This is a genomic window from Candidatus Wallbacteria bacterium (genome assembly GCA_028687545.1).
GTDB lineage: Bacteria > Muiribacteriota > JAQTZZ01 > JAQTZZ01 > JAQTZZ01 > JAQTZZ01.
The window spans coordinates 57066-114736 of the sequence record JAQTZZ010000005.1 but is presented as its reverse complement, the minus strand read 5'-3'; the positions used below and the strand labels follow the sequence as shown (position 1 = coordinate 114736).

At 47.1% G+C, this 57671-nt stretch carries 56 protein-coding genes (2 of these 56 cut by a window edge); 32 read left to right on the top strand and 24 right to left on the bottom strand.

The genetic code is table 11. The features are described 5' to 3' along the window. A protein-coding gene (locus PHW04_03820) for a hypothetical protein (protein MDD2715008.1) crosses the window boundary here: on the bottom strand, positions 1-548 show its 5' portion. The gene continues 238 nt to the left of window position 1, outside the view; only the first 548 of its 786 coding nucleotides appear in the window; the start codon lies at positions 546-548; its stop codon lies beyond the left edge, outside the window. A 209-nt stretch (positions 549-757) separates the two neighbouring features. Between PHW04_03820 and PHW04_03815 the strand changes: the two genes are divergently transcribed. The 5 genes from PHW04_03815 (at position 758) to PHW04_03795 (ending at position 8640) form a co-directional block, all read left to right on the top strand. Next, a complete protein-coding gene (locus PHW04_03815; GenBank protein ID MDD2715007.1) occupies positions 758-2269 on the top strand; it encodes a S41 family peptidase in 1512 nt (503 codons plus the stop codon). Beyond that, entirely contained in the window at positions 2247-2420 is a 174-nt protein-coding gene (locus tag PHW04_03810) for a hypothetical protein (protein ID MDD2715006.1), read from the top strand. The genes PHW04_03815 and PHW04_03810 overlap by 23 nt, the downstream gene beginning before the upstream one ends. A gap of 322 nt (positions 2421-2742) precedes the next feature. Beyond that, the gene (locus PHW04_03805; protein ID MDD2715005.1) at positions 2743-4161 is read left to right on the top strand and encodes a clostripain-related cysteine peptidase; all 1419 of its coding nucleotides are present in this window, start codon (positions 2743-2745) and stop codon (positions 4159-4161) included. A gap of 113 nt (positions 4162-4274) precedes the next feature. Then, on the top strand, positions 4275-6290 hold the full coding sequence (locus tag PHW04_03800) for a glycoside hydrolase (GenBank protein ID MDD2715004.1): 2016 nt from the start codon (positions 4275-4277) through the stop codon (positions 6288-6290). A 61-nt stretch (positions 6291-6351) separates the two neighbouring features. Beyond that, positions 6352-8640, top strand: a complete 2289-nt coding sequence (locus tag PHW04_03795) for a glycoside hydrolase (protein ID MDD2715003.1) — start codon at positions 6352-6354, stop codon at positions 8638-8640. Positions 8641-8841: 201 nt separating this feature from the next. On the opposite strand, the gene PHW04_03790 is transcribed toward PHW04_03795, so the two are convergent. Further along, positions 8842-9456 (bottom strand): TlpA disulfide reductase family protein, encoded by a 615-nt coding sequence (locus PHW04_03790; GenBank protein ID MDD2715002.1) that lies wholly within the window; start codon positions 9454-9456, stop codon positions 8842-8844. 109 nt (positions 9457-9565) lie between these two features. Between PHW04_03790 and PHW04_03785 the strand changes: the two genes are divergently transcribed. Then, the gene (locus PHW04_03785) at positions 9566-9883 is read left to right on the top strand and encodes a hypothetical protein (protein ID MDD2715001.1); all 318 of its coding nucleotides are present in this window, start codon (positions 9566-9568) and stop codon (positions 9881-9883) included. 17 nt (positions 9884-9900) lie between these two features. Here PHW04_03785 and PHW04_03780 read toward each other — a convergent pair whose 3' ends face one another. Beyond that, positions 9901-11211, bottom strand: a complete 1311-nt coding sequence (locus PHW04_03780) for an alkaline phosphatase (GenBank protein MDD2715000.1) — start codon at positions 11209-11211, stop codon at positions 9901-9903. A gap of 192 nt (positions 11212-11403) precedes the next feature. Between PHW04_03780 and PHW04_03775 the strand changes: the two genes are divergently transcribed. The 6 genes from PHW04_03775 to PHW04_03750 all read left to right on the top strand — a co-directional run bounded on the left by PHW04_03775 (position 11404) and on the right by PHW04_03750 (position 16332). Then, the gene (locus PHW04_03775; protein ID MDD2714999.1) at positions 11404-13290 is read left to right on the top strand and encodes a M48 family metallopeptidase; all 1887 of its coding nucleotides are present in this window, start codon (positions 11404-11406) and stop codon (positions 13288-13290) included. 135 nt (positions 13291-13425) lie between these two features. Further along, positions 13426-13638, top strand: a complete 213-nt coding sequence (locus PHW04_03770; GenBank protein ID MDD2714998.1) for a type II toxin-antitoxin system HicB family antitoxin — start codon at positions 13426-13428, stop codon at positions 13636-13638. Beyond that, positions 13631-13852 (top strand): type II toxin-antitoxin system HicA family toxin, encoded by a 222-nt coding sequence (locus PHW04_03765; GenBank protein ID MDD2714997.1) that lies wholly within the window; start codon positions 13631-13633, stop codon positions 13850-13852. The genes PHW04_03770 and PHW04_03765 overlap by 8 nt, the downstream gene beginning before the upstream one ends. Positions 13853-13983: 131 nt before the next feature. Beyond that, positions 13984-14352: a hypothetical protein gene (locus PHW04_03760; protein ID MDD2714996.1), complete on the top strand. Its 369-nt coding sequence runs from the start codon at positions 13984-13986 to the stop codon at positions 14350-14352. 557 nt (positions 14353-14909) lie between these two features. Next, the gene (locus PHW04_03755) at positions 14910-15122 is read left to right on the top strand and encodes a type II toxin-antitoxin system HicB family antitoxin (protein MDD2714995.1); all 213 of its coding nucleotides are present in this window, start codon (positions 14910-14912) and stop codon (positions 15120-15122) included. Then, entirely contained in the window at positions 15112-16332 is a 1221-nt protein-coding gene (locus PHW04_03750) for a hypothetical protein (GenBank protein MDD2714994.1), read from the top strand. Before PHW04_03755 ends, PHW04_03750 begins: the two co-directional genes overlap by 11 nt. Positions 16333-16353: 21 nt before the next feature. Here PHW04_03750 and PHW04_03745 read toward each other — a convergent pair whose 3' ends face one another. Next, a complete protein-coding gene (locus PHW04_03745; GenBank protein MDD2714993.1) occupies positions 16354-18309 on the bottom strand; it encodes a serine/threonine-protein kinase in 1956 nt (651 codons plus the stop codon). 160 nt (positions 18310-18469) lie between these two features. On the opposite strand from PHW04_03745, the gene PHW04_03740 reads away from it, so the two are divergent. Together PHW04_03740 and PHW04_03735 are read left to right on the top strand one after the other, a co-directional pair. Then, entirely contained in the window at positions 18470-19069 is a 600-nt protein-coding gene (locus tag PHW04_03740) for a lipid-binding SYLF domain-containing protein (GenBank protein ID MDD2714992.1), read from the top strand. After that, entirely contained in the window at positions 19066-19668 is a 603-nt protein-coding gene (locus PHW04_03735) for a hypothetical protein (protein ID MDD2714991.1), read from the top strand. The genes PHW04_03740 and PHW04_03735 overlap by 4 nt, the downstream gene beginning before the upstream one ends. 3 nt (positions 19669-19671) lie before the next feature. Here the strand turns inward: PHW04_03735 and PHW04_03730 are convergent, their stop codons facing one another. Genes PHW04_03730 through blaOXA form a run of 3 tightly spaced genes read right to left on the bottom strand, consistent with a single transcriptional unit; the run spans position 19672 to position 23226 of the window. Continuing rightward, positions 19672-20460 carry an ion transporter gene (locus tag PHW04_03730; protein ID MDD2714990.1) on the bottom strand — a complete coding sequence of 263 codons (789 nt, stop codon included), beginning with the start codon at positions 20458-20460 and terminating at the stop codon, positions 19672-19674. Next, the gene (locus PHW04_03725) at positions 20432-21829 is read right to left on the bottom strand and encodes a site-specific DNA-methyltransferase (GenBank protein ID MDD2714989.1); all 1398 of its coding nucleotides are present in this window, start codon (positions 21827-21829) and stop codon (positions 20432-20434) included. The genes PHW04_03730 and PHW04_03725 overlap by 29 nt, the downstream gene beginning before the upstream one ends. Next, a complete protein-coding gene (gene blaOXA / locus PHW04_03720; GenBank protein MDD2714988.1) occupies positions 21826-23226 on the bottom strand; it encodes a class D beta-lactamase in 1401 nt (466 codons plus the stop codon). Before blaOXA ends, PHW04_03725 begins: the two co-directional genes overlap by 4 nt. A 233-nt stretch (positions 23227-23459) precedes the next feature. Here blaOXA and PHW04_03715 point away from each other — a divergent pair, with 233 nt between their 5' ends. Genes PHW04_03715 through PHW04_03690 form a run of 6 tightly spaced genes read left to right on the top strand, consistent with a single transcriptional unit; the run spans position 23460 to position 30669 of the window. After that, the gene (locus tag PHW04_03715; protein ID MDD2714987.1) at positions 23460-25436 is read left to right on the top strand and encodes a proton-conducting transporter membrane subunit; all 1977 of its coding nucleotides are present in this window, start codon (positions 23460-23462) and stop codon (positions 25434-25436) included. Beyond that, on the top strand, positions 25433-26350 hold the full coding sequence (locus PHW04_03710) for an NADH-quinone oxidoreductase subunit H (protein MDD2714986.1): 918 nt from the start codon (positions 25433-25435) through the stop codon (positions 26348-26350). Before PHW04_03715 ends, PHW04_03710 begins: the two co-directional genes overlap by 4 nt. After that, complete coding sequence (locus PHW04_03705; GenBank protein MDD2714985.1) at positions 26351-26986, top strand: hypothetical protein; 636 nt, start codon at positions 26351-26353, stop codon at positions 26984-26986. A gap of 1 nt (position 26987) precedes the next feature. Continuing rightward, the gene (locus PHW04_03700; GenBank protein MDD2714984.1) at positions 26988-28400 is read left to right on the top strand and encodes a proton-conducting transporter membrane subunit; all 1413 of its coding nucleotides are present in this window, start codon (positions 26988-26990) and stop codon (positions 28398-28400) included. A gap of 14 nt (positions 28401-28414) precedes the next feature. Beyond that, positions 28415-29905 (top strand): NADH-quinone oxidoreductase subunit C, encoded by a 1491-nt coding sequence (locus PHW04_03695; protein ID MDD2714983.1) that lies wholly within the window; start codon positions 28415-28417, stop codon positions 29903-29905. An 8-nt stretch (positions 29906-29913) separates the two neighbouring features. Next, positions 29914-30669: a 4Fe-4S binding protein gene (locus tag PHW04_03690; protein ID MDD2714982.1), complete on the top strand. Its 756-nt coding sequence runs from the start codon at positions 29914-29916 to the stop codon at positions 30667-30669. Here PHW04_03690 and PHW04_03685 read toward each other — a convergent pair. The 3 genes from PHW04_03685 to PHW04_03675 form a co-directional block, all read right to left on the bottom strand. After that, a complete protein-coding gene (locus PHW04_03685) occupies positions 30666-31496 on the bottom strand; it encodes a hypothetical protein (protein MDD2714981.1) in 831 nt (276 codons plus the stop codon). The genes PHW04_03690 and PHW04_03685 overlap by 4 nt on opposite strands. A gap of 82 nt (positions 31497-31578) precedes the next feature. Further along, positions 31579-32850 carry a C1 family peptidase gene (locus tag PHW04_03680; GenBank protein MDD2714980.1) on the bottom strand — a complete coding sequence of 424 codons (1272 nt, stop codon included), beginning with the start codon at positions 32848-32850 and terminating at the stop codon, positions 31579-31581. A 115-nt stretch (positions 32851-32965) separates the two neighbouring features. After that, positions 32966-34786, bottom strand: a complete 1821-nt coding sequence (locus tag PHW04_03675) for a hypothetical protein (GenBank protein ID MDD2714979.1) — start codon at positions 34784-34786, stop codon at positions 32966-32968. Positions 34787-34963: 177 nt separating this feature from the next. Here PHW04_03675 and PHW04_03670 point away from each other — a divergent pair, with 177 nt between their 5' ends. Then, the gene (locus PHW04_03670) at positions 34964-35452 is read left to right on the top strand and encodes a DUF2062 domain-containing protein (GenBank protein ID MDD2714978.1); all 489 of its coding nucleotides are present in this window, start codon (positions 34964-34966) and stop codon (positions 35450-35452) included. Here PHW04_03670 and PHW04_03665 read toward each other — a convergent pair. After that, on the bottom strand, positions 35440-36942 hold the full coding sequence (locus PHW04_03665) for an ABC-F family ATP-binding cassette domain-containing protein (GenBank protein ID MDD2714977.1): 1503 nt from the start codon (positions 36940-36942) through the stop codon (positions 35440-35442). The two genes, PHW04_03670 and PHW04_03665, sit on opposite strands and share 13 nt — an antisense overlap. A 284-nt stretch (positions 36943-37226) precedes the next feature. Here PHW04_03665 and PHW04_03660 point away from each other — a divergent pair, with 284 nt between their 5' ends. Continuing rightward, positions 37227-38288, top strand: a complete 1062-nt coding sequence (locus tag PHW04_03660; GenBank protein MDD2714976.1) for an alanine racemase — start codon at positions 37227-37229, stop codon at positions 38286-38288. A gap of 159 nt (positions 38289-38447) precedes the next feature. On the opposite strand, the gene PHW04_03655 is transcribed toward PHW04_03660, so the two are convergent. After that, entirely contained in the window at positions 38448-39998 is a 1551-nt protein-coding gene (locus tag PHW04_03655; GenBank protein MDD2714975.1) for a hypothetical protein, read from the bottom strand. Between the two features lie 276 nt (positions 39999-40274). On the opposite strand from PHW04_03655, the gene PHW04_03650 reads away from it, so the two are divergent. The 3 genes from PHW04_03650 to PHW04_03640 all read left to right on the top strand — a co-directional run bounded on the left by PHW04_03650 (position 40275) and on the right by PHW04_03640 (position 41506). Continuing rightward, complete coding sequence (locus tag PHW04_03650) at positions 40275-40565, top strand: hypothetical protein (GenBank protein ID MDD2714974.1); 291 nt, start codon at positions 40275-40277, stop codon at positions 40563-40565. A 169-nt stretch (positions 40566-40734) separates the two neighbouring features. Continuing rightward, positions 40735-41031 (top strand): hypothetical protein, encoded by a 297-nt coding sequence (locus PHW04_03645; protein MDD2714973.1) that lies wholly within the window; start codon positions 40735-40737, stop codon positions 41029-41031. Positions 41032-41206: 175 nt separating this feature from the next. Further along, the gene (locus PHW04_03640) at positions 41207-41506 is read left to right on the top strand and encodes a hypothetical protein (protein MDD2714972.1); all 300 of its coding nucleotides are present in this window, start codon (positions 41207-41209) and stop codon (positions 41504-41506) included. 50 nt (positions 41507-41556) lie between these two features. On the opposite strand, the gene PHW04_03635 is transcribed toward PHW04_03640, so the two are convergent. The 5 genes from PHW04_03635 to PHW04_03615 all read right to left on the bottom strand — a co-directional run bounded on the left by PHW04_03635 (position 41557) and on the right by PHW04_03615 (position 45802). Beyond that, a complete protein-coding gene (locus PHW04_03635) occupies positions 41557-42177 on the bottom strand; it encodes a hypothetical protein (protein ID MDD2714971.1) in 621 nt (206 codons plus the stop codon). A 26-nt stretch (positions 42178-42203) separates the two neighbouring features. Then, positions 42204-42422: a type II toxin-antitoxin system VapB family antitoxin gene (locus PHW04_03630; protein ID MDD2714970.1), complete on the bottom strand. Its 219-nt coding sequence runs from the start codon at positions 42420-42422 to the stop codon at positions 42204-42206. Between the two features lie 105 nt (positions 42423-42527). Further along, positions 42528-43133, bottom strand: coding sequence for a hypothetical protein (locus PHW04_03625; protein MDD2714969.1), 606 nt, complete (start codon positions 43131-43133; stop codon positions 42528-42530). Further along, positions 43130-44317: a hypothetical protein gene (locus PHW04_03620; GenBank protein MDD2714968.1), complete on the bottom strand. Its 1188-nt coding sequence runs from the start codon at positions 44315-44317 to the stop codon at positions 43130-43132. The genes PHW04_03625 and PHW04_03620 overlap by 4 nt, the downstream gene beginning before the upstream one ends. 3 nt (positions 44318-44320) lie before the next feature. After that, entirely contained in the window at positions 44321-45802 is a 1482-nt protein-coding gene (locus PHW04_03615) for a DUF2779 domain-containing protein (protein MDD2714967.1), read from the bottom strand. 140 nt (positions 45803-45942) lie between these two features. Here PHW04_03615 and PHW04_03610 point away from each other — a divergent pair, with 140 nt between their 5' ends. The 3 genes from PHW04_03610 (at position 45943) to PHW04_03600 (ending at position 48096) form a co-directional block, all read left to right on the top strand. Further along, positions 45943-46191, top strand: coding sequence for a hypothetical protein (locus PHW04_03610; protein ID MDD2714966.1), 249 nt, complete (start codon positions 45943-45945; stop codon positions 46189-46191). Then, the gene (locus PHW04_03605; protein MDD2714965.1) at positions 46175-46582 is read left to right on the top strand and encodes a putative toxin-antitoxin system toxin component, PIN family; all 408 of its coding nucleotides are present in this window, start codon (positions 46175-46177) and stop codon (positions 46580-46582) included. Before PHW04_03610 ends, PHW04_03605 begins: the two co-directional genes overlap by 17 nt. A 77-nt stretch (positions 46583-46659) precedes the next feature. Continuing rightward, positions 46660-48096, top strand: a complete 1437-nt coding sequence (locus PHW04_03600) for a sigma-54 dependent transcriptional regulator (protein MDD2714964.1) — start codon at positions 46660-46662, stop codon at positions 48094-48096. A gap of 39 nt (positions 48097-48135) precedes the next feature. Here PHW04_03600 and PHW04_03595 read toward each other — a convergent pair whose 3' ends face one another. Further along, positions 48136-48780 (bottom strand): hypothetical protein, encoded by a 645-nt coding sequence (locus tag PHW04_03595; protein ID MDD2714963.1) that lies wholly within the window; start codon positions 48778-48780, stop codon positions 48136-48138. A gap of 104 nt (positions 48781-48884) precedes the next feature. Next, on the bottom strand, positions 48885-51776 hold the full coding sequence (locus tag PHW04_03590; protein MDD2714962.1) for an ATP-binding protein: 2892 nt from the start codon (positions 51774-51776) through the stop codon (positions 48885-48887). A 264-nt stretch (positions 51777-52040) separates the two neighbouring features. Here PHW04_03590 and PHW04_03585 point away from each other — a divergent pair, with 264 nt between their 5' ends. The 3 genes from PHW04_03585 to PHW04_03575 are packed head-to-tail and all read left to right on the top strand — an operon-like array spanning position 52041 to position 53024. Then, complete coding sequence (locus PHW04_03585) at positions 52041-52457, top strand: hypothetical protein (GenBank protein ID MDD2714961.1); 417 nt, start codon at positions 52041-52043, stop codon at positions 52455-52457. Between the two features lie 17 nt (positions 52458-52474). Further along, a complete protein-coding gene (locus tag PHW04_03580) occupies positions 52475-52834 on the top strand; it encodes a hypothetical protein (protein ID MDD2714960.1) in 360 nt (119 codons plus the stop codon). 13 nt (positions 52835-52847) lie between these two features. Then, positions 52848-53024, top strand: coding sequence for a hypothetical protein (locus PHW04_03575; GenBank protein ID MDD2714959.1), 177 nt, complete (start codon positions 52848-52850; stop codon positions 53022-53024). Here PHW04_03575 and PHW04_03570 read toward each other — a convergent pair. From PHW04_03570 to PHW04_03550, 5 genes are all read right to left on the bottom strand, one after another. Continuing rightward, positions 53002-53541, bottom strand: coding sequence for a nitroreductase family protein (locus PHW04_03570; GenBank protein MDD2714958.1), 540 nt, complete (start codon positions 53539-53541; stop codon positions 53002-53004). The genes PHW04_03575 and PHW04_03570 overlap by 23 nt on opposite strands. 96 nt (positions 53542-53637) lie before the next feature. Next, on the bottom strand, positions 53638-54495 hold the full coding sequence (locus PHW04_03565) for a DMT family transporter (GenBank protein MDD2714957.1): 858 nt from the start codon (positions 54493-54495) through the stop codon (positions 53638-53640). Positions 54496-54497: 2 nt separating this feature from the next. After that, a complete protein-coding gene (locus PHW04_03560) occupies positions 54498-55340 on the bottom strand; it encodes a histidinol-phosphatase (GenBank protein MDD2714956.1) in 843 nt (280 codons plus the stop codon). Further along, positions 55337-56461 carry a ribose-phosphate diphosphokinase gene (prs, locus tag PHW04_03555; GenBank protein ID MDD2714955.1) on the bottom strand — a complete coding sequence of 375 codons (1125 nt, stop codon included), beginning with the start codon at positions 56459-56461 and terminating at the stop codon, positions 55337-55339. Before prs ends, PHW04_03560 begins: the two co-directional genes overlap by 4 nt. 42 nt (positions 56462-56503) lie before the next feature. Further along, entirely contained in the window at positions 56504-57151 is a 648-nt protein-coding gene (locus PHW04_03550) for a hypothetical protein (protein ID MDD2714954.1), read from the bottom strand. Positions 57152-57247: 96 nt separating this feature from the next. Between PHW04_03550 and PHW04_03545 the strand changes: the two genes are divergently transcribed. Then, a protein-coding gene (locus PHW04_03545; GenBank protein MDD2714953.1) for a CCA tRNA nucleotidyltransferase crosses the window boundary here: on the top strand, positions 57248-57671 show its beginning. It continues 881 nt past the right edge of the window; the window shows 424 of its 1305 coding nt (coding positions 1-424); its start codon is at positions 57248-57250; its stop codon lies beyond the right edge, outside the window.

Here is a 57671-nt window from a genome sequence, read left to right as displayed (position 1 = left end):
GCTGCACCTGCAATGTATGATGTCAGAAGCAATCTTTTCGCCAGGATGGAGCGCTCAGGATCTGAACCGAGAAAGCAGTCCAAATCTGTCATTGCCTGCCGATAAGCCGGGAAGTATACATAGTAACCGATGACTGTGAAGGCTAATCTCAAGAGCAATTCTAATCTGAAGCCACTGACAAATGTTGAGATGTCGCCGAAATTAGCGAACGAAAGAGCCAGCATATAGCCTGAGCCGGTTGTTACTCCGAGATAGCCGCACAGCCAGATGAAAAATCTGGTGTTTGGGTCGGGAATATTAAATTTCCTGAAAACAATGATGAAAATCAGGCCTGTGCCGATCGAGATGAGCGGACCGGCTAATGCCACGAACCGATTCCTGAATTCGTTCAAGTCCGTATTCTCATAATTACAATAAGTGGTAGAAAGAAAAATGGATTTCGCTCCCAGCATCAGGGCTGTCCCGCCATGGGCGAAGCCTTCATGCAGAACCCAGGTGAGCAGATAGGCCCAGAGCGCGATGCAGATCACAGGCATCAGTTTTTTCATTTTACAGCATACTCTTTTATCAACTATGTATTGCATTAAGCATAGAGATTAGGAGGATTTCTGTCAAAATCCAGAGGTACTGATACCAACCAGAAGATAAAAGAAATAAGGGAAAGCTGGATACTGAGATTTTACAATCTTTTTACATGATCATCATGAGTGGTTTACAGCAATCTGTTATTATTAGTTTAGAACACTGGGGAGGAAACATGATCAGGACAACCACTCTGCTGCTGGCAGGTGTATTGGCATTGCAGGCCGTGTTCCATCCTGTCCAGGCAGAGACGATCGATAAATTTTCTTCTGTCAAGATACCTGGGGCTCTTACCGGATATGTGGATCTGGTGTACAGACCCACGATTTTCCTCTCGATCCCCAAGCTGACCACAGAGAATTGTCCGGACTATCTCAGCCGGGAGCAAGCACTCCAGGATCTGGAGATGATCAACTGTCTTTTTGATGACGCTTACAGCGGCCGGTTTTACTGGGAAAACCACGGGGTGAATTTCCCGGAGGTTTATAAAAACATCTCAGATTATATCGGAAGTGTGGACCGGGTCTCAGTAGCGGAAATAGAAAAAATCTTGGCAGACGGGTTTTCCGGGATAATCGACGGGCATTTTGCGTTCTGCGGAAACAAAATGCACACTTTTTACAGACATAAGAACGCCTGTTTTTCGGATCTTCTGGTGGAAAAGAAGGGGAACGATTATGTGGTGATTCAATCCGGGGTTTCCGGAGTGATTGCCGGAGATCTTGTCACTGACGCTCAGCGCGGGAAATTTTTATTCCAGACTCTCGCTGCTTCCAGCAGGGAGCAATTCCTGATTGGAACTTTGTCTTATGAGAAGATTGATTCCATCACCATAGGGTTCTCTTCCGGAAATCGGAAACTGTTCCTGCATGACTGCAGAATCAATGAATCGGATAATGGGGGCGAAGTTTTCGCGGTTTCAGAGCGCGAAGGAGTTCCGGTAGTGAGAGTGTCCACTTTCGACTTCGGATATGACCAAAAGCTTACTGAATATGCGGAATACGGAAAGATTCTCAAGGACAAATCCTGCTTTGTGGTCAATCTGCTTTCGAACCAGGGCGGTTCTGATACCTATTCGGAAGAATTCGTGACAAATCTGAACGGATGCGCTCATTTGCGCTTATACTATGCCGCCCTGTCTTCTCCTCCTGTGATGCAATCCTGGGCGAATCTGGACCTCGAAAATTCTCCCGATTATATTCAGGAAATAATCTTAAATGCCAGAAAAGAAGTGGAAACACTGAAAAAAAAGCCGGTTGTGCAATGGGAGGTGGAAGACGACAGCGGACAACAGACCGGAAATTATCAGGGCAAAGCATTGTTTCTGTCCAACCGCAGGAGCGCATCGGCAAGCGAAGATACTCTGTTATATTCCGAGTCGATCCCAAATGCCGTAATCGTGGGCGAAAACTCCGGAGGTGTAGCCACCTTTGGCGAGGTCAGAGAATATGAATTGCCGAATTCCAGGATCAGATTCCTGATCCCCTCTAAAATTCTCCTGACACCGGGATTGGAAGAAGGCGTGGGATATCTGCCCGATTACTGGCTTGATTCCAGTGAACCGGTAAAAGAGGCCGCAGCCTGGCTGAAACATCCGGAATCATATCAGTTTAGGCTGGAGATCCCGGCAGCAGTTGAAGGGATTGATTTCGAGAGATGGGAAGATGCCGATCGAAGCTGCCGTTAAGGTGAGAATGTACGAGCTGCTTGGGGAAGACACGGAAGCATACAGGACTGGAAAATCGGAAAAAATCAATCTGATGTTCGAGTGGACCCAGCCTACGATCCCGGAATTTTCCAGCCTTTTATCTGATCCGCGCCAGCTGAACAGGAATTGACAACGCCGACTTTTCCTGTTAAAATTAATAAAAAGAAAAAGGCGATTCAATGTATACATCTGATCAAAATTCAGGTAATTCCTGGACCAAGGAAGATATTGTCCTCCTGAGAGATCTTATCAAAATGAATACTCCTATTAATGTCATGGGATTGAAGCTCGGCAAAACAGAAGACGCGATTTACAACAAAGCCAATGACATCGGCATTTCCTTGAAGCCTGTAAATTAATCTCAAATTCATTTTTTTCACTCTTTTTCACTTGCCAAGCAGGAAAATCCGGATATGATTGACTGAAGAAAAAAAGGAACCTGGGGGGTTTTGTTGAAAAAAGTTTTAATCGCGATTTTCATGCTGACAGTTGTTTTGAACTTCGAAGTATCAGCGCAGGCTCAGAAGGGGATTCTGGACGATCTGAATCCATGGTCTGTTGACAACAAATTCGCCAAGCTGGAAAAGGAAAGCCCAGTCGCTGCCTCTGAGAAGACCGAGAAAAACTGGGCCATCATGGTTTACGGCTGCCTGGACATCGAAAAGCAGCTCGAATCAGCCCTGCTTACTGAGATCATGGACATCGCCGCTTACGGCAATTGCGGCGGCCAGGTTCATATCATAGCCCAGATCGACTTCATGTCTGAAAAAAAGAAGGAATCCAGACGATATTACATCACCAAAGACAGCCTCAACGTCAGGGCTAAAATGGCCAATCTCAATACAGGTGATCCGAGTAATTTTAAAAATTTCCTGGAATGGGCCATGTCATACCCAGCCAAACACAGGATGCTCTATATCAACGGCCACGGCACAGGCTGGATCTCCGGCAGCGGCCCTGGTTCCATACTTCCGGATCAGAAATCCTTCGGCTATGACCTGAATTCCAAAGACTGCATCACTCTGCTTGAATCCACTTCAGTGCTGGAGCAGGTGCTCAACGGCGGAAAGCTCGACATACTGGCCTTCCGTTCCTGCCTGATGGATCAGGCAGAAACTTCCCTGCAGTTTTCAAGATTCTTCAACTACATGGTAGCCAGCGAAACTTCGCAAGTGGGCGTAGCTCAGGGCATCATCTCAAGCCTGTTCGGGCTGCAGACTCATTTCGACCCTGCTGTACTCGACCTGCTCAGCTCTGCTCCGGCATCCTCGCCTCTTAATGTGGCAAAAGCCATGTATGACAGCGTCCGCAAGACCAACCAGAAAGTCACTGAGATAGCCAAATTCGATTTCCAGATGTCATGCCTCGATCTGAATGAAATCCCCAAGTTAGTGCCTGGCATGAAGAAGATATCCGAGCTGCTCACAGCAGGCCTTGATTCTGCAAACAAGAGCGGAGTGATCGCTGCAGTGACCAGCGCCAGAACCATGAGCCCCAAATTCGGAGGAATCTTCGAAGGCATCTATGAAACCAAACCCGATGATTACGAATATGTAGACCTTGGCTCATTCCTTACTAATCTGACGAAAACCATGGAAGTGCTCCTGCAGAATGACGAAGGAAGGCAGCTGACGGCTCAGGTGAAGGAAGCAGCAGCCTCAGTGATCGAAGCGCTCAATACCGCCACCATAGCCAAAGCCAATCCTTGCACTGACAAGGGTTCCTATGCGGTAGACTTCTTCCTGCTGCCTCCTAAGGAGAAAATGGTGAAACTCTATTCAAAGCTGCTTGAACCAAAATACCAGCAGATCGATTTCTGCCAGGCAACAGGCTGGGATATCTTCCTGCATAAGTATTACGGATTGAACTGAAATCCTGTCTTTAATAATTTAAAGGGCTCCCTCAGGAGCCTTTTTTTATTTTGGTATCACTTCAGAACCGCAATCAAATGGACTTACGAATGCAGTTCTTGTATGCTTTTTTCATGAAAACTGCATTCTGTACTTTTCTGCTGCTGGCAGCTTTCGCTATCGCAGGTGAAAGAGTGATTCTTCAGAATCAGAGGCTGAAAATCAATTTCGATCCAGCCACACTTGCAATCACCACTGGGGAAGGAATTTATAAAATAATCTATTCAGCTCCACAGAGCACTCTGGAAATATCTGCTATCAGCGATAAGTCGCCCAACCATGTTTCTGTCACTTATAAAAACGGCCTGAAAATCGCACTCACAATTCTGGATTCAGACCTGTCCATCGAAATCACAGCCGCAAAAAAAAATAGCTTGACCTTCCCTCTGATTCCTCTGCCCCAGAATTTCCAGGCCCTGATCTGGCCCAACCTGGAAGGAAAATTCATCCCTCTGGAGGACAGGCAGTGGCAGAAATGGCTGTCTGCCAGAAAATGGAACACCATGGACGGTTTGACCATGCCATTCTGGAGTTTGTATAAACAGGACCTGACTTTGACTTATTTCATCTCAAATCGCTTTCATAACAGGCTCTGCTTCAATTTCGGGCCTCAGGAAAACATCTCCTTCACCCATGATTTCCAGCCTGGACAGGGAGATGCCTTTCAGACGATCTTGATTTCTCCCGGACCAGGAAATCCGATTCTTCCTGCCTTGAAATACCGTAAAATGCTCAGCCGTGAAGAACTGGCCACCCTGTCAGAAAAGCAGGTTAAAATCCCGTCAGTCGGACGGCTCAAAGGTGCTCTCCATGCCTGGCTGTCAGGGACAGAACTCCTCTCCTATGATGATGTGTTACCAGGAAAATGGCGGAAATTTGCCATAGAGCTCCTGTCCCAGTCTAAAATTCGAGACCCGAATCCGGGTAAACTGATCTCTTCATTTCTGGAAGATCCTGTGCCTTCCTACCTTAAAAGGATCGCACTTGGAGAACGTCCTTCCAGGGAGATGAAAGTCATTCTCAGTGAATCTCTATCCAATCTTCTTAGGAAAGATGATTTTTATGATCAACGCTCATTCGCTGAAACAGCTTTGTCTATAGAAACCAGAGTCCTGCTGTCAAAAAGAAATCTGAGCGAGCCGGAAATCTTCAGGATGAATTCATTGCTTCTTTATTCGGCATTTCCGGATTGTCTCAGAGAGGTCAGCGACTGGGGTTTTGGAACTTCCAGCCGCATGCTGAACATGCTTCAGAATGCAGGAATCGACCGGGCTGTTCTCCGCGTGTCCAGCCGGGAATTGGTCGCAGTCAGGCCGGAAGTCGTCAAACAATCAGTGCAAATCGGTTATCTCTTTGGTGAATACTGTGCAGACAACATTTCTGAAAACATCCCCTTCAATCATTATTTTCTGGGAAATGCCGCCACAGGTCAGGTTTATGACGATTTTTCCCCTGCCCATCCTGCCACCCAGATGGACGACGCAAGGGAGAAACTCTCACGCCTCTGCCTGATCCGTGATAAATACAAGGCAGTACTCGGCTCAGACGGAGGCTGCTCATACTTCGCTCCTGCAGTGCATTTTATGGAAGGCATGCATAATACCCTCTCTTCAATCGACGATTCCCTGTACTTTGATTGCGACCCGCGATTCCGCCTGCCGCTCAATGAAATCGTTTTTCACGACTGCTTTGAGAGCCTCACTCACCGCGAATGGTCGGGTTCAGACAAAGCCGAGAGTTTTCTCACTCTGACCAGCCTTCTCTATCTCTGCCCTCCGCTGTATCGTCTGGATCCGCTGGAATTCGAAAATCGACAGGAGTCCATAGTCAGGCAGTATGAATTTTTCTCCCCTCTGCATAAAAAATGGGGCTTTTCAGCCATGACAGACTTCAGCTGGCTCACACCTGACAGAATGGTGCAGAAAACCGGATTCGGCGGTCAACTGGAATTGATCGCAAACTTCAGAACAACCCCCTATGTTTACCTCGCCAGTGTAATTCCAGGCAGAAGCATACTGGCAATCCAGCCGGCCGGCGAAACCCTCTTCACTTTTGAATCGCGGAATCGGGCTGAAAATTCATACCCCTGATCCCGTATCATCGAATTCCTTCGAATTGCATAAGTAATGTCTGATGCAATATAATTTACCCATGAAATTCCTGCTTTTCTTATTCCTGTCAATTCTGATTTCCAGTGCAGCCGGAGAAGAAATCAGCTTAAAGAGTGATTCCTGGGAGATAAACTTCGATCCAACCACCCTTCAACTGAAAACCACGGCAGGAAGCGGAATCATGCTGTCTTCGGCTCAACCGGAGCAGGAAATTTCTGAGATTCTTGATCGATCAGCCGGACATGTTTTGATAATTTATAAAAAAGGGATGAAAATCGAACTCAGCCTGTCAGGGCCGGACTTATCCATAGATTTTTCAGCATCCGAAAAATCGGTACTGGATTTCCCATTGATCCCGCTGCCTCAGGCTTTCCAGGCTCTGATCTGGCCGAACTGGGAAGGCAAATTCATTCCGCTCTCTGATCAGCGCTGGCAGAAATGGCTGTCTGATGAGGAGTGGAACATGCTGGATGGCCTGACCATGCCTTTTTTCGGATTGTACAATCCTAAATTTACCCTGACCTTCATTTTTGAAAATCGTTTTCACAACCGGCTGGCCTTCAGTTTCGGTTCATCCAGCTCTCTTTCAACAGGCCATAATTTCAATCCAGCCAGGAATGACAGCCACCAGAAAATCCTGATCTCACTAAGTCCAGGAAATCCGGTTTTTCCGGCATATCGTTATCGGAACCTTCTGATAGGCAACCGGGATTTTTTCCCGCTGTCAAAAAAACTGATCAGAACCCATGCTGTGGAACGCCTGATGGGTGCGATCCATGCCTATGTCTGGGGAACTGAACTGCTCTCCTTCGACGATCTCCCTGGTAAATGGCAGGATTTTGCCAGTGCAATCATTACCCAGTCCAATCATGAAAACACTCCTGGCTATAAACTTTACAAACTGCTGAGCGGGAATTCGCGTGACTGCCTTAAATGGATCACAGAAGGCAAAAGACCAGGCGAAGTGATGAAATCCATGCTGGCTGAGGATATTTCCTCACTGCTCAGGCGGCCGGATTTTTACGATGCCCGGTCCTTTGCAGACCTTGCACTGACCGAGGAAGAATGGGCTCTGATCAGGAAAAGTGAGCTGAATCAGTTCGAGCTGCTCCGCCTGAACTCCATGCTCCTCTGCACGGCATTTCCAGGCTGTTTCAGAAACTTGACCGACTGGGGTTATGGCACATCAGGCAGGATGGTGAAAATGCTGTCAGACGCAGGCATCGACAAAGCCAGGATCTGCGTGCCTGGCTGGGAAATGGTGGATAAGAGGCCTGAAGTCGTTAAACAGGCAGTCGGGATGGGATATCTCTATGGAACCTATGACTCCTACAACAGTATCCATGACCCTGCTCTCTCAGGCACAGACAGCACCTGGCCCACTGCCCAGTTCGACCGGGAACTCTATGAAAAAGGACCGGTTGTCAGAGAAGACGGAAAAAAAGCGCCGGGATTTCAGAAAAAAGGGTATATCCTGAATTCTAAAGCTGCCCGTCCATATCTTGAGAAACGGGTCAGTTCCATTATGCAAAGCACTCCTTTTAATCTTTATTTCATGGACTGCGACGCGTACGGCCAGCTCTATGATGATTATGCCCCGCTTCATTCAGATACGCAGATGGATGACGCAGCTGAGAGACTCCGCCGGATGTGCTGGATCAGCGACAAATTCAACGTTGTGTTAGGGTCTGAAGGAGGCTGTTCATACTTCGCGCCTGCAGTGCATTTTGTGGAAGGCATGCTGACTCCTTCCATCGGTTGGGGTGATGCTGAGATGAAAAACAAGGATTCAAGATATTTCGCAGGAAAATATTATCCGGCTTATGGTCCGGATATTATGCTGCTCAATGTGCCATTGAAAGATGATTATCTTGAATTTCACTATGATCCGGCTTTCCGCCTGCCTCTCAATGAGATCGTCTTCCACGACTGCTTCGTAAGCATGAATCACTGGGGAAGCGGAAGCCTCAAGTTCAGCAATGCAGCCGGCCTGAATTCCCTGACAGAGCTCCTTTATCTCTGCCCGCCGCTGTACCATCTCAATCCAGCCTCATTTGAGAGCTGGAAGGAATATATCATCAGCCAGTATAAATTTTTCTCTCCCCTGCACCGGCGCTTCGGATTCTCGGAGATGACAGATTTTCAGTGGCTGACTTCTGACAGGCTGGTGCAGAAAACAGTGTTCGACGGCCAGCTCGAGCTGATCGCCAATTTCAGCGACGATACTTATGCTTACGGTTCAACCTCTATTCCAGCTAAAAGCATACTGGCTGTCAATCCGATCGCAGGCACAGGGATATTCACACCGGCTGAACACGGGATAAAGTAGCTAACTGAAAGGCAACTCCTTTTCAGCAGCGGGAGCATTGGTTTAAATTCCAAAATTCAATAACCGCGCAGCAGGTGGGGTCCCCTCTCTGCGGGGCCTGCGGAGCGAGACTGGGATGATTGCTGCCAGTCCAGTCTTTGCTGAAAAACAATTTAAATCAAACCAGGTCGACCGCTGTTGAAAAGAAGTTGCCTTTCAGACTTACTTACAGCCGCCGCAGCCTGTGCAGTCTTGCTGGCACTGCTTCACGAACTGCTCTTTTGTGATCGCCACACCGGCTTTGAGCTGTTCAGCGACTTTCTGCAGACTCTGGGTAAAGTACTCATATGGATTGGCAATCGCTTTGGTCTGGCAATCCAGGATTTTTCCATCTGCTCCGATCACCGCAGTAAATGGTATAGCTTTGAAGCCGAATTTTTTGGGCAGTTCCTTGTCCTTGTTGAGGGCGACCGGATAGGTGATCCCGTTCTCCCGGATCACAGTTTCCAGTGTAGTCATGTCCTTCGGGTAATCAAGGCTCAGACCCAGCATCAGCACTTCGCTGGAATGTTCCTGGTAGAATTTCTGGAATTCAGGAAGTTCTCTCTTACAGGGCGGGCACCAGGAAGCGAAAAAATTCAGGACAATCATCTTCTTCCCTATTGTATCCGCGATATTCACTTCCCTGCTGTCCAGGGTTGTGACAGCTATCACCGGCGGATACTGGCCGACCATTGTTTCCATTGTGGCGTTTGATACTTCGCCGGTTCCAGGGGCTGCATGGAGCAGTGAAGTTGCCAGAAACAGGATCATCAATCCAGACTTTACTGAATTCATTTTGAATTCCTCCAACTTGAAATCGAAAAAATTTTATGCCTAAAGCAGTCAGTTTGCAAAATCGTATTTTATTTTTTTACTTTTTTAAGGATTGATGTATCATCCTCTCATGTCCAGTCTTCATGAATACAAATGTCGGAAATGCAGATACAAAGCTCTCGCGATTCCTGACGCTGAAAGCGGATTCTTCGCAGTGACTCAGCTGTCGGTCTGCCGCAACTGCCGGAATATCGTGGACGTCCTTGTAAGCTGCAACCCGGAGCAGCTTGAACCTGGAGAAACTATCGAAGAACCGCTGGCGACGTTTCTCAAAAATTCTCACTGCTGCCCAAGATGCAAATCCAGAGATTATGAAAAATGGGATCCTGAGCTGCGGCTCTGCCCGCGCTGCGGAACAAAAATGGACGTGGACGAAGGGACGAAATGATTCCCTGGAGCAATCCCCTATTTCAATGCTGCAGCTTTGGCGATCCGCTTCGGGATATCAGTATTATCCATATATCCTGTGAACATTTCCGAGCATGGTCCGTCTGCCATCACAGCCACCATGCACGCTGAATGAGAGTATGTGACCCAACCGAGCTTCGCTCTTTCATTCAGGATCTTTGTCACAAACGCGATCCGGCCGGGATCACCCTTTTTCTTGAGCAGGCTCGGATCATTCTTTTTCTGACTGCAGTTTTTCAGCAGTGCTATCTCCGCGCCTGTGAGATCGATTCCGGCATAGGTTCTGAACACTTTCCCGGCATTTCTGCAATCAGGTGCCAGCGCGTTTTCCAGGAATTCGGCAGTGCGGATAGGCTTTTTCAGGACTTCAGGAACAATTTTATAGTCTCCGTTGCTGAGCACCAGACCGCCTGTCTCATGGTCTGCAGTGATCAGTACCAGCGTGTCTCCGTTGATCCTCGCGAAATCAAGGGCGATTCCGACGGCCCTGTCGAACATCAGAAGCTCTGAGACAGCACCGACAGGGTCATTGTCGTGCGCTGCATGGTCGATCCTGCCGCCTTCCACCATCAGGAAAAAGCCTTTGTCTGAGCCGGATAACAGGTTCAGCGCTTTTCCGGTCATGGCGGCAAGGTTTGGCTGGTCCTGTCTGTTCAGTTCAAAATCAAGCTGTGAAGATCCAAAAATACCAAGCATCCTGCCTGATGCGATATTCATTTCAGCAGGAGTCCGGACTACGGAATAACCTTTCTGGGCAGCGAGCTGGAAAAGTTCCAGTCCGTCTTTACGTCTCCCCTTTTTGGAAACAGGCAGGAAAAAGTCAGAGCCTCCGCCCATCAGCACATCCACTCCTGAATTCACAAGCTGCAAGGCGATTGCTTCTTCACTGCTCCTGTTCGGCACATGGGATGCGAACGAGGCAGGCGTGGCATCAGTGATATTGGTGGTTGTGACCAGGCCTGTCTTAGCTCCCTTTTCCATGAAACGCTCCAGGATCGTGGTGATTCTGGTGCGGTCAGGTCTGGTGGAAATCATGCCTGAATTGGTTTTTTCGCCTGTGGCAAGTGCGGTCCCTGCAGCAGCCGAGTCTGTAACGAATGAGTCCAGGCAGTAGTTGGTGGCGAGTCCGGTATCGCTGACTGATTCCATGTTCAGTTTTTGTCCCTTTACATAATGCGCTAGGGAAATCTGGGCTAATCCCATTCCATCACCGATCATCAGGATCACGTTTTTGACATGCTCAGCCGAAAAGGCCTGGAAAGAGAACAGCAAAGCTACGAGCAAAATTCTCAAGGTTTTCTGAGACATCAGGCTTCCTCCATTTGTTATTGAAATGGAGGATAGCATAAACTAAAAAGCTGGTTAAATCAAGGATTCACAGGCAGAAAATACGCATGCAGTCAGATTGACAAATTCATTTTGACGCAGCAGATGAAAATTGTTATTCTTAAGACAAAGTTATGTGAAATATTGCGTAAATTTCGACCTGGTATTTTACACATGCAGTTTAATCTGAAAGAAAGAGAAATCAAGATCAGGGAGTTGCTGATCAGTTACGATCAGAATCCCAGAGATTTCAGAAGAAAAGTACTGTGGTTCTCAATTGCAGGTTATCTTTATTTTTTTCTGCTCCTGCTGACCGCAGCATCATTGTCTGCATTCCTGCTTTACGCTCTCTTAACTTATAAACTCAAAGCCGTTTTCTTTAAAATCTCCATCCCGCTCCTGATCATGATTTATTACATGCTGAAATCCCTCTGGGTAAGTTTCAGCGATCTGCCCGGATTTGAACTTGATCCTGAATTATACAAGCTTTTTTCCCGGGAAATCGATGAGATTTCCGGGAAACTCTGTTGCAAGGAAATCCATAGGATCCTGTTTACCCACGAACTGAACGCCTGCATTATCCAGCGACCTATCCTGGGCTTTTTCGGCATGTACATAAATACTCTTTACATCGGAATCCCTCTTCTGCTGTGCTTTCCACATGATGAGTTCCGGGCTATTCTGGCCCATGAACTTGGCCATATTTCAGAAAAACATGGCCGTACACAGATCTGGATCTACAGGATTCACCACACCTGGGAATGCCTAGCATCTTCGCTCGAGCAATCGGACTGGATGATGAATCTGCTGATCGGAAAGTTCATGAACTGGTACCTGCCTAGATTCAGTCTCTACTCTTTCGTTCTGGCCAGAAAATTCGAAATCAAAGCTGATCAGCTGGCAGCTGAGATTGCCGGATCTGAAGTCAATGCCCATGCTCTAGTCAGGATTTCGCTGCTGCCGCAATTTATCAACGAAGATTTCTACAGTTCCCTCTGGAAGAAAGTCATGCAGCAGAAAACACTTCCTGAATATTATCTGATGTTTCAGGAGAGCATTGGCAGGTTTTCCAATCCTGAGCGGCAGACTAAGTATCTTGAACTCCTGCTTAAAAGTGAAGATCATCTAATTGAAGAGCATCCTCCATTGCAGGACAGGATCAAAGAAATCTCAGCTAAAATCGAACTTCCTAAAATAATTTCTCAAAGCGCTGCCCAGGAATACTTTCAGTCCCGTTTCAGTGATTTTATCTCAGCCTGTAATTATGCCTGGAATGCTGAAAATGGAGCTGCACTGGAACAGAAGATCCGGAAATTCGAAGAACACAGAGTGAGATTCAAGGAACTTCTAGCAAAACCGGCTGCAGAGCTCAGCGCATCTGAAGAATTGTACCAGGTATTGTACAGCAGGGAATTTGAAGGCCTGGAAGCGGCTGAGCGCAGATTGAGAGACTTTTTAACTAAAAACCCTGACCGTACTTTTATCCAGTTTCAGCTCGGCCGGGTGCTGCTCGAAAAAGGAGATTCTCAGGGACTGGAAGTTGTGAAAAAAGCCCTTTTCAGGGATATCAGTCTGTTCAACAATTTCTGGGCTGTTTATCACGATCTTCAAAACCAGGGCAAGCCTGAAGAAGCCAATGAATTTTATAAGTTCCTGCAGGACAATGAAGAGTCTCTTAATAAAGCAAAACATGAAAGAAACTCCTGGCAGCCGGAGGAACAGTTTCTGCCCCATGCTCTGAACCAGAATCTGATTGAAGAGATAGCCGGCCAGATTTCCATTAATTTCCCGGAGATCATCTCGGTTTACCTGGTCAGAAAAGTGCCCAAGTATTTTCCGGACAGCCCGCTTTATCTGATAGCCCTGGTTCCTGAAAGACGCCTGTTCCGACTCGAATCAGACGAAAAAGACGAAGGACTTATCAGTGGAATTTCGGAATGCCTCTTTTTCCCTTATGACAACAGAGTCTTCATGCTGGTTGCACCTGACGGAGCAAAACACCCCTTCCTTGACAGGATAACGAAAACTGAAAATTCCCTGATTTTCGAAAGACCCAAGTAAGTTGAGAGCTTTACCTGTGCTGATGATGTTTTGATCTTGCCCACGAAAACTTGACACTTTGTTTCTTTGAGCATACAAATATTATTAATAATGGTATAATTTTACAAAGCCACAATTACCGAGCAGGGAGGCATTTTGAAAGAATTCAGTTATGTCATCTGGCAGGAGGATAAGTATTATGTTTCCCAATGCCTCAACATAGACGTTTCTTCTTTCGGCGAGACATTCGAAGAGGCTGTAAAAAACCTCAAGGAAGCAGTGCAGCTTTATTTCGACGGTGAAGACGTTACTCCAGAAATGGTGGAAGTGAAGAACATAGTTGTCGGAAAAGGCTTTGTGAATGCCTAAACTGTATTCATCCCGGGAAATCGAGACTGTCCTCAGTAAACTCGGCTATTTGTTTTCAGCTCAGGAAGGCTCACACGGAAAATTCAAAAACAACGATGGTCGGAGCGTCATCCTGCCCATGAATAAAAAAGAAATTCCTACAGGAACTTTTCACAGCATTCTACGCCAGTCCGGCTTGAAACTCGAACAGTTCAAGATGCTTCTCAAAAAATAAGAATCAGTATGGATTTGGGATTTGAACCGGGGCTATACTTTTGACTAAAATACAATTATTTTGGTGAGTTACAATAAAGATCAAATTGAGATCTTACCAGATTAAATTGTTTGGTAAATTGTGGAGGCCGTTTGGGTGCTAATATCGCAGGGATTGACCGGCCCATTATTGATAAGAATATGGCAGGCGACTATTTTTCCGTAATTATAAATTTGATTGTTTTGTTTCTATGGTATTCGGTTATTCCAAGTTTTTTTCAAATTGCAGTACTGTGTTACTACGGTCATTATGATTTGCGCAGGATTCACATTGCTTTAAAAATGTTCGTCACAATTTTATGCCTTGCAAACATTATTTTCATTTTATTCAGGAACAAAAAAATAGGTTTAAGTAAGGCGTCAATTACAATAACTTTTTTTGCTATTTTTGTTTCTCTTTTCTATTTACTCGTCAATTTCATGCTGCTTTCAGGAGGTGGAATTTTAATAAAAAGTCGCTGAAGGATATAAAGAATTGGAGAGAAACCATAAAATCTCTATTTCTGAGACTGATTTTTCTCTTCAGCTATTTTATCCTGTATTATGAATGTACAAAAAAGAGGCAGGGACCTGTGTGGAGATTTTCTGCTTAGGCCAACTGATAAAATGCAAACCAACTATTTCAGAAGAGGCTTTCATCTTCTTTTATTCATTACATATTCTCTTTTTCTGAACTTTTATTCGTTTTTTATTTTACCTAATGTGCGTAATTATCTATTGAAATCCAAAGTTCATTGTTCCGGATTCAATACTTTTTACAGCTTACAGTTCACTGAGTATCTCAGCTTGCTGATAACCTTGTTTACCGTTTTTCATTTTTTCATAAAAGCCAATTACTCTCATAAAACCGGAGTGGCCATACTTCTTGTTTTACTGAATTTATTCAATGTATTTGTAATTTTCCACGGTAGTATGATTATGATTACTCCGATTGAATACATTTTAGGGACGCACTGAAGTGGAGTTCAACCCTGAGGCGGGAGCTTGATTTTTCCTGACCAGCAGGTTATTATGAAAATATGAGGAATTTTACAATGGAATATTGGAAGGATGATGGCTGGTTTGTGGGCAGGCTGACTGAAGTTCCCGGCGTTTTCAGCCAGGGTGAAACCATCGAAGAACTCAAAGAGAACATAGTTGATGCCTATAAGATGATGATTGACAGCGAACCTGTGCCGTCTATGCCTTCCGCTACATCCAAGACAATCGTGGAAATTGCTGGTGGAAACTGAGACCCAGGAAATAAAATTCAACCAGTCGATTTCAGAATGGTTTTTTTCAGAAGGGCCGCTGGCTTTTCTGATCCGCTGCTTCGGAATCCTCCATTTCCTGATCCCGATCCCAAGCATTGTTTTTATCCTGGGAAAACATCCTGATCTTATCTTAGGCTATGCCGCTTTTTTTGCTTTGATGGCCTTTCAGGGTACATTGCTGGTCAGATTCCAGTGGGCAGGACGGTATCTGGCAATTTTCATCGGGCTTTACTCGCTGCTTGTTCTTTGTTTCACTGCGAACTTCGTAAAACTGCCTGATCTGACTGATCTGGGCACCAATCATTTCATGTCCAGGACTGCTGTCGGTTTAGGCTGGTATGGAATTCTGTCGCTTCTGCTGCTTGCCAATCCTGTTGCCGGCAGATTGTTTCTGAATCCGCAGAAAAAAGCCCTGGATAAAATCAATGAGATTAAAAACTGCGGAATCGACGCAGTCAGTGTTCCTAAGTACAAAGCCCAGGTTTTGGAACTGATTGTCTCCTCAATCGGAGCATTGTATCTTGCTTTGAGTATTCTGGCCTTAGCCTGGTTGTATTTTTTGTACGGATGTTCTTACGAAGCATCCATGAATTTTCTGGCCTCCTGTTTCCAGCATAAAGGCGGTACAGTCAGAAAACTGGAATTATACCGCGATTCCAGAAAATTGAAACTCGGAATGACTACCTCTGAAGTCATGTCCCTGATAGGCAAACCTGATCAGATCTGGCCTGACCGCCTGGGTGAAGAAATGGAGGAAGTCTGGGGTTATCCATGCTACAGGCGCGGAATCAAATGTCATTTCCTGCAAAGCGATAAACGTCTGCATAAAATCGACATCGAATGGGATAATCAGACTACCGGAAAATATGACAAACTGGAGGATGAGAGCTGGCGCCTGAGATACAAGTATGATTCGACAGTCAATGCGATCTGGGAGAGAAATCTTCCTGACGACCCACTTGTAAGGCTGAGACTTTGCAGATACCTGACAGACCGCACCTGCGGCCTGCTTTCCGCTTCTCCGAAAACTGAGGAAGTGATGTATGCAGTGCGGACAGCGATCAGTGAAAGTATGAATCCATCTGCCACGATTGAAGCACTCACTGATAAAGTTGTTTCAGAACTGCTGCGTGAACTGCCTGGAGCAAAAGAAATCGATTTCAGGAATTTACCAAGAGCCGGTAACTGAATTGAAAATATTGGATTGAAATTAATACTTCCTGTGCGAAAGCCCGATCACCTGCTCATAAACCGCGGCCAGGAGACAAAGCGAATACGGCAGGCTGAGCAGCAGGAAAAAATCAGATTTCAACATCGGCAGATGGATTAACAGAATAAGAAAAGACAAAAAAGTGAATTTCCAGAAGCTGTGACTGATTATTTCCCGCGAGGCTCTGGCTGCGTCTTTGGATTTCATCCCTTTCTCCAGGACTAAAAGTGGAGAAAGCTGATAAACAATCAAAAAATACAATCCGGGTAACACCACAATCACAAGACCTAAAACAAAATAAAAAATAATTGAAATGCAATTCAAGCAGAATGGAAAAAGATAATGCCTGATCCTCAGAATATCCTTAACTTCAGGATTTTCTCCTCTTAATTTCCTAAAGCAGCAGATAAGATATCCTCCAGCCAGTAATAAAATAAAGGGGACCCGAAAAAGCCAGGTCTGGTTACCGGAATTCAATAAAATATGCATGCCAAGTGAGGTGTTCTGATACTGAATCTGCAGGATCAAGATTGCAAGCAGCCAGATAAAAATTAAACCGACAGGAAGTGTGGAAAGAAAAATCCGGGCAGCCTTTTTCAGGGCTGCTTTAAGGGAGAAATCATAATCAGTGAATTTTAACGGATCAACCTTTGAGTTTTCCTGAAAAAGGCAGGCCCCTTTGCCGCGCAAGGCTTCCGGAATCAGCGGAATCCCGTCTGCAGGACAATATTGGATTCCAGGCTGGTAAAAATTCCCGCATTTGGGGCAGCTGGGCTGCATTTTCAGCGGTTCCACCAGGATCGAACCATCGCCGGCACAGCGGGTCTGATTAGCAGGATATTTTTTCCGGCAGAATGGGCAGATTTTGGATGTTTCGTCAGGCGGCGGTGCAAGCTGAGGGTCAGCCTGAATTTCGCTTTTCTGCTGCGCGGAAGCGTTGGAATTCCTGGAATCAGGATCTTTTTCGCTGGAAAAATTATTGATCATTTCCAAAACACCGCCTAAAAACGGCTTGCTGTCCTGGGCACGGATCGCTTCAGCCAGCTCGTGAGCTCCGGCATAACGATCCGCAGGTTCTTTGGCCAGGCATTTCAGGACTATTTTGCACAACGCTGGGGAAAGATTAGGATTATATTTCCGCGGGTCAAGCGGCGGCTCCATGGTCACCTGTTTTACAACTGCAGCGAAATCTTCTTCCTCCACAACTTTATGCAGTGTAAGAAGTTCGTAATAAATCAATCCCAGGCCATAAAGGTCAGTGAGACAGGAAACTTTACTCCTTTTACCCATGAACTGTTCAGGCGCCATGTAATTGAGTGTGCCTACCATCTGATCCACTTGAGTCAGGGCTGTGTCCAGCTCTTTTTTGGCTAAGCCGAAATCCACCAGCTTGGCCTGGCCTCCTCCGTCGATCAGGATATTGGAAGGTTTGATGTCGCGGTGGATGATTCCCAGTTTATGAACCTCTGCCAAAGCTTCGGCAAGGCTGATAATCAAACGGTTGACTTCTTTGAGATAGGACTGGTCAAGCAGCGGGTTGGTATTGGGGTCGCGCAGAAAATAGGGCTGATTAGGGTCAACAGGCCTGAGATATCCGTTTTCCAGCAGCTCTTCCAGCTGGTATTTTCCGCTGGCAATCATTCTGGATTTACTGAGAAACGAATCCAGGGAAGCCCCTGCCACATACTCCATCACAAAATAGGGATAACCATTGTGCTCGCCATAGGCGTATATCTGAATTATGCCGGGATGTCTGCATTGGGCCAGTGATTTGGCTTCCCGGATGAAACGGGTTCTGCTTTCATCACTCTCAGCCACTGAGTTCATGATCTTGATGGCTACCGGCCGGTCCAGATTATCATCATTGGCTTTATAAACCATGCCCATTCCGCCTTCACCGATTTTATCGATGACCCGGCAGCCGGACAGCATAATGTCTTTTTCCAGCTTAACCATTGAGCCGAATATCTGAGCAAAAAGTAGGATTGTTTAGAATATCGATCGCCATGTTTATGATTTTACAAAAAATCCAGCCTGTTGACAAATATTATTAAACAGGCCAGCATAAATTAGATTAATTCAAATCATGCAGTAAAATTGAAAGAAAGGTGATTTCATGGCCGAATTATTATCATCTTCTTGCTTCAAACTCTGCCTCTGCCTGTTCCTTCTCTGTCTGAAAGGCACTCTCTATGCTGAATCCACCGGGGAGATCAGGAACAGGGAAATCGTGACCAGCGAGATCGAGACCAGGGTGGACAATTCGCTGCTGCACTTCTACGACAAAGTCAGCGGGGGCAGGCGGCTCGTCAAGCAGGCTAAGGCTGTGCTCGTCTTCCCCAGGGTCTACAAAGTGGGAGTGGCTTTCGGCCTGGAATATGGCGAGGGTGCGATGCGGGTCGACGGCAAGACCATTGACTATTACAGCATGTCCACAGCCTCTTTTGGATTCCAGCTGGGAGCTGAGAAAAAAACCGTGATCCTGCTTTTCATGCAGGAAGACATTTTCAAAAAGATCAGGTCAGGGAACAAATGGAGGGCAGGACTGGATGCTTCGATCACAGTGGCAGGCACAGGGGACGGCGGACCAGTCAACACCGACAAGGTCAGTCCTCAGATCCTGGCTTATGTGATCGGCCGCAGAGGCCTGATGTACAGCCTGTCGCTTGAAGGCACCAGATTCACTAAAATGGAATTCCCTGAGAAAAAGCCATGATCTCCCTTTTAATTTTCATGATGCTCTTCTGCTTCCAGTCAATACCGGCGCAGGCTGAATCCGCTACTGAAACCAACGAACGCGCTGACCTCATGCTTGCGGATTTCCACCATCATGTCACCAATGGGGACGAGCTGGTAAAAAAAGCCAAGGCAGTGCTGGTGCTGCCCCGTGTATACAGGATCGGGCTGATGTCAGGGAATGAGCATGGCGAAGGAGTGCTGCGGATCAACGGAAAAACCGAGGATTATTATCTGCTTGACCTTTTGAGCAACCAATTGGCAGCCCAGCGGAAAAGCATCATCCTGCTCTTCATGCAGGACAGTTCCCTTGCGAAATTCCGCTCCAGGCCCACCTGGAAAATCACGGAAGAAGCAGCGCTTGGAATGCCGAAGACTGGGAAGCAGGGATTCCTGGACATCCGGAAACTTGAAGACCCTGTGATTGGATTCGTGATCGGCCGCAAGGGTTTGATTTACGATCTTTCACTTGCCGGAGCGGTATTCACCAGAATGAAGTTCGAGAAAGAGATACATGCAGAAGAAACTGCTGAGATAAGTTCCGGAACTTCAGAAACTACATCTGAACTCAGCCCTTAGACCTCAGTCCTTCTTCGCCTTCTTAAGTTCAGCGACCTCTTCCCTGAGCCGTTTCAGTTCTTCCAGAATCATCCTCTCTGTGACATCTTCGCGGGCTTCGCTTTCTATATACTCTTCCTGAAAATCCTTATACTCAGCTTCCACAAACTTGGATGCCAGCAAGGCTGTGAAAATCCCGAAAATCACCATGCCTGCGATCATCAGGAATCCGGCCAGGATCTTGCCGCTTGCAGTCAGAGGGAAATAGTTCCCGTAACCTCCGCCGGCGACGATGGTGTTGAAAGCCCACCAGAGCGCATCTCCCGCATTTTTCACATTCGCTTCAGGCGTAGTCTCGATGTTGAGAATAGTAATCGAAGAGGAAATGAGGAGCGCAAACCAGATCACAGTTATGGAAGCAAAGATCGACCGCTTGCGGTTGGTGAAATAGTAATGAAAAATGACATGCGTGGAACGTACGGCTCTCAGGATTCGCAGGACCCGGATAACCCTGGCAATCCGGCCTACCCGCAGGTAATGGATATTGGGAATGCTGGAAATAAGGTCAATCCAGCCCCACTTCAGGTATTCCATTTTGTCCCTTGCCCTGAACAGATGCCAGAAGAAATCACCAATAAAGACAAAACAGATCAGGGTGTCTATATCCCAGAGCAGATCTACAGTCTCCGGGGAAAGGGTGCAGGCTGTTTCCACAAGAATCGCAAGCAGCACATAAATGGAAAGTAACAGGATCACTATCTGCCAGGGTCCAGGGACCGGCATCTCAGAATAAACGATTTTTTCCCTGTTCACTTCCCCCCCTTCCTGCAGGCTGTATCCTGAAATATCTGAGATTTCCTCCCAGTCCGGGATGCAGCCGTCTGCAGCGGTCTCTGTAGCCCAGCATCACGTTCCTGAGCCTGGGATAGCAGACCTGGCTGCAGATGTCCTCTTCATTGTTCGTGCAGAGTATGAATCTCCTGTTTCCCGGATCGCTCAGGTTGAGTTCCAGTACGGCCTGACCGGTGCTCCCTGAACCTGCAAAAAAGTCCAGCACGATTGCATCCTTCTTGCCTGTACAATTACCGATTTCCAGGATTTTTTTCAGAAACTCCACTGGTTTTTTCCCATTACGGAATTCCACTCCACCTTCCTGGCCGACTCTGTTGAATTCGGAAACAAAGTCGAAAAAATTGGGGCAGGGGAATTCTTTTACAGACTCGCCGCTTTGAGGTACACCCTGAAGATAGTTCCCGTTTTTCCGGTCTGTAGGGGTGAGAAAGTACCTGCATCCCATTCCATCGTCTCCGATTCCTTCCACCCTGTAAAGATACCCGCCAGGCTTTCCGGCAAGGTATTTCATGTAAAAGCGGCCGCTGGAATTTCCTTCCTTGAGCGTGCCGCGGATATTGATCTTCTTGAGCATGCCTGCTCCAGGGTCTCCTTTAACCAGTTCAAATTCCCCTGGGCCGAATACTGCCGTTTTTTTTCCCCCGAATCGGACAAGCTGCGGATTGTCCTTCAGTTCCCTGATCTTGTACCTGTAATCATCCATTCTGGCGGATTCCCGTCTCTTCCATGGTTTGAACCCGCGCTTCCTGTAAAGCAGCAGGTATTCCACAACTTCGTGGAAAGCCTTGTCGCTCTTGAGGAATCTCTTCTCATGCCTGACCTTGACTGAGACAGTGGTAAGATAATTCCGCTCTCCGAAAATCTCGTCGCACAAAAGCTTCAGATGGGCGAACTCATCTTCATTGATGGAAATGAAGATGGCACCTTCGTCGGCTAGAAGATCCCTTGCCGGAATCAGCCTTTTCCGCATGAATGAAATCCAGCGCCCGTGCCTGTCTCCATCGCCGGATCGGAAATTGTCCAGATAGCGGAAATCAGTGCGTCCGGTATTGTAAGGAGGATCGATGTAAATCAGGTCGATTTTGCCGCGAAAATCCCGATTCAGCAGGTGCAGGGCCTCAAGGTTCTCGCCTTCGATCAGCAAGTTTTCCGGCTGCCCGGGGGTGGTCACAATTGAAAGATCGCAGGCTTCGGATAACTCAGGCAACCCGGAAAAATCCTCACTTTCCGTCCCGGTTTCAGACAGACTGCATTCCCTCTCGAGAATTTCGATTCGCTTGATCAGCGCCCGCCTGTTCCAGCTTGTATATTTTCCGGATTCCTTGCTCACTTGTCAGTCAGTTTCACTCCAAAAAGTTCTTTTAAGATGTCGCAGGTTATTTCACGCGCCTTTGTGCCCCTGGCATCGTCAGGAGCGGAAATATTCGCTGCGAACAGGTAATCACTGGTTTTAAGTTTCAGATGCCCCACAAACCAGCCCAGAGTCCACTTGTCGTTCACAAAAGCAGATCCTGTCTTTCCGGAGAATTCCAGATTCTTCTCCTGTTCCTGAACCATGATTTTTCTGACAGTTTCCATGCTCCGCTGTTCGAACGGCAGTTTATCGCGGTACAATCTCTTGAGAAAAATCACCTGCTCGATGGCTGAAACCTTGAGAGTGCTGTTCAGCCAGAAAGTATCTATCCCTCCTGAAATATCGCAGTTTCCATATCCGACACCATTGAGGTATTTCTGCATCTTCAGCGGGCCGACCCTGCGGGAGTTCTCCTGGAAATACCAGACCACTGAATCGCGGAACGCGCTCTGCAGGGTCTGCTCTTTCTCCCAGCTCCCATAAGGCTGCTTTGTTCCATCCCATTTGAAGAGAGTGTTTTCATCATTGAGAATCCCGGCATCCAGTCCTGCCAGGCTGTTAAACACTTTAAATGTGGAGCAGGGAGAAAATCTGGTTTCGCATCTGTGATAATTATAAAAAGTGTATTGTCCGGATTTCATGTCATAAAGCACGAAACAGCCATCGTAACCCTTGAAATACTTCCCGAGCTGCTCCTCTGCGCGGGTATGAAATCCTTTTGTGACCACACCTTCCCAGAGAGGGCGTTCACTGCTGCCGACCCTTAGTTCTACTTTCACATTGCGTCTGGTAGCCTTGGTATAGGAATGATCGCGGGCGTCAGTGACCGTGAATTCCATCTCCAGATTCCCGCTGCTCGCCGGGATAGTGGTTTTCCAGACTGCGATTTCGGCAGTATTGTCTTCTGACACGAGTTTGTATTCGCAGATGCCGTGTTCGTGGTCGACAGTCAACAGATACGGTTTATCCTCCAGGCCTTCCCTCAGGCCATAAACGAGATTCGACGACTGAATCATCGCAGGTTTTCCCATGAACGGCAGAAAAGTATTGATCTCGCGGCCGATCAGGAAGATATCGCCTGTTTTAGGATCTCTGTAACAATCCTCATCCGAATAATCCACTACATTATGCACTGGCCGGAATTTCTTTTTGTCATTGTCATAGGACATGAATTCGCCTTCCCACTTGCCGATAAAGGGAAGAAAATCCGGATGCAGCGAAACTCTCTCACACTGGAAAGTCCCTGGTTTCTGGTTGAAATCCCTGGAACAGTCCACTACTTCCCCGGCCAAAACCACGGTTGCGACCAACGCCATGATTACGATCAATTTTCCAGCCATTGCGGGGCTCCCGACAAATCCAACCACTTTCATCCAAACCTCCGTAATATTTTCCGACAGACATGTCATTCACAGAAATTAACCTGGATTGGTATAAAATTCTATCAGATTTGTTCAGACTATTAAATAGAGCCATGAATCAGCAGTACCCATAGCAGTATGATGAAAAAGTCCAATTAGTGGTAACTGTGGTCATCACCCGCCCCTTGACAAGCCTATCCTGCTGTCATAAAATCCCCTAAAATGCTAGTTTTGAAAGTGCTCATATGATTTACTTTCTAGTCGGAATATTCTTACTGATTACAGGCAGCATCACTTCCCTGTTCTTCCCTGAAAATCGGAAAGGACAGATTGTTTCAGCTTTCACTGCCCTGGCAACCTTTTGCTTATTCGTGAGTGTACTTCCGGTTTTGTCAGGCAGTAGACTTTACCCTACTCTCGGATTTTCACATCTTTTAACAGGAACAGTCGATCTGACAATCGATCCTTTGTCTGCATTTTTCGTTCTTACCATTTCAATCTTAAGTATGATCACAACAATTTATGCCTGCGGTTATCTGAAATCCGATCAGGATAAGGGAAAACAGACAGCGCTTCAGTTTTTCTTCCTGCCTCTCTTGACTTGTTCGATGCTTCTGGTTGTCACTCTGAGAAATGGCCTGGCATTTTTATTTGCCTGGGAATTGATGTCAATGGCTTCGTATTTTCTGATCACTTATGAAAATGATAATCGGGAAGTATTCGCTGCTGGAATCGAGTATCTGATTTTCACTCATCTGAGCCTGATCATCCTCTCCATCGGATTCGTCCTGCTGGCCAACCGCTCAGGCAGCTACAGTTTCGACACATTCCGTTTTGCCATCTCCACTTTCCAGCACCCTGGCCTGATCTTCATCCTCTTCTTTTGCGGTTTCAGCCTGAAAGCAGGCTTTATCCCGTTCCACATCTGGCTGCCTCGGGCTCACCCTGCCGCACCCAGCCATGTCTCAGGACTGATGTCAGGAGTGATGATTAAAACCGGAATTTACGGAATCGCCAGAATTCTGACATTCATGGATACAATTCCTTTCTGGCTGGGCTTTCTGGTGCTGGCAGTCTCCACCTTTTCAGCAGTGGTTGGAGTATTGTTCGCACTCGCTCAGCATGATCTGAAACGGTTGCTTGCCTATCACAGCGTGGAAAACATCGGAATCATTGGAATGGGCATGGGAATAGGCATGCTGGGCATCTCCACCGGCAACAGTACCGTGGCTTTTCTGGGCTTCGCGGGAGCCTTCCTGCATGTACTCAATCACTCGCTTTTCAAAGCCCTGCTCTTTTTCGGGGCAGGAGCGGTCTATAGAGCAACACATCTGCGTGACATTGAGCTGTTGGGCGGGTTGATCAAGTCCATGCCGTTTACAGCGGCCTTCTTTCTCGTTGGCTCAATGGCCATCTCAGGGCTGCCGCCTTTCAATGGATTTGTCAGCGAATTTCTGATTTATTTTGCCCTTCTCAAGGCTTCCCTGATCAGACTCCCGGTGCTGATCTTAATTTCAGTGGCAGCCATTTCCTTTCTGTCCTTTGTGGGAGTAATGGCGATGATGTGCTTCTCCAAAGCTTTCAGCATTGTCTTCCTGGGACTGCCGAGAAGTCCTGCAGCATCGGAAGTGCGAACCGAAGCCGACCGGTTGATGCTTCTTCCGATGGCCGCCCTCTCGGCCCTCTGCATCCTGATCGGCTTCCTGCCGCAGCTTGCGCTCGGGATTGTCAACAGCGCTGCGCAACAGTTCACAGGAATCTCGGCCAAAGCGATCCCATCGCTTGCTGTCCTGAACCAGATCTCTCTGATTTCAGTGGCACTGGTGACAGTGACACTTGTTTTGTTCTCTCTGCGCAGACGGCTGCTTACGGGACATGAGTCCTCATTTAAAACCTGGGACTGCGGTTATCAGAAAGGAAGCATCCGGCTTCAATATACTGCTTCTTCATTCGTAAGCCGTTTCCTGGTTCTGATGAAGCCTATGCTTAACGGTGAAACAGATTTATCGCCACCCAAAGGTTTATTCCCGCTCAAAGCTTCTTTTTCATCACACAGTCATGATCTGTTCCGGAACTTTTTCATGAATCCCCTGCACAGATTATATTTCTGGCTTCAGAAGAATCTGAGCTGGATCCAGAGCGGCAGTACACAACAATATATAAAATACGGCCTTATCTTCCTGCTGCTGGCTTTGCTGGGGGCTGTAGGGATGATGCCATGACTCTTCTGAATCTACTGATCATCTTTGTTTTCCCCCTGCTTTTTATCGGTATAATAAACTGTGAAAAAGCTTGGTGGGCCGGACGAATCGGTCCCAGGCTCCTGCAACCGTATCATGATTTTATCCGTCTTCTGAAGAAAGGAACTGTCATCAGCACGACATCTTCCCAGATCTTCGGCATTGCTCCAGCGCTCAATCTGGGAGCAGTGATACTGGCAGGCCTGCTGCTGCCACTGGTCAATAAGAAGTCGCTCCTGAGCTTCGAAGGTGACTTCATCGTCTTTGCCTATCTTCTGGCTCTGGCTAAATTCGCATCCATCCTCTCAGCAATGGACGTCGGTTCCAGCTTTGAAGGAATGGGAGCCAGCCGTCGCATCACTTTTTCGGCATTCGTCGAACCGGCTTTTCTAATGATACTGGCAACACTTGCCACAACCAGCGGCTGCACATCGTTTTCCCGGATTTTTGATGTGCTGCGTTCTGCGCCTCAGGTACAGATCTTAAGCATCGGACTCTGCTCCGCGGCTTTTTTCATCATGCTGCTGACAGAAGGCTCCAGAGTACCTGTGGATGATCCCAACACCCATCTTGAACTGACGATGATCCATGAAGTCATGATCCTTGATAACTCCGGTCCGGACCTGGCTTACTACACTCTCGCCCACGCTATGGAAATGGTTTTTATCAGCAGTCTGATCGCAGCTCTGATCCTGCCGGTATATTCCTCGATCCTGATAGCCTTCGTAGCTTTCACGGCAATTTTAATCGTACTGGCACTTGCAATTGCCATCTGCGAAATTTCCATGGCCAGGCTCAGGATGAGCCATATCCCCCAGTATATTTACTTCATGAATTCGCTCGCCTGTATCCTGCTCTTCGCCATGATCCTGATACTGTTCGCTGGGAGGAAATAAATGGCAAATGCCCTGATCATACTCTTTGGAATCACCATCTTCTACATTTCTTCCACCAGCCGGATCGAAGGTTACATCAAGGCTCTCTCATTCCAGGGGCTTCTGCTCTTTCTACTGATCTCCATGGAAATCAACAAGATTCCACTCCTCGCCTCCACACTCCTGATAATTGAAACTCTGGGATTGAAAACTTTCCTGATACCCTGGTTTCTCATGCACATTGTTCGCAAGAACAACATTTACCGGGAAATCGAACCCAACATCCCGAGTTTTTACTCTGTGGTGCTGACCACCCTGATTTTTTCCTTCGGATTCTTCGTAGCTTTCTGGACCACCAGATCCCCTTCGAACATCCAGGCCGTCTACTTCAGCATTTCAATTTCAGCGATAATTTCAGGATTATTGATCATCCTCAACCGCAAGAAGATCATCACCCACATCATGGGTTTCATGATCCTGGAAAACGGCACTTTCCTGCTGTCACTCGCTGTGGCTGAGGAGATGCCGCTGCTGGTTAATCTGGGAATGCTCCTGGACATTTTCGTGGGTGTGTTCCTGCTCGGAATCATGGTAACCAGAATCCATACCTCGTTTGAAGAACTGGACGTAGACATCCTGACAAACCTTAAGGACTGACATGATCAGATTGAACATGATCCAGCTGCTGCTGTTTACCCCCCTGGTGCTAATACCAGTGCTTCTGCTGTTTCGGAAAAAAATTCTCAACAGAATCGGCCTGCTGGGCTACGCTATTACCTACCTCATTTCTACAGCCTGCCTGATAGCAGTCCCGGAGCGGTATACGAATTATTTTGCAGTGGACCCTCTGAACATTGTCTTTCTGGCAATCCAGGCCCTGGTATTTTCCAGCGTAGCCTTCTACCACATCTATTTCTTAAAAGCCCATAATTACTCCAGGGAATGGGACACCTATTACACTTCGTTACTGCTTTTGTTCGTCCTCTGCATGACCGGAATGCTGCTTGCCACACATCTGGGACTTTTCTGGGTGCTGATCGAAGCTACGACTCTGGTCACAGCTCCGTTCCTGTTCGATGAGAAGAGCAAGGCATCACTGGAAGCCGCCTGGAAATACCTGTTCATCTGCTCAATCGGCATTTCTTTCGCCTTTGTAGGATTGACCCTGCTTTTTCTTGGAGCCCAGCAGATTAATTCGCTTTTCTTCCAGGACCTGGTAGCATCCGCGGACAAAATCAACCCGTTCTGGCTCCTGATGTCTTTCGTTTTCATCCTGGTAGGATTCGGCACCAAGGCCGGATTGTCGCCTCTCCACTCCTGGCTGCCTGACGCACATTCCGAGGCACCTTCCCCGATTTCAGCCATGCTTTCCGGGACCCTGCTCAATGCAGCCATGCTGGGTATCTTCAGGGTGTTCAGAATTATGGAGCAGGCCAGACTCGATCATTATCCCAGAATTCTCCTGATCACGATGGGTTTCCTGTCAGTAACCATCTGCGCTATCTATACTCTGAAAACCTGCAGTTTCAAGCGAATGCTGGCATATTCGTCTGTAGAGCATATCGGCATCATCGCGCTGGCGGTGGGAATCGGCAAGGCCGCTGCCCTGGCTGCAATCATCCACCTGGTAGGGCACTCTCTTTCCAAGACAGTGCTTTTCCTTACATCAGGGAATATCTATGACCGTTTTCACACGAAACAGATCGACGAAGTACATGGAATTCTGGAATCAGACCCTATCTCAGGCTGGATCTGGTTCCTTGGTTTTCTGAGTATCGCAGCTTTTCCGCCCTTCCCTCTCTTTTTCTCTGAATTTCTGATTCTGAAAGCCCTGTTTATCGGCGGTCATTGGCTGCTGGCGATGATTCTTTTTCTGCTTTTAACCATTGTGATGTATGGAATGGGCAATGCTTTCCTGGGCATGGGATTCGGTAAAGGGATGATTCCCCCGGCCAGAATCCATATTTTTTCGCTGCTGCCGCAGATCGTGCTGCTTCTTCTGCTGCTGCTTACTTCGCTGCTTCCCGGCGGGCTCTTCGCCCTGCTGGAGAGAGCAGGTAATTTTATTTAAGTCAGAGGAGTAAAATGGACTGGCTGATTGCAAGTAACAATTCTTCGATCAAGCTTGCGGACATCCCGTTTCCATCATTCAATGAATTCAGGTCGGAAATCATTGACCTCTGCAGCAGTGGATTCAGGGTCTGCGCTTTTTTCGGGCATAAGGTCAAAAACGGAGTCAACATTTACGCGATCCTTTCCGCTGATGATGCCCCCAAACTGGCAATCTCCTCCTCAGTGCTTGCCGAAAAATCCCGCTATCCATCGATCACTCCGAAAATCCCATCATTCCATGCCTTTGAACGGGAACTTTTTGAAGAATTCGGCTTGTATCCGGAGGGACACCCCTGGCTGAAACCAGTGCGTTACTCGTACAACTCAACTTGCGGAAAAATGGAAGACTATCCTTTTTTCTCCATGTCAGGCGAGGAAATCCATGAAGTCGGAGTAGGTCCGGTACATGCAGGGATCATCGAACCAGGGCATTTCAGATTCATGTGCAACGGCGAACGGGTCTTCCATCTGGAAATCCAGCTCGGCTACCAGCACAGGGGAGTGGAAACACTGCTGCTCGACCGCCCTGAACTTAAACCAAATTTCCGTCATCACCTGGCTGAATCGATCGCCGGTGATTCCACCATCGCCCATGTCACTGCCTACTGCTCACTGATCGAAGCTCTGACCGGCTGTGAAACTCCTCCCAGAGCCAGATTCATCAGAACCGTCGCACAGGAACTCGAAAGGGCAGCCTGTCATCTCGGGGACCTTTCAGCGCTCGCGAACGATGTGGCCTACCTTCCGGCCAGCTCATTCTACGGTAACTTCAGGACACCACTGATCAACACCCTCCAGGCCATCTGCGGCAACAGATTCGGAAAAGGCTTAGTGTGTCCCGGTGGTGTCAGCTTTGACCTGCCGAAGGAATCGATCGATAAAATCGGGAAAACTCTTGCAGATACACTGGCCGGATTCAACCTGATCAGCAGGGATCTGTTTTCCTCGGTTACAGTGCTTTCCAGATTCGAAAAAACCGGCATAGTGGATAAACCCACTGCCGACTCCATAGGTCTGACCGGACTGGCCGGTCGAGCTTCAGGACTCGCCAGGGACATCCGCACCGATCATCCCTATGCTTACTATTCAGTGAAACCGATAGACACATTCACCCAGGCAAGCGGAGATGTCTTTGCCAGAGCCTATCAGAGATTTGAAGAAGCCAGGGCATCCCTTCAATACCTGATCATGATACTTCCTGACTGGCAGGAGGGCGGATTGGTCAGCAGTCCCGGACAGATAAACCCTGATTCTCTCGCTGTTTCACTCACTGAGGGCTGGCGTGGGGAGGTGCTGCATGCTGCAATCACTGATGATGCCGGCAGGATAGTAAAGTATAAAGTGAAAGACCCATCCTTCTGTAACTGGTATGGCCTGGCGCTCGCCGTCAGGAACCAGGAAATATCGGATTTTCCGCTCTGCAACAAAAGTTTCAACCTGTCTTATTGCGGTAATGATCTATAGGAGAAACCATGCTGGGATGCGCTAGATTAAGACTCAAGTTCGGGAACTTGGCAATTGCTGACCTCAAAGCCGCAAAACTCGCAGCTCCCTTCAGGGGTCTGCCCGAGCTGGTGAATGGAAAATGCCCGGAAAATTGCAGCCAGTGCCTGAAAACCTGCCCGACTGGAGCCGTCTCCTTTGCTCCGCTGATGATCGACCTGGGCCGCTGTATCTTCTGCGGGGACTGTGCCCGGGAATGTCCGGAAAAAGCCATCTCTTTTTCCAGCTTCCATAAAACCGGCACCAACAGCCGTGAATTCCTGAAAGTCGGTCAGATCACTGCCGATGACTATCTGAAAAACTCCATAGTCCCTGACGAATCAGTGAGGAAAATCTTCGGGAAATCCCTGAAGTTGAGGCAGGTGTCCGCTGCAGGCTGCAATTCCTGCGAAATGGAGCTGAACGCCTGCGGGAACGTGAATTTCGACCTGGGAAGATTCGGGATCGAGTTCGTGGCATCTCCGAGACATGCCGACGGGATCGTGATCACAGGGCCTGTCTCGAAGAACATGGCTCCTGCCCTGCTCGACACATACCGTTCGATACCAGACCCGAAGATCGTGATTGCAACCGGTGCCTGCGCGATCAGCGGCGGAGTTTTCGCAGGTTCGCCTGCCCTGGACAGATCCTTTTTTGAACAGGTCAAGGTTGATCTGTTCATCCCCGGCTGCCCGATCCATCCCCTGACATTCATCAATGCATTGCTGGATTATCTGAAGATTTAATGCTTCAGCTTTTCTTCCAGGATCGGTATGATCCGTTCCGACAGCAGCAGTTTTTTGATCTTTTCACTGGTCCCTTTTTTTCTCAAAGGAAGCATCTGATTGGCGAGCTTTTCTGAGATCGCGTCTTTTTCCAGCCTGAAGTGCGGTGCATCCATACTTCTCACTTCATTGAACACAGACTCGATCTTTGAAAGATAGTCTTTTTCATCGTATTCGAGCGCAGGTGGAAGCTTGTCGCGCACTTTTTCCAGCACCTGGTTCATGATTCTGTCTTTCATTTTCTCATATTTTGCCGCAGGCATGGCCTGAATCCTTTCCAGGCCTTTGGCGACACCCTGACCAGGCTCTGCCTGGCCGATGCGATTCTGGCTGACACGTGGAACTATGCAGGGTTTATAGGCCTCCAGGGCGCATTTCTGGAAATCCAATAGCTTTGCTTCAACCTCGTCCGCGATCCCGTCCAGCCTGGTCTCGGCTTCTTTAGCGGTATCCTCGACCAGTTTCCTGTTCCGTTCGAATCTCTGCTTGTCAGGGTCTTCGAGGATGGTGCGGCCCTGTCCGACCTGATCACGGATCGCAGATAAGTTCTGGACGATTTCGGATTTGCGCTCTGATATTTTCTGAAACGAGTCGTTGCGGATTTTACCCACTTCCCTGGCTTTTCCCAGGATGAACTGCATCTGTTCAGGCTTGAGGTCAAGCCCATTTAATAGATTCAGGATCTGAATGTCTTCCCTCAGAGCCTTGGCTTCAGAAATTTCGTCTTCAGCAGCAGACACACAACCTGCAAAAAATAAAATCGCCAGGGAAAAAAACATTTTTTTCATGAAATCTCCTTTACAGATAAAAACGTAAGGGCGGATTTCAAATCCGCCCTTATGCCTGTATTGACAATGGTTACTGATCAATTCAATTCCCGATCAGATCATTGACCTGTTGATCAATGATTGTGATTATTTCTTCAGTCGTATAGCTGGGGTCCGGGGTTGGTGCCGGAGTCGGTGCCGGCGCCGGAGTCGGATTTGGAGCTGGTGTCGGGTCAGGTGCAGGAGTGGGATTAGGAGCCGGTGTTGGAGCCGGCGTCGGGTCAGGTGCAGGGGTGGGATTAGGAGCCGGTGCTGGAGCTGGCGTTGGATTTGGAGCTGGTGTTGGAGCTGGATTAGGGTCAGGTGCAGGGTCGGGAGTCGGAATCGGGATTGGAATCCAGGGTGAAGGGTCTGGATCAGGGGCAGGATCCGGATTAGGATCTGGCGATGGATTCGGACTTGGACCTGGATCCACTCCGCCTTTATAATCCACATAAGCATTGTAGCAGCCTACATTGCATTTTCCGTATTCGATATACATGAAACCTGATTCTCCCCAGTTTCTTCCCCAGGAATTCTTCAAAATCCAGCATCCGCTGCCTTTGCTGTCGTCCCAGCCTATCAGAGCTACGATGTGATTAGTTGAATATTGATTGTCATGATTGAAGATTCCGCCTGAGTAATGCGAAAAGCTGCTGTCAGCTGCAATACAGGTGGACACAGCTCCGTAAGTATAGATCGCCTGCTTGATCTGGTCGACGTAGTCATCCACATATCCACAGCTTGAAGCTTTATATGGTCTGTTAGTGCCGGATTTGCAGGAGCAGTCATAAGCCTGGTATGGATACTCTTTTTCCAGCGAGCCACCGTAGTTTTTGAAGTATTTGATTACATCCAGCCCGCCGCCATTGCAACTGTATCCCCATGGATTGCAATCCAGAAGATCCTGTTCAGCAAGGTCGATTTCTTTTTTATCCTTGATCATGATCGCTGATTCCATGGCCGCAGTTGCCCCGAAAGCCCAGCAGCTTCCGCAACTTTTCTGATGCTTGACTGCAGACACTCCATTCTGCTCGCGCCAGTCCCATTTGTCAGGCAGACGGTCTTTTCTGGCCGGGAATCGCTTGAGACTGGCTTTGACTATCTCGCCCATATTTTCCGGGATGATTGCACCTGTCACTTTGTCAAGACTCGCACAATCCGGCACCGCATCTATGGAAACAGTGTACAATCCGCCTTCAGCTCTGGCGACTGCCTCCACTTCCTGGAGAACTTTGCGGCTGTCAAACATCCGATATGGAGAATTGACGCCTGCCGATAGATTTGCGGGAGAAAAAAAGATGGAAATCAGGATCAGAAGAAATACTGCCCTCATTACTCATACCCCCTGCTTACCACTTATCTGAATACTATACTATAATTATAGTCAGGTCAGGACCTTTTTCAAGGACATTCGGACTTAAGTCATTTAATGTAAATTTACACCAGGATCACATTTTCCCATGGGACAGTACTATGATCTGGGCTGCATCCACGTATTCGTTGCCGTCGACATGCACGGTTTTGTCCTCGCTTACAGTCCCCACGTAAACCAGCTTATTATAGAGGAGCAGTTGCTTGAGCCGCAGCTTGTCTGTAACCAGTGATCTGGGAATCTCGGTCCCGAGATTCAGGCAGTTGAATTCGTATCCTTCAGGAGATGTCAGATGCCTGAAGAGAGGGTCTATATTCTTCTGGAAAGTCACCTGGGTCAGGTATTTTCCAGCAAGTTTCTGGGAGAGGATCGTATTCCTGTATTTGCTGTTCTGATTGAGTATTTCCTCATTAGCCGGGTCTTCAAGGATAGTGCTGATCCTGTACAGGAAAGGATCGTCTGATCCGAAAAGGGTAAGAATGTATAGAGTCAGCAGAAACGAGGCCTTGTCCTCCAGGTTGATGATTACATGGTCGTAGTTTTCCTCTTTCAGTTTCATGATCAGATCACGGTCAAAATACTGGTCCTGCACATCCAGTACAATGTTGGAGGAATGGAATTGTTCCTTTGACCGCTCGTCCAGAAAGCTGTCCAGATTCCAGAACCTGTGATGATTTCCGATCATGCAGATCTTTCTTTGTACTATTTCTGAAGGTCCCTCGATTTTTTTTATTCCGATGGGATCATATTTAATTCTGTTATCGAATTCCACGCTGTTTTCATTTTCTGCGGCCATGATCAGCCAGTCTCCAGCTTCCAGTTTGCGGCCGCAAGGCGCAAGCACGAGTTCAAACCCTTTGGCCGAGGATTTCGTAAATCCAAGCAGCACGCCCCGGCAGAATTTAACGTTCAGGTCTTCGAAAGTCATTTCATTGTCCAAACCTAGATGCCTATAACGGTTGGGATCAAGGAAGTAGATCTCCCTGCCATAGTAAGAGAGCAGCTCATGATAAATTTTGTAATAGGAAATATCCACAATAGATTGGCTCATCACCCTGGATATTACTTCCATCGGATTAACTGTGATAAAAATTGGTTCTCCGTTAGGCAATGCTTGAGCTCTTACTATCTCCTGCACCTTCAGAGTATCCGTGATTTCGATCGAACACTTGAATGGTTTGCGTTCAGAAAACCTGCGATTCACCTCAGCGCTGAACTCAGGATTGTTAGTGAGAACAGAAAAGATCCTGATGTTGTTGATGTCTGAACTGAGTTCATCAGCCTGGTCCTGATCCTTCAGAATGATCAATCCCAGCGCTGAAAGCGCTGATACATGCTCATAGCACTCGAAGCGATACAGATCCCCGTGTTTCACGTAAACACTCAGATACGGGAAAATGGTAAAATCCATTTCAGAGCAGAACTGCATTACTTTCTCGCTGTCACCGAGCAGAATCACCACGTCAGCGGTTTTATCCAGGTCCGAATATTTCTGATTCACCTCTTCCAGAATGTGCCTGATTTTACTGTTTCTGTTGATGATCAGCAGCTGGCCTGAATTTCTGTATGGACTGGAACCTGATTTCAGATTGCCGATGAAGTTTTCCAGAGCTGTCGAAAGTACTGAGATGATGAAGCCGTATACAGTGAGCCCGATGATGAGCATGATGAAACCGAAGAAATAATTAAGCCTGGTTCCCCCGAGATCAGAGTAATATGACGGATCGACGAACAGCTGGAAACTCTGTCCTGAAGATCCGATCAGGGGGGCCAGCGAAAAAACCAGCACCGCGCTGATCAGGAGTATAACCAGAAGCTGCAGCCACAAAGGGGCCAGGGCTAGTCCGTCCAGTGAAAACAGTCGCTTCATTCTAGCTTTCAGAATCACTTTTTTCATCTGTACCTTCTTTACCTGATATTTTATAACATCAGTATCCTGAATTTCCAGAATATAATAAAAAAGTCAGACTGCCTGCCTTTGATTAAGAAGTCATCAGCAAGATCAGCCCTATCCAACTTGTAAAAACCACCGATAGAAATTGAAAACATCTGGGGGACCTGCTAAATTTAAACCATGAAACAGGGAAAAAAAGGAGCGTTCCACTGGCTCAAGCTCCAGGTCATCAGGCTGGCATCAGCCAAGGCGACCTCACATGGGATTGCGCTTGGTTTTGCAGTCGGAACACTGGTCAGCATCGTGTCTCCTCCAGGTCTTCACCTGCTGCTGGGCCTGGCTGTAGCTTTTCTTATCCCCTACCTCAACAAAGTGTCTGTCCTGATTTCCATTGCCTTCTGGAACCCGCTCCTGCTCGTTCCGGTATATTCACTCAGCATTTCCCTGGGAACAATACTTTTAAGCACACTGCCTGAATCAAATTTCGACCTGCATATCCTGAATCATCTCTATCATTTCTCCATAAAATTCATGGCAGGCAGTTCAATCATAGGCATTCCTGTTTCCATCTTATCTTACTTCCTGGTAAAAAAGGGTGTGGATGTTTATCGAGAAAAAAGGGCTGCCAGGCTTAAGAAAAAAAATGATTCCTTTAATCAATTGACTTGATCCCACCTTTTTTCAAGATCAATTATTTTTGTAGAAATCTTTTCCAGGAAACAACGGTCATGCGTAGCAAAGATCAAGGTCCCCCGAAACATGGTAAGAGCATCTTCCAGCTCTTCCCTGGCCATCAGTTCCAGATGATTGGTGGGCTCGTCCAGCAAAAGGACATTTGCTCCGGAGCAGATGATCCTGGCCAGCATCGTTTTCATCATCTCACCCCTGCTGAGCGTGCTGATTTTCTGCAGCACTTTGTCTCTCCTGAGATTGAGGCAGCCCAGAATCGTACGGCTGAATTCCTCCCTACGAGCATCATGTCCTGAAACTTCATCCAGAATATTGTTTTGCGGATCAAGTATTGAAATGTCCTGGGCATAATACCCGATCCTGGCACACGGAACCCAGATTACCGAGCCTTCATGTTGAGCGTCATGACCGGCCAGTATCCTCAGCAGTGTAGATTTCCCGCAGCCATTCCTGCCCACTAAGCCAAGCCTCATCCCATTTTCCACCTCCAGGGAAAAATCGTTCAACACCTGATTTTCTCCATACTTCTTTCCCAGATTGTCAACCCGGAGTACAATCGCGTTTTCCAGAACCGCACCGTCGAATCTGATCTTCCGTTCTTTGTCCAGCACCGGTTTCCGGGCTTCCTCCTTTTCAATGATCCGGCTGATCCGACTCTGAATGTTCACCGCCCGTTTCATGGCTCTCCGGGCGTCATTGGTGATGCTGCGATACGAATGAGAGCCATTGCGGCTTGTTTCCCGCTGGAAACTCTCCGCCCATTTCTTCTTTTCCAGAAGGTCGGACTTGAGCTGCCTGATCTTTTTCTGCTGCTGAATGTGAAGTTCCATTTTCTGTTCAGTTTCCAGCTTTTTTTCAGTTGTGAAAATGGTATAATTTCCGGAACGCATCTGCACTCTTCCATCAATTTCCCAGATCTCTTCAGAACATAAATCCAGGAATCTCCGGTCATGGCTGATTACGAGATATGGAATTCTGCAGTGCAGCAGATAGTTTTCCAGCCATTCCAGATTTTTCAGATCCAGGTGATTGGTGGGTTCATCCAGCAGCAGCAGGTCCGGATCAGTCAGCAGCAGCCTGCAGAGTGCGACTCTGGTCTTCTCACCTCCACTGAATGAATCCAGCCTCTTTTCAAGGTCAGTGAAGCCGAATCTGGAAGCAGCAATGGTGATCTTCTCCGGAAACAGGGGATCATAGTCAGGAAAAGCCCGGAGATAATCCAGAATAGTTTCTCCCCCAGCGCTTTCCAGCTCTTGAGGAAGATACCCGATTCTTAATCCTTTCTTTCTGGATATCTCGCCTGATTCAGGATCCAGTTCTCTCAGAATCAATCTGAAAAGCGTGGACTTTCCTGACCCGTTTTTTCCAATGATGCCGACTCTGGAATTTTCATGAATCGTAAAATTCAGGTCCTGGAAAAGCCATTTTTCGTCGTATCTGTATGAGATTTTAGAACTCTGCAATAACATAAATCCTCCTCTGTGCTTTGGGAACAAAGCCGAATTAATCAAACCATGGACATAAAGTCCGTTTGATCAGAAAATAATAAATGAGAACTCTATGAGCCTGGAGATTATGAAATGAAGTTGAAAGTCTTCATCGCAGTGTGATCCTTAAATTTGATAATATAATATTACGGTAGTTTGTCCTAATTGTCCATTTTTTTCACTGATTTATTTTTTTATTGAATTCCCAAATTCGTGGAGCGCCAGATTTGGACATTCTGCCGGCTGCTCTATATACTGATGAATAAATGCTCCAGAATATTAAAAAGCCAACTCTTCTTCTTGATAAGGAACGCTGCCTGATAAATATCCGGGCTATGGCAGACAAGGCCAAAAAAAGCCAAGTGCGTCTCAGGCCTCATTTCAAGACACACCAGTCGGCTCTCGTAGGCGACTGGATCCGTGAGCAAGGATGCAGCCAGATCACAGTGTCTTCTGTAGCAATGGCAGTGCATTTTACAGAATGGGACTTCAACGACATTACCATCGCCATTCCTCTGAATATCCGAGAACTCGACGAGATCTACCAGCTGTCGGAAAAGATAAAGCTGGGCGTGCTCGTGGAATCTCTGGAAACGATAAAATGGATAGAGCCAGGCAAAAAAATCGAGATCTGGATCAAAGTGGACTGCGGCTATCACAGGACAGGAGTTTCCTGGGAAGATATCGATACCATGGATTCACTCCTTTCAGAGATTGATCAGCGGAATCTCAAATTCAAAGGATTTCTGACCCATTCAGGACATGCTTACAAAGCCGGGTCCAGGGAGGAAATCATCAACCTTTATGACGAAACTGTCGCAAAACTGAATTTTCTGAAAAAAGGTTATCTCAGCCAGTATCCATCTCTCGAGCTTTCAACAGGTGACACTCCTTCCTGCAGCCTGATCCCGGATTTCAAGGCAGTCGACGAAGTCAGGCCTGGAAATTACGTTTTTTACGACACAATGCAGTTGAGGCTTGGCAGCTGTACTGAAGAACAGATCGCCGTAGCTCTGGCAGCCCCGGTAATAGCGATTCACCCTGAGCGGAACGAATTCGTCGTCTATGGCGGGGCTGTGCATCTGTCAAAGGAATTTCTGAAAGAATCCGACGGTTCACAGAATTTCGGACTGGTCTGCCCGTTGCTTGAAAACGGCTGGGGCAAGAGTTACAAAGACACCAGAGTCTCAGCACTGTCTCAGGAGCATGGAGTGATCAGGACAACCACGGAAATCCTCAAAACCCTGAAAATCGGAGATCTGGTGGCGATCCTGCCAGTCCATTCCTGCCTGACTGCTGATCTGATGCAGGAGTATCTCATTATTTAGAAACAGTTAAAACTGCAAATCGCAGATTTGTGAGTTTTTACTGTTTCTTAACCCCCGCAGCACTAAGACGCTACTGTGTATTGGTGCGTAGCGGGGTTTAGAACACTTCAAACTTCAATGTTAACTCGCTAACCTGGACAAAGTTAAGCTGCTCCTGCGTCATTGTTGCAATGTCTCCAGCGCTTTCTCCCTACCTCCGGATTTCAGCACCAGCGCTTTTGCAAGCAAAGCTTCAGGCGTTATGTCCGGTGTCTTCTCGAAATATCCGGATTCGTTATCCAGAAACATGATCGTGAACAGCAGAAGATTCAGATTGTCCGGATTTTCCAGATGGCGTTGGTATAGGAAATCAAAAATCCGATCACAGGACCCAGGGTAGCCGCATTTGATAAGCTCTTTTGCGGCATCGATGCTATGCGGATTTTCATTCAGGCTTTCCATGAAACATTCAATCGCCCCGTCAATGTCTTCTCTGTTGTGCTTGAACTGTCCTATCATGCATAGCAGGATTGATTTATCGGAATCGTCAAGCACAGACTGGGTGAGTTTTTCCATGACTTCAACCATGCCTTCCTTTCCCTTCCAGAGATTAGTTTCAAAAACCTGGACGCAAGGGTTAACAGTGTATGCAGGATAGGTATTCATAAATTCAAGAGCTCTCTCATACCATCCAAGCGAAAGAAGCAGGTCAAAGAGATGCTTACCCGAGCAGGTTTTGCAGCAATTGACCTGTTTGTCAGTTCCAGAGGATTCCAGCACATCATAAAAATATTGCATAGCTCTGACGGGAACATCTTTTTCAAGAACCACCCCGAGATGTAGATTCAGCAGTTCCATTTTTTTCTCAGACCCTATGATCTCCAGATAATCAGCAGGCTCTAGTTCAGCGTACTTCAGCAGGACAGAAGCAATGGACATCCTGTCATCAGCAGAAAAAAGAAACTGATGAATAAAAACCGGCTCTTGAATTCGCAAGTGGGCTGCCACCAGCTCATCCCAATTGCTGCCAGAAAGCTTGATAAAAAGCCTGTCCAGGTCTGAAGTGAAATTATTGCTAGATATCTCACGGCCAAGCTCAATGGTTGCTTCATCATCTTTTCCCAGTTGATGCCAGCAGGCAGCCCTGGCCAGATTCAAATGCGCTGGAAAAAACTCAGTCACACCCGGTTTTCCCATGATCCTGAGAGCTTCCCTGTAATCCCCGCAGGACATGGCGATGCAGGCCCTGGCAAAGACATTGGCTACAGCCGCACCTGCAACCAGCCTGGCTTTGAGAATAGACAGAAGTTTTTTCTTGTCGGCCGGATATTCAAAGTGTTTTCCCTGGAGAGTAAAGCTGTCCATGTACTTTGAAACAAAGAATACATCTTTTTCCATTAACCCAGCCCTGTCTTCTTCAGATGCTCGAAAAACCTGATGCACAATTTTCTTATCATCTGTCAGAAAGATATCCGACCAGGACAGCTTGCCATGGACCAGCCCTTTGCCATGTTCTTCACAGATAAAGTCCAGAATTCTGTGAAGCAATGTGAAAGGCAGGGAGAATTCGTCCGGTGGATTCTGATCCAGAAAGTGCTGCGTTCTTTTCCGTTCGACTTTACCTGTCTCAGTTTCCAGCAAGTAAAGCAGCAGGCAATGGTCATAGTGCCAAACACAATGAATAAAATCCTTGAAAAAACTCAACTTTTCTTTCTCCCCTTTTCCTTTCATCCTGACCTCCATTGAATTTTATTGTTGAGAATGAATTAACACTTCCCGTGCCAACAAGAAGGCAGGCTGAAATCTAAGGTTTTCGGGTAAGACAAGTAGCTGACACTTGAACTGATCATCAATTTTAGATCAGCAGTAATCAATATTTTCAATAATTACGACATCATATTCGCTAATCCGTCATTCCTGCGTAAGCAGGAATCCATCTGTCCCCTATTCTTCAGACCTCACCAGGAAAAAATCAAACTCTGGCACGCTTCTTGTTAATTCATTTTCATGAAACTCAACGAACACTGCCAAGAATCACTCCGCCTGTTCGGCAAGCCCTGGACTGAGCTGCATCAGTGGCTGGACGAATTCGCCGGTGTGCCTGGAGTCGGCTTCCGCCACCGCAGATTCAGGCATCATGAAGCCGGGATAAGGACAGCAGTGATTATTTTTGGCCCTGAAGCAGAATCACCAGCCAGGCGGCACATCATGTCTGATCTGGCGGAAGAAGGGTGGAAGGAGGGTGTTGATCCATTTCCGGCGGATGCGGAGCAGTATAAAAAGATGGGGTTCTTTTGAAAAAGAAGCAGAATTGTCCAACTTCAAGTTTACATTAATCAGTAAACTCATTATACTGAAAAAAAGCTTTTGCAAAGGAGGCAGAGGCATTGTAAATCATTGCAGCTAAATTGCGTTAGCACTGAAAATTGCCGAATCTTAGTAAAGTTTTAATCATGGAGGAAACTGAATGAAACCAGTCAAATCTTCAGCTGACAAACCCAGGGAAATTGCCAAGGATAAAAACCTTGAGTTTATGCAGGATGCAGTGAAATCAATAGATAGCGTTTTTGGGGAAGGCTTTGCCAAAGCCAACCCAGAACTTGTCGGCGCTTTTCTTCTGTCATGCACATTGAATTCCCAGTTAGACAAAATTGAAGATAAGCTGGGTGATATTATTAGCGAGCTTTCGTCGCTGGGTGATATTAGTAGCGAGCTTTCGTCTATTGAATCTTCAATTGAAAATTTGTCGCCAGAAGAAGCGTGATACAAGTCCTCTGGCATACCCAGTATTGAAGCTTCAATTGAAGGTTTGTCGCCATGAAGTTTTCTCAAGCTGCACGGGAAGATCGAATCCCGACATTGACCGATTCTTTCCAGAAAAATGATTTTGAGCAATCAAAGTCAATCATTGATAGATTAAATGGTATTGCCAAGAAAACATGGATTTGCTCAAGGAGCTGATGCTCCTGATCGATCCGGAAATAGTTCTCTGCGGCGGCACTTTCGGGTTGTTTGAAAAATTGTCAGAACCGCTGAAGCCGATCGGAGATACTGGGTTTGTTTATTCAACAGGCAAAACAGTGGTGATTGACTACTGGCACCCGGCTGTCTTTTCGTATCCTGATAAAATGTGCTATTACGCGCTCTGTACGCTGATTCAGAAGGCAGGGATTTCTAATCAACGAAGCACACACCTAGCTGCACATCATGTCTGTTATGTGGGGAAGATTGGGTTTTAGAGATAAATTAGGGTTACACCTAATTTCAGCAAAAAGTAGCGCGCAAGAGTTTAAGCGTCATAGTTTTTTTCTATAATAAATTCAATTTTTTTTTGGTTTTCGGAACTTGGCAGTTTTCCATATAGCAATATGAATCTTTCAGGAAGTCTCGACTCTAAGTTTTTTTCTTCAAAGTAGCTCTTAATTTTCTTTTTATTCAGACCGTCTACTTTCAGCGAGTCAATTGAATCAGCTATCGCATATCCTTGCCCAATAGCCGCAAAAATGAACTTTGTTGTTTCATTACACAGTGAATATTTTTTATCCTCTTTTTTCGAAAACTTACCTGTACATGGGTCCAATTCTTTAACCGAATTTTTTTCTGGTGATTCCGATTCAGATAAGCGACATAATTTAAGCAAATCTTCTTCAAATGAAGGATATGTATCTGGCATGAATTTTATTTCAAAAACTACTTGGATCCTTTTGTTCGAGCATATAATGATGTCAGGGATCGTACCTTCAGCATAAAATTGAGGTTCCACGAATATTTTTTCTTCATTGAAATATAAACGCAGAGCTCTGTAAAGGGAAGCTTGTAGGCAACGTTCAGAATTTATTAACCCATTTTCATAGTCAAATTTCACATCAAACTGCCAAGCTTTTTTGATTTTTTCATAAACGTCTGACATTAGGCCTCCAAAATTAATTAAACATGTTAACTTAATGTCACCTTTTGTCCACCGCTTCTTTGCGATTTGTAATCATAATTCGGATCGTAGTCCACATGCCCGAACAATTCGATAATGTTCATCTGTTTCCTGCGCTGGATATATTCTTTCAGCGCTGCCAGAACCGCTTCTTTCTCGGATTTATGCTCGCCAATCCTGCAGGCTTCGTCAAGCAGCTTCTTTTGAACGGCAATCGTGCATGTCATCGGAACTCCAAACTCTTTTTACTTAATTCTACTCAAAAATTCTGTCCAGGGCAACAAGTTCGAAAATCAACATAAAAACTCTTTACTGTATCCACAATTGAAACTTCATATCCTCCTGAAATTCTGCAGCACCAGCTTCACATCAGTCCAGATCTCCCCGAACCTGAGCAAAACCCGGCGGTCATGAAAATCGTCGCACAGTTCGTGGAACATGTAGCAGCATTTTTTGTCCAGGAGCGGAAAGGAACTGTCAATTCCATAGCTTTCGCTCCAGTCATTGCCGTCACAATAAAGACACACCTTGTTAGTGAAAGCAAATCCACTGTTGCTTCTCAGATAGTAACAGGGATCACCTTCAAGCTTATCGTAGTCCGGGTCTGACTTGCGCAATATGAAGCCGATCTCCACTTCAATTTCATGGTCGCTCAGGAAGCGGTCTTTGCTTCTGATCCGCCTGTTCACCAAAGCCCTCAGCCTGATCACTTCCTTCTGGATCGCAAATTCCAGATCAGTCAGCTTCCTGTTCAGCCTGTTGAAACCTGCAAATTCTTCTTTGGTATAGGGCTTGAAAGGTTTCTTGTACCTTTTCCACTGCTTCTTCAAGTTTCCATGTTTGCATCTGTGGCAATGCCAAGGACAGTCTGGTGGCCTGTCGTCCAGTATCTGGCCGAGTTCACGGCAGAGAAAGGGATCTGGAATCTCCTTGCTCATGTTTTCTCCGCAGTGTTTTCTGTCTGCCGGAATTCATCGACAATCTTACGGAACACGGAATTTTCAGCCAGAATTTGAGCGATCCCTTTACCAAGAAATTCCAGTATGCCCGTATCATGGTGATCGGAGCAGAGGAAATCGCTTAAGGGTTTTCTTGCGAGTATTGCGTAGAACGGATTTTTATATTTCGTTCCATCGATTTGCTCGAATCCGCTCAATTCAGCTTTGCCGAGCATTTCGTTCAGCTTGTTGAAATCCACTTCCCCCACTATCACCCCACATTCAACGTCAGGTATTGCCTGGTCTTTCAGCATTAAAGCCGGATAGCCCTGATCATCAACACAGCTCTTGTTCCTGTTGGAAATCCCGCAGATCAGCCAGACTGGTGAAGCATTCGGGTCTGGTCCGGAAAAAAGCAGAACTCCATAATGGAAACTGTAAATGAGTTCACCCCAGAGCATTTTGTATTCAAGCCCTTTTTCCCTGGCAAAAGCCTCCAGTGGCCCGGTAAAAGTTTCGCTGATTCGCAGGTTCAACGAATTCAGCTTGTCGAGATAGGTTATGTACATACCGATGCTGGCAAGTTCGGAAAGAGTGAAGTTTTCAGATGTCATACCCTGCCTCCTTAAAAATTCAAGAAGTTCTGCTATGATTTCGTTTTCAGACGAAAATTTTTCAAGCAGCCCTGCCAAATTACCCCATGTGAAATTACCGAGATATTCCGGTCTGTTGATTGCTGCTCTGGAATAATCCTTTAAAAGCAAAGGGCTGATCAGCGCAACATGGCATTTCTGATCTCCAGCCAGCGAATTCTGTTTTTTTAGAACATCGCAGTAATGCTGTATCTGATTTATCGGATCGCCTTGATCATTGCAGTCTTCCCAAGGGCTGCTCCCCGTTTTGTGCTCCACAAACAGGCAGTGCCGGTTTCCTGAATGTGTCCAATAGATCATCAGATCAATTCTGCAGGTGTCTAAAGATTGTTGTGTGATAATTTCAAAGTCCTCAGACTGAATCTGAGGTTTGCCATGAATCATTTGCAGATATGAGTTCAGAATAGCCTTATTCTTTCCCAGAACATAAGCAAAAGCCTGAGTCAGAAAATCCTCCATGGGCTTACGATCCGGTCTGGGCCGGTAGCCGAATAGAGAATCGAAAATGTTCAGTTCAGGCTTTTTGTTCATTTCTCATCCCTCAGCCATCTCCCTCAACTTCTCCCACAGCTTCACCATAGCCAGCGTATCCTGTCCGCAGTAAACAAGCAGCGCTTTCCTGGTACTGGTGACTTCTTCCGGAGTCATGCCAGGCAGATCCGCATAGGCTTTCATGGCCTGGTCGCCATTGCCGATTTCGAGATTGTCGTAACTCATGTCTGGAATAAAGGCAGGCAGCACTTCCTTGATGGAGTATGTGCCGCACTGCTTCCAGTCATATGCCCAGCGTTTCTGGAATGGAGTGGCCAGATTGATCATGGAGTCAATGATTTTTTCGATCCTGACTTTGTGGGTTGGATAGATTTCAGCAAGTTCTCTGAGCCGGGTTGCTTCAAACGAACTGTTGTATGCCAGCACACAGCCTTTTTCCGGCAGGTCCCTGAGCAGGTTTTTCAGGAATTCAGGCTTTGGGTCTTTGCCATGCTCAGCCAGAAATTCCTTGTGAATCAGCTTGCCGCCTTCGCGTTCCAGGATATGGAGCGAGTATTGAAACGGGTTCTGCTGATATGGCCAGTCTCCGTCATAGAGAGGTATGGCATTCTGCACTGTCTCGAAATCAAGGAAACAGAGCGGGTAACTCAGTGTATTCAGAAAATCTTTGATATTTTCAGGCTCAAGATGCCTGTCTTTTGAGATATGGCATTCCACCTGGATCTGCTGATTCCTGCTCAGTTCATTGAGCGGAACTTCCTCCAATTTCAGGATTCCCTGCTTGTAAAGCCTGGCTTTGAGAGCATTCGAACCGCACAGGCCGAATACATTGTATTCAGGCAGATGCTCTCTGCAGAAATCGAAGAACTCGCATTTGTATGGATCAGTGCAGTGAGAGCCGATCCCGATTTCAGGCATGCCGGCAGCAAGCGCTTCCCTCGCTTTTTCGGCCTCTGCGCTTATTTTTTCCAGATTAGCTCCGAGTTCATCAGTCAGATTCACAGGGTTGAAGAGCTTGTCCAGCTCCAACTCACCCTGCCTGATGTACTGATTGTTCAGGTGCATGAGAAAGGCTTTCTTCAACTTCAGACCCGCTCCGCGCAGGATATGCACCTGCACTGCCAGGTCATTATAGTGATAATCCTTGACACTGGCTGAAGCCTTAACCTCATAAAGCTCGAATCCATCCCTTTTCCTGACCAGCAGGTCAGTCTTGCAGAACAGGCCCTCATGATCAAAGGCAGCTTCGTAAATCACGGGCGTTTTGCTCGCAAGCAGTTCCTGAGTCAGAGCAAGCTGCCGGCTGATGTCCTGTCCGTCGAATTCCACCAGCGCTCCGCCAGGGAAAAGGCCCCTGGCTAGGTCGCCTATCTGGTATCCGACAAAAACCTCTGCAGGCATTTCCGCTTGTTCCAGCAGGTCTGGTCTATGCACCTGCAGCCAGAGCCTTTTGTGGCACTGCAGCCAGGCAGTGTACTTGGATTTGGAGAGACCATACCCTTTTTTCCGATTCGAGTCCTGCATCATAACCTCCGATCATTACTCAGAGAATTTCTGTTGTATTATGTCTTTAATTTTCTCTAAAGTAAACGTAAGTTACCCGTTGAAAATTAATTAACACTTTCCGTGCCATTTCAGCTATAATTAATTCATGAGGAGGGCAGATGCTTGCTTACCGAAAGTATATCACCATAAAAAATGCTGGGAGTCTGATCCTGAAGGATCTTCCTTTTACTCCAGGCCAGAAAGTCGAAGTTCTGATCATCGCAGAGGAAGAAAAGAAGCAGAATCTGCTGAAGAAATTCAAGGGTCTGGTTTCGAAAACCAGGAAAGAGATCAGGACCACGATCAGCGAGAAGGTTATTGCCGGAGAAGTCAAAGCAGTTCGCAGGAAAAATGCAGGTAATCGTTGATACAAACATACTGATTTCAGCAATCATCAGAGATAGAATTCCTGAAGAAGTAATCTCTTTCATCATTCAGAATCCAGAAATTGAATGGGTCGCTTCAAAGGAAATCCTCAAAGAATACAATGAAGTACTTGGCAGAAAGAAGTTTGGTCTTTCCGCTGATACGGTAGCAGACTGGAAGAATATTTTCCGTGAACTTGTAACTGTTGAAGTACCTGATAATAATCTTAATTTTCCAAGAGATCCTAAGGATACCTGCTTCCTGGCATGTGCCGCCCAAACTGGAGCAGAATATCTCATTACAGGCGACAAAGACCTTAGAAGCATCGAGAAATTCACTGGAACAAAAATCATTTCAGCTGCTCAATTCAAAAAGACTGTCATGAAAGCCTGATTGGTTTCTTTCATTAATTTTTGATCATTCCTAATCAATATTTGACAATTATCTTTGCGGTTTGGTAGTCTTTCCTTATGAAAAACATCAAAACATACCTGATCAGCATGCTCAGCTCTGAAGGCGCTACAGCCGCTGCTTTGTACTTGAAAGCTCACCCTGAAGTTAATCTTGTGATCAGCAGCGCTGGCAAGCTTCCTGACAAGCTGGATTTTCTCAGTCACGATAAAGGCGCGCAGATCGTGATACTCGGCCTTGGCTATTATGAGAGATTCGAGGAAATGTCCACAGCCCTGCGGAAGCTATCCAGCTCAGGCTGCACAATTCTCTGGCTGAACTGCAAGCTCGACTTGTCTGAAATCAAGGGGCTTAAACTGAAAAACCTGGAGTTCAGGGAGGATTTTTCAAAGGAAATTTCTGAACTCACTGCTGATTATCTGAAAAAAGACGCTGACAAATCCATACTCTGCTGCCTCGATAAGGATCAAGGATGGGCGAATCTTTACGAGGACGCCGCATTCAGGGTTTTCAACCTGCGGGACTATGATGTATACCCTGCTTTTATCAGTAAGCTGGCAGGCATTTCGGATCTGGACGCAGACGACAAGGCAGTCAAGGCTGGCAAGGGATTCTCCAGCAATCATCTGCTGGGCAGGGCTCAGGTGATGAAGGATCTCAAGGACAGCATTGCGGACATTGGCATGGACAGCCTCTGCTCAGTGCTCATTCATGGCGAAACAGGTACTGGAAAGGAAACCGTGGCTCTGGCACTTCACAGGGCCAGCAAACGAAAATGCAGGCCTTTCATAGCTGTCAATTGCGCCAATTTCACGGCAGGGTTCCTGGATTCCGAGCTGTTCGGGCATGAGAAAGGCTCGTTCACAGGCGCGACTGAGCGCAGGATCGGGCTGATGGAAGAAGCTGACACAGGCACACTGTTCCTGGACGAGATCGGAGAAATGCCACTCGATCTTCAGCCTAAACTTTTGCGGGTTCTTGATCACAAGCGTTTCCGACGCCTGGGCGGGAGCGCAGATCTCAAGGTGGACGTGCGCATCATCTCTGCCACAAACCGCGACCTGGCCAGAGCCTGCAATGAAGGAAAATTCAGGTCTGATCTATATTACAGACTGTCAGAAACGACCATCCTCACCCCTGCCCTTCGGGAACACAGGGAAGACATCCCGCTGATCGCCCATCATATCCTGCGCAGTATCTGCGACATGCGGGAGCGAGAACTGATACAGCTTGATAAAAACATGAAGCAGAAGCTGATGGCACTGGACTGGCCTGGCAATGTGCGTGAACTGCATAATCGCCTGATCCATGCCGTAATCAGGAATAACTGGAGTTTCAGCGCCGCGCCCGGCAAAGAAAGCGACACCGGCATCCAGACTCTGGAACAGCATTCCATCGAATACATCAGGAAAATTTATGAACTGATGAACAAGAACCAGACGCACACTGCCAGAGCGCTGGATATTTCGATAAATACGCTTAAAAAGTATCTTTAATCTGAATCACTCTCACTGAATAATATTTTACTTAGTTTATCATAGCTCAAACTTTACGAATTCATCTGGTTTAACCAAAAAAACAAACAATCCTTTACTCGGATGATTACTGTTCTCAATCTCTTGACCAATGTTGAAATAGTTAATTTTTTGATTAATAGGTTGTATGAAAAGAATACTAATTCCTAGAAATGGCCGATTCATACATTTTTCCTCACGATATTTCTTAAGTTTCTCAACATCTCTTTTTATACCTTGTTTTTCTCCAAATCTAATAGCAGGAATATCGCCAAGCATAAGATATTTTAACTCAACAGCAGCTCGGATAGGTTGCCGCCAGAAAGGATCGTTTGCTGAACCGTCGGCTAGTTTGTCATAATGGATGATATAGTTTCTATCAATTAAAACGACATCCATTTTTTTAAAGCGCTCTTCACATGGATACTCACAATGAACAAGAGCAGTTTGTATTGATTTTCCACCACCATAGTCCATCGGTTTATAACATCCACCACCAATTTCAACTCGGTCTTCTCGAAATTTCTTATACAATTTATAGTACAAAAAAGCTTGAAGATCGCGCTCATAAAGGAAATCGAATGGATGTTTTTGAAATGCTTTAATTAGATCGTTGATTCCAGTATAAAAAGCATCAATATCTTTCTCGGTCTTAAGGTTGTCCAATCATCCTCCATAACTCATAGTTAGATTTACAATATGTTATCATATTTCTACATCTGAACTACTTAATCTCGTCTTCCAGATGCACGAACATTTCGTCTTTCATACTATGCCCCCTCTCCAATAAAACCCACCCTATTTTCCTTGATCATGGCATTGAGGATTTCGCAGGAAGCTTCCCTCAGATCGCTCTCAGTGATCCTGCGAGTTGCTCCCTCTCTCTGCCCTGCCCTGACTGCAGCCGAAGTCACAGCTTTCCTGATCTCACCGCCAGTGAATTCATAGGACTCGGCGAGCTTCCTGAAATTCACTCCTGCATCAAGTGGCGTCTTTTCCGGGATCAGTGACTTCCAGAGCAGCTCACGCTCCACTACTGCCGGACGCGGGAATTCCAGCACAAAATTGAAGCGACGCAGGAAGGCCTTGTCTATGTTGAAGAGCAGGTTAGTGGTGAGAATCACGATCAGGTTGGTGGTTTCGATCTTCCGCAGCAGCACTCCCACATCCTGGTTGGCATAACGGTCTGTAGCGCTGTGCAGGGCAGTGCGTGAGGAAAACAGCGCGTCAGCTTCGTCAAAGAGCAGGATCGCGTCATTGGCTTCAGCATCCGCAAAAACACTCTCAATATGCTTGCTGGTCTCCCCTACCCAGCAGGAAACGAGCTGCGCCATGTTCACCACTTTGAGCGGCTTGCCCAGTTCGAATCCGATCGCTTCAGCGCTGAGAGTCTTGCCTGTGCCGGGATGGCCGTGAAACAGGACAGTGCATCCCCCGGAAAACGGATGGCGCTCGCCGAACCCCCATTCATTCCGCATGATCTTGATCACGCGCAGCGACCCGATCAGGTCGCGCACAGATCGCGCTGTCCTGCCGTCCAAGATCAGGCTTTCCAGCCCGAATCTTGGGGTGAGCTTGTTGGCGAAATCTGAAAAAGACATCAGATTCAGAAGCTGTAGTTTGGCTCCGTATTCGAGATCCTCCATCCTGAGCGTCACGCTCTTCCCTTTCCTACGCACAGCAGAGGACAGGGCTGCCAGCACCGCGTTCTTGATCAGCCCGCCAGTGAGATCGAACGATCCTGCCAGTTCCTTGAAATCAACGTCAGGCGCGAGTTTCATGGCTTCAGGCATGTGCACTTTCCAGATCTGCTCGCGCAGGGAGACAGAAGGCCGCTCAAACTTCATGGTAAGGGAGATGCGGCGCTGGATGGGCGGGTCAAAGGAATTGGGCTGATTCGTGGCCATGATCACAATGCCCTCGAATTTCTCGAATTCAGTCAGCAGCATGTTTCTGCATTCTCCGTCCCTGATCAGTTCCTCACACTCGTCTATGAACAGGATTGCATCAGCGAACCTGGCTTCCCTGAACACGAAAGGCAGGGTCTCGTTCCTGTCTCCGCCCCTGCGGGAACGGCTGGAGAGGGTAGCATAGTTCACAAGCAGCATCTTCTTCTTCAGGCGGCCGGCGATGCCGTATGCGGCCATGGTCTTGCCAGTTCCTGACGGGCCGTGAAACAGGAGCACCAGCGCTTTGCCGTATGAGATGACCTCATTGAAATGGAACTTGTCTCTCTCTTTCAGCCATCGAGGGTATGTTTCCACGATCTCCAGAATCTTTTTCTTCTGCTCATCAGGTATGATCACGTTTTCAAGCTTGACTTCAGGTGCGAACAGCCTGCTGCCTGCCACATAGTCCTCGACCTTGATCTCCATGCCCATCAGGTATTCAAGCACTCTTGAGTCAAGCGCGATCGTGCCTGCGAAAAAGCCTTCATTGTCTGATTCGAAGTGGATCACTGAGTTCTTGATCAGGACAGAGGTATTGGTGAAATACTTCTTCAGGCTGAGCTTCTCGGCCAGAGTGCCGCAGAAGAGCCTGCCGATCTCATCCACAGTTGTGTTCCTGGCAGAGTAAAGAGAATTGGCCATTTCACGGATCTCGCTGGAAATGCATTTCCCAGCCAAGTACATGATCATGTATTGCTCGAACAGGGACAGGTGCAGCATCCTGCTCAGCTTCTGGAATCTCGGCGTATGCCCGCCCTTTCTGACCCTGTAATTGATCATCCTGCGCTGACGCTTTTCCTTGAGCCTGAGGCTGACCGGGTTCTCGGCCATGTCGCGCACAAAGCCGGTGGCTTGCATCCTCAAAAGCAGCCATTTGAAGCTTTCCTCCAAGTATTCGATGTCGCTCCTGATCGCCTTGTCTTCATCAGTGGAGTCTTCCAGAGGATTCTCGTCTTCCTCGATTGTGAGGTCCGAGAGTTTGAATTCAGGGGCAGAGTCATCGCCAATGCCTGGTAGGAACAGCTTTTCCTCGTCATTGCCCATTTCCCGGACTTCCCTGGCTATATCCCCGCCTTCAATGCCCATAGCTTCCAGCATGCCCAGGCCGGCTGCTTCCACTGTCTCTGAATCCGACAGCTTCTGGCCGTAAAAGACCTTCAGGCTGACAGGATGAAGCGAGTAAACCTGTTCCAGGAACTTCTTCTCAGTCCCTGACTCGATCTCGATCACAGAGAGCTTGAACAGCCTGGAATCCTCAGGGATATTGGCCTGCAGATCACGGTTGAAGCGGAAGGCATTCAGAAAATCACGCAGAGAAAATGTTCTACTGCCAGACCTGGCTTTGAATACAGCGTAGAGAAACAGGGCCTGCTCCTGTTTTGAAATGCCGGAGTTCCCGCAGAAATAGAAAAGCCTGGGCACAAACCCGGCTTTGCTGCTCAGCTCTTCCCTGGCCGCAATGATCTCTTCCAGCTGCTCGCAGAAAGGAGTGAAGTCTTCCAGATTTGTGGCTTCGCCATCAGACTGCCTGTAGATGTAATTGCAGTACTTCTGGCATGATTCCAGGACTTCCATGGGAAACACCCTGGCCTCTGTGTATTCCAGGTCGCTGGCAAAAGGCAGGCCGGAAGCGTCGATAAAGAGCTTCAGCCGCCGCGAAACGAGCAGATCGTTTTTCTCCAGGCCTTCCAGAAGATTCTGCAGATTTTTCATAGTCCCCCCGTTTATTTTTGGATTTGCTTTAGCAGATCAAATAACAATCCCCGTGCCAGGTCTTCAAAAAGCAACCAATTCCCGCAGCATTGGCAGGCCTTCTGTGCTGCGACTCAGCAGCATTAATCATATTATGATTAATCTAATAATAATTTGATTACTGATCTTTATTAATTGAGCTGCCGGCCAGGCCTGAAATCCGAAGAAGCATGAAATTCCTGTGTGCTTCTGGCTTTTGGCATGGGGATTGTTATTTATTCAGTCATGATTTCTAAAACCCGGCAAGTCAGAACAATAAAAAAAGTCACCCAATTCAGCATTGATCCAGATCGTGCAACCGAAGATGCAGTTCAGGGCCATGGACAATCATCCCAGCACAAGACTTCTTATCTTGCATTCACAACTGAAAACAGGATGTTTGGGGTTCTTTTTTCTTACAGAATAAACCTGCCGCATCTGCAGGTTGACAGGCTCAAGTTTTTGCGTGGCTGGCAGCCTTTTGCCGGATCATCATTGCAGCGTGTGCTTCAGGGTAGAATACAGATCTTCGAGCACAATGAAATCACCTGTGAATTATGGTACTGCGACTGGAACAATATGGACATTAAAGTGTTGAGCTGTATAAAGGAAGCAATCCTGCGATATAAACCATACATCAGAAACTGCTACTGGCCAAAGTAGGCCTGGAGGGCTTTGCAATGAAAAAACTCTCCCCGCTCCGACCTCTACTCAAGAACCTGCGGCCGTTACAGCTCAGGCTGGAGATCCGGCTTGGCAGAAGGCTGCAGTATCTGAATGAGGATCCGCCTTTCATCGATACCATGCAAAAGCTACTGGTAATGATCAGTCAGGATTTTCAGCTGGAGATTCAGATCACAGTGCTGACTGACAAGTTTGACTTGGGAGAATATGAGTATCTTGTCTATTTTTCAGATACACCTACAACCTGGAAAAAGCGAAAAGGTAATGGAATTTATTATTACAGGCTGAGCGCCCTGATAGAAAAGTTGTCTACTCAGTGTGAAAAGATTTTACTGCCATACTGCAGATGGTTATGATTGAGGTGTAAACATGAAAAAACTCTCCCCTGTTCAGCCTCTATTCAAACAGAAAGCATTTAGCTTTGGTCCACTTGAAAAACCTGAAGTAGAAGAATATCAGACTTTTCGTCACAATAAACAAGAAATTATTCAAATAATGATTAAAGGCCCGGAAACTGCTGTAATTAATATCCGGAATATCTCCTGATTTCATCCAGTTTCTTCCGATTCTTTTCCACAGCTTCATCAGCAGGGTAACCAAGCGAAATCATCAGGTCAGCTTTTTTGGATCTGGGGATGCCAAGCTGTTTTTTTACTGCCCTCTCATTAAACCAGCCGAAGAAGCAGGTACCCAGCCCAAGTTCTGCAGCCTGCAGCGCTAGATGTTCGCAGGCCATCCCTACATCGATCAGAGCGAATCGCGTACCGCGGAAGAATCCTCCCAGCCTGGCTGCGGACTCGGATTTTTCAGTGATCACTGTGATCAGGACAGGGGCAGATCCGGCAAAATTGTTCATTTTATAAATGCCGCTGAAGGCAAGATCTGAGAGCCTGGCAGTGCTTTCCGGTGTATCACAGATTACAAAGCTCCAGGGCTGTGAATTGCAGGCCGATGGGGCAAGGCGGGCGGCTTCCAGGCATTTATCGATCAGTTCACGGCTCACTGGCCTGTTTTGATATTTCCTCACACTGCGCCTTGTCTTAACCAGATCCAGGAATTCCATGTTTATGCAACACCTCCCAACATACAAACGTACAAACCTACTAACTTATCAACCACTAACAGTGAGCAAGCCTATAAATGCAAATCATTTACCTTGCTATTTATAAAACAGCACCCAGGCCCCGATAATCATGATGATCACACCGATCAGACGTTCCCTGATCTCTTCCCTGAAAATCAGCCTGGCGAGAAAAACCGTCACTACCATGGACAGCATCGAGGAAGGTTCAGCCACGCTGACATCGATCCTGGTGAAGGAGATCAGCAGGAACAGGTATGAATATGAATTGATGGCTCCGGCAGCGAGCACTGTCCAGGGATTTTCACGCACCAGGGAGATGATTTCAGAGCGTCTGCCGGAAATCACCACTACCAGGAACAGCACCAGGCTGATCCCTGCATACAGGCAGGTCGCATAAATCAGAGGGCTGACGCTTTTCACAGTGTCGCCGTCAATGGTCCTGCCGACTGCGATCAGGCAGGAGGAGACGATCATCATCAGGCAGGCTCTGTTTTTAAATAATGCACCCAGTGACAATAATAAATTTCTCTGCCTGCTGAGAAAGGAAGCCCCGTAAACCAGCAGCGACATTCCGGCAATTTTATAGATCGTCAGAGATTCCCCGAGGAAAACTGTGGTCAGGATCAGCAGGAAAAACACATTGAAATTATAGAGCGGGCTGACCAGGGAGGCATCGGCCATAGACAGGGATTTCACGTAAAGAGAAAAAGAGGCGGAATAGACCAGGCTGGAAATGCAGACCCTGATCAGAAAATAATAATCAGACGGCCTGGCTGTAAAAAAAACGAACGGCAGCATCAGCAGAGTGGCGATCCCGAAAAAATGAAAGGCCACCACCCGCGAATCTGCCTTTTCACCCAGACTCTTGACTACAATCCGCTCCCAGCCCAGCAGCAGAATCCGTCCGAGCAGAGCAAGATAAGCTCCGAACATGCTTACCAGATAATTCCCTGCTGATCGAACTTTCTTGAACTCCAGCCGGACTCGGTGCGCACCATCAGCTCCTGATGGCCGGTTTCCCTGATCAGGCGGGCTGCTTCTGAAAAACCGCAGTCGAGATGCTCAGGTTTATGCGAGTCTGAGTTCATAGTCAGCGGGATTTTGAGTGCCAGGCAGCGCTCCAGAATCCAGGGGCTCGGATAGAATCCTTTGCCGCGCTTCATGGGTGCAGTATTCACTTCAACGATCGAACCTGCAGTTGCAATCTTGTGCAGAGCTGAGTCCACAGCGTTCCGATACCAGGTATCTCGCTCAGAAAAAAATCGATTGCCTGTATTATTCATCCTGACCAGATCCATGTGTCCGATAATGTCCGGAGCTTCTTTCTCGGCCATTTCACCGGTAAGCTCATAGTAACGCTCAACCATTTCCCTGACTCCGCCCGGGAAATGGTCGATCAGCTTTTCAAATTCCTCGACAGTGTAGTCGATCGTCAGGAGAGATTTACTGTCAACATAATGCAGGGATCCGATCAGATAGTCAGGTTTGTGCTCTTTCATCCTGCCTGGGCCGGTGATTCCCGGAATATAGTCCACCTCAAAGCCGAGATGAATCTGCAGTTTTCCCTGATACTGCGCTTTCAGAGATTGGATTGTTTGAAGATACTCTGAAAGCTTCTCGATTTTCATCGCCCAGCTCGTGGAAAAAGGCAGCGGTGCATGTGAGGAAAAACCGAGGGAGGCCAGACCGAGGCGCAAGGCCGATTCCACGACATCGGTCATGCTTCCCGAGCCGTCGCAGAAATTGCAGTGCGTATGATAGTTGCTGAAACCTTTCATTTCTCGTCAAGTTTAATCAGCGCGCTGACCGACTGGTCATAATGCAGGCGGTTGATCACAAAGACCAGCAGATCGTCCAGTGATTTCTGCTCGATAAAAGTCTGATTCAGGAGTTCTGGAATCTGGGGGATAGTGTCTGTCACATAGAGTTTTTTAAGACCGAATTTCGTGCACTCGATCAGATTGTTCAGATACTTAGGCATCAGCTTGAAATGGGAAACCGCAGCATAAATCTCCTGCACATCGTGCCTGGCTTTGAGATTCTTGATCGCATTCAGAAACGATCCGAAAGTTACTGTTTCGTCGTCAGTGATCAATGCCACCCGCTTCCCTTCCAGATTACCGATAATGCCGAGATTTTCAGTTGTTTCCTTGCTGGTGGACCTGTATTTACTTGAAACAGCGTAATCCAGGTTGAGATTCTGGGCCAGCAGATATGTCTGTTTGGCTCCGCCGGCGTCAGTAGAGATAACCACACTCTGCAGGTCCCCTTTGAATCTTGAAAGCAGTTCTATGAAAAAATCCATGCCTGAGAGGCCTACCACACGCTTGGGCTGGAAAAAAGCCTTGATCGCATCGCTATGCAGGTGATAAGTGATCACCCTGTTCACTCCAGCTGTGTCAAGAAGTTTTGCGAAAAGCTCTGACTGGGCGGCTTCGCGCTTGAGATATGATGAGCGTTCAGCTCTGGAATACGGCAGGTACGGCATCACCAGGTTTACCTCGTGTGCGCCATGCACTTTTAAGGTATAAACCAGCTGCAGAGTTCTGTAAATTTCGTCATTGACACTCTTCCCTGAGACTCTGCTGTGCGGGTCGGAAAAAACGAAAACATTGGCTCCAGCCACATGGTTTGGAAGTCTGGGATTGGTCTCTGTATCGTCGTAACCCTTGATCACTGGCGTCCCGTCCTCGCGCTTGTGAATCAATTCCACCTGCTTGCCGGCATCGGAGCACTGGCTCAGCCGGTCGTTATAGATGTCCACCACTCGCTGAGCCCTGCGGAATCCCGATTCTGTAGCATAAAACAACAGCCAGCCATTCGGTCCCTTGAGTTTCTTTTCCCTGATCTGGGAGTAAGTTTCCTGGCTGATGAAAAGACTGGGACTTGGATTTAGCATGTCTTCCCTCCGGGTTAGATTAATAATTTTTTCCGCATACCTTCACTGGTTGATCTGATAATCCGAAAAAACCGTGACCGAGGAGTTCTCTGTCTCGATCTCGCTGGTGGCTCCTGGTGCAGGATTTTTCATCTTCACTTTTGTCCTGCATTCCTGACGCTCGAGCACTTCGAAATTACCTGACTTGAGATAGTTGAATTTGACAGTTGCATCACTGCTGACTTGAGGATTCACTGAGATTATTCTCTGCCCGATCATTTTTCCGCTTTTATCATAAACATGGATCTGTTTTTTGAGCGGGCTGTTGGGGTCTTTCGGCTCCATTGTCAGTGAAACGGCATTAGGCATTTCCTTGAGTTCAGTGATATTAAAATCCTTCAGCAGGTTGTCAGTCATCTGCTCCGGGATAATCATGGTTTCCTTCATGGCATCCTTCATCATCTGCTTCTGGGCATCAGGGCAGTTTGCGGTAAATTCCAGTTCATAAGAGACTTTCCCGGTATCCTGCCAATGAATTGTAGTCTTTGTCACAAGTGGGTTCGCGGGTTCGCTCTTCAGCACCGCGGAATAATTCTTGATCCCCTGATTCTGGTAAAACTTGTATCCTTTCAGCAGTATTTCCCTGGTATCTGCGGCAAAACAGCTCACAGCCAAGCATGTCAGGAGCAGAACAGCCAGTAACTTGCTCATGTCACCTCCTAAAATTGAAAGTCAACCCTATTTTACCCTTATTTCCTCAAATGTAAAGAGGTCGCAAACGCCCTCTTTTTCCGGTATCATAAGCCTATGCATCATAACTCGACACTGCAGGAAAAAGCGCGGGAAATCATGTCCCGGCTGAAAGAGTCAGGGTTTTCCGCTTTTCTGGTCGGGGGCTGCGTAAGAGATCTTGTGCTTTCGCGGCCTCCCCATGATTTCGACATTCTCACCGACGCGCAAGCAGAGGATCTGCAACAGTTGTTTGAAAAAGTAGTCCCGGTCGGCGCGAGACATGGTACTGTCACAGTCGTCGCAGGTAATGATAATTTCGAAGTCAGTTCTCTGCCTGCTGGTGGTTCTCTGGAATCGCTCAGGAAAAATTGCAGCAGGCGCGATTTTACGATCAATTCCATGGTCATGGACTCTGAAGGCAGATTGCAGGATTTCTTCGGCGGAATCGCTGATCTTAAGAAACGGATCATCAGAGCTGTGGAAGATCCTTCAGCCAGGA

Excerpts from the sequence above, each read along its gene's own strand:
- PHW04_03815 (MDD2715007.1), top strand. The coding sequence starts at position 758 with ATGATCAGGACAACCACTCTGCTGCTGGCAGGTGTATTGGCATTGCAG.
- PHW04_03810 (MDD2715006.1), top strand. The coding sequence starts at position 2,247 with ATGCCGATCGAAGCTGCCGTTAAGGTGAGAATGTACGAGCTGCTTGGG.
- PHW04_03800 (MDD2715004.1), top strand. The coding sequence starts at position 4,275 with ATGAAAACTGCATTCTGTACTTTTCTGCTGCTGGCAGCTTTCGCTATC.
- PHW04_03795 (MDD2715003.1), top strand. The coding sequence starts at position 6,352 with ATGAAATTCCTGCTTTTCTTATTCCTGTCAATTCTGATTTCCAGTGCA.
- PHW04_03790 (MDD2715002.1), bottom strand. The coding sequence starts at position 9,456 with ATGAATTCAGTAAAGTCTGGATTGATGATCCTGTTTCTGGCAACTTCA.
- PHW04_03785 (MDD2715001.1), top strand. The coding sequence starts at position 9,566 with ATGTCCAGTCTTCATGAATACAAATGTCGGAAATGCAGATACAAAGCT.
- PHW04_03780 (MDD2715000.1), bottom strand. The coding sequence starts at position 11,211 with ATGTCTCAGAAAACCTTGAGAATTTTGCTCGTAGCTTTGCTGTTCTCT.
- PHW04_03775 (MDD2714999.1), top strand. The coding sequence starts at position 11,404 with ATGCAGTTTAATCTGAAAGAAAGAGAAATCAAGATCAGGGAGTTGCTG.
- PHW04_03765 (MDD2714997.1), top strand. The coding sequence starts at position 13,631 with ATGCCTAAACTGTATTCATCCCGGGAAATCGAGACTGTCCTCAGTAAA.
- PHW04_03755 (MDD2714995.1), top strand. The coding sequence starts at position 14,910 with ATGAGGAATTTTACAATGGAATATTGGAAGGATGATGGCTGGTTTGTG.
- PHW04_03745 (MDD2714993.1), bottom strand. The coding sequence starts at position 18,309 with ATGGTTAAGCTGGAAAAAGACATTATGCTGTCCGGCTGCCGGGTCATC.
- PHW04_03740 (MDD2714992.1), top strand. The coding sequence starts at position 18,470 with ATGGCCGAATTATTATCATCTTCTTGCTTCAAACTCTGCCTCTGCCTG.
- PHW04_03735 (MDD2714991.1), top strand. The coding sequence starts at position 19,066 with ATGATCTCCCTTTTAATTTTCATGATGCTCTTCTGCTTCCAGTCAATA.
- blaOXA (MDD2714988.1), bottom strand. The coding sequence starts at position 23,226 with ATGAAAGTGGTTGGATTTGTCGGGAGCCCCGCAATGGCTGGAAAATTG.
- PHW04_03715 (MDD2714987.1), top strand. The coding sequence starts at position 23,460 with ATGATTTACTTTCTAGTCGGAATATTCTTACTGATTACAGGCAGCATC.
- PHW04_03710 (MDD2714986.1), top strand. The coding sequence starts at position 25,433 with ATGACTCTTCTGAATCTACTGATCATCTTTGTTTTCCCCCTGCTTTTT.
- PHW04_03705 (MDD2714985.1), top strand. The coding sequence starts at position 26,351 with ATGGCAAATGCCCTGATCATACTCTTTGGAATCACCATCTTCTACATT.
- PHW04_03700 (MDD2714984.1), top strand. The coding sequence starts at position 26,988 with ATGATCAGATTGAACATGATCCAGCTGCTGCTGTTTACCCCCCTGGTG.
- PHW04_03695 (MDD2714983.1), top strand. The coding sequence starts at position 28,415 with ATGGACTGGCTGATTGCAAGTAACAATTCTTCGATCAAGCTTGCGGAC.
- PHW04_03690 (MDD2714982.1), top strand. The coding sequence starts at position 29,914 with ATGCTGGGATGCGCTAGATTAAGACTCAAGTTCGGGAACTTGGCAATT.
- PHW04_03685 (MDD2714981.1), bottom strand. The coding sequence starts at position 31,496 with ATGAAAAAAATGTTTTTTTCCCTGGCGATTTTATTTTTTGCAGGTTGT.
- PHW04_03680 (MDD2714980.1), bottom strand. The coding sequence starts at position 32,850 with ATGAGGGCAGTATTTCTTCTGATCCTGATTTCCATCTTTTTTTCTCCC.
- PHW04_03675 (MDD2714979.1), bottom strand. The coding sequence starts at position 34,786 with ATGAAAAAAGTGATTCTGAAAGCTAGAATGAAGCGACTGTTTTCACTG.
- PHW04_03670 (MDD2714978.1), top strand. The coding sequence starts at position 34,964 with ATGAAACAGGGAAAAAAAGGAGCGTTCCACTGGCTCAAGCTCCAGGTC.
- PHW04_03665 (MDD2714977.1), bottom strand. The coding sequence starts at position 36,942 with ATGTTATTGCAGAGTTCTAAAATCTCATACAGATACGACGAAAAATGG.
- PHW04_03660 (MDD2714976.1), top strand. The coding sequence starts at position 37,227 with ATGCTCCAGAATATTAAAAAGCCAACTCTTCTTCTTGATAAGGAACGC.
- PHW04_03655 (MDD2714975.1), bottom strand. The coding sequence starts at position 39,998 with ATGAAAGGAAAAGGGGAGAAAGAAAAGTTGAGTTTTTTCAAGGATTTT.
- PHW04_03650 (MDD2714974.1), top strand. The coding sequence starts at position 40,275 with ATGAAACTCAACGAACACTGCCAAGAATCACTCCGCCTGTTCGGCAAG.
- PHW04_03645 (MDD2714973.1), top strand. The coding sequence starts at position 40,735 with ATGAAACCAGTCAAATCTTCAGCTGACAAACCCAGGGAAATTGCCAAG.
- PHW04_03640 (MDD2714972.1), top strand. The coding sequence starts at position 41,207 with ATGGATTTGCTCAAGGAGCTGATGCTCCTGATCGATCCGGAAATAGTT.
- PHW04_03635 (MDD2714971.1), bottom strand. The coding sequence starts at position 42,177 with ATGTCAGACGTTTATGAAAAAATCAAAAAAGCTTGGCAGTTTGATGTG.
- PHW04_03630 (MDD2714970.1), bottom strand. The coding sequence starts at position 42,422 with ATGACATGCACGATTGCCGTTCAAAAGAAGCTGCTTGACGAAGCCTGC.
- PHW04_03625 (MDD2714969.1), bottom strand. The coding sequence starts at position 43,133 with ATGAGCAAGGAGATTCCAGATCCCTTTCTCTGCCGTGAACTCGGCCAG.
- PHW04_03620 (MDD2714968.1), bottom strand. The coding sequence starts at position 44,317 with ATGAACAAAAAGCCTGAACTGAACATTTTCGATTCTCTATTCGGCTAC.
- PHW04_03615 (MDD2714967.1), bottom strand. The coding sequence starts at position 45,802 with ATGCAGGACTCGAATCGGAAAAAAGGGTATGGTCTCTCCAAATCCAAG.
- PHW04_03610 (MDD2714966.1), top strand. The coding sequence starts at position 45,943 with ATGCTTGCTTACCGAAAGTATATCACCATAAAAAATGCTGGGAGTCTG.
- PHW04_03605 (MDD2714965.1), top strand. The coding sequence starts at position 46,175 with ATGCAGGTAATCGTTGATACAAACATACTGATTTCAGCAATCATCAGA.
- PHW04_03600 (MDD2714964.1), top strand. The coding sequence starts at position 46,660 with ATGAAAAACATCAAAACATACCTGATCAGCATGCTCAGCTCTGAAGGC.
- PHW04_03590 (MDD2714962.1), bottom strand. The coding sequence starts at position 51,776 with ATGAAAAATCTGCAGAATCTTCTGGAAGGCCTGGAGAAAAACGATCTG.
- PHW04_03585 (MDD2714961.1), top strand. The coding sequence starts at position 52,041 with ATGATTTCTAAAACCCGGCAAGTCAGAACAATAAAAAAAGTCACCCAA.
- PHW04_03580 (MDD2714960.1), top strand. The coding sequence starts at position 52,475 with ATGAAAAAACTCTCCCCGCTCCGACCTCTACTCAAGAACCTGCGGCCG.
- PHW04_03575 (MDD2714959.1), top strand. The coding sequence starts at position 52,848 with ATGAAAAAACTCTCCCCTGTTCAGCCTCTATTCAAACAGAAAGCATTT.
- PHW04_03570 (MDD2714958.1), bottom strand. The coding sequence starts at position 53,541 with ATGGAATTCCTGGATCTGGTTAAGACAAGGCGCAGTGTGAGGAAATAT.
- PHW04_03565 (MDD2714957.1), bottom strand. The coding sequence starts at position 54,495 with ATGTTCGGAGCTTATCTTGCTCTGCTCGGACGGATTCTGCTGCTGGGC.
- PHW04_03560 (MDD2714956.1), bottom strand. The coding sequence starts at position 55,340 with ATGAAAGGTTTCAGCAACTATCATACGCACTGCAATTTCTGCGACGGC.
- prs (MDD2714955.1), bottom strand. The coding sequence starts at position 56,461 with ATGCTAAATCCAAGTCCCAGTCTTTTCATCAGCCAGGAAACTTACTCC.
- PHW04_03550 (MDD2714954.1), bottom strand. The coding sequence starts at position 57,151 with ATGAGCAAGTTACTGGCTGTTCTGCTCCTGACATGCTTGGCTGTGAGC.